The organism is Glutamicibacter sp. BW78 (genome assembly GCF_002332245.1).
In the GTDB taxonomy this organism is placed as follows: domain Bacteria; phylum Actinomycetota; class Actinomycetes; order Actinomycetales; family Micrococcaceae; genus Arthrobacter_H; species Arthrobacter_H rhombi_A.
Map to the genome: position 1 here is coordinate 287,320 of NZ_NRGU01000030.1, position 55,104 is coordinate 342,423.

Sequence of the window (55,104 nt, forward strand, 5' to 3'; positions counted from 1 at the left end):
CCGAGCCTTCTCCGGCTCCGGCCCGCTCCTCCTCGCGGTAGGACTGCGCCGTTTCCACGGGGGCCGCCTCGGTCGTGGCCGGAGCTTCCGACGGAGCGTCACCGTCGGCCACCCCCTCACCGTCATCCACGGACAGCAGCGCCTTGCCGACGTCCATGGTGTCGCCGGCGGCACCATGGAGTTGATGTACGGTGCCGGCGAACGGGCTGGGTACCTCGACCAGGGATTTGGCGGTCTCGACTTCGGCGATCGGCTGGTCCACGACGATCGTGTCCCCCTCGGCCACGAGCCAGTTCACCAAATCCGCCTCGGTCAGTCCTTCACCCAGGTCGGGAAGCAGGAATACCTTGATGGCCATGTCTAGTCCTCCCACTGCAGCGAGTCGACGGTGTCCAGAATGCGGTCCACACTGGGCAGGAAGAAGCCTTCCAGCTTTGGCGCCGGGAACGGAATGTCGAATCCCGTCACCCGCAATACCGGGGCGGCCAGGGAGTGGAAGCAGCGTTCCTGCACCCGGGCGGTGATCTCCGAGGCGACGGAGGCGAATCCGGGGGCTTCGGAAATGACCACGGCGCGGCCGGTCTTGCGCACCGAAGCGCAGACGGTCTCGTCATCGAAGGGGACGATGCTCCGGACGTCGATGACCTCCAGCGAACGACCTTCCTCGGCGGCTGCCGCTGCGGCAGCCAAGGCCGTGGAAACCGACGGGCCGTAAGCAATCAGCGTGGCGTCGGTTCCGGCCCGGGCGACGGCAGCATGGCCTTCGGTGGGGTGTTGACCCGCGGCGGCAGCGGCTTCGTACTCGGCGCGCAGTCCCTCAAGATCCACCGGATCCTTGGAGAAGTACAGTTTCTTCGGCTCCAGGAAGACGACGGGGTCGTTGGAGGCGATGGCTTCGCGCATCATCCGGTAGGCGTCGGACACCGTTGAGGGCGTCATGACCTTCAGCCCGGGCGTGTGTGCGTAGTAGGCCTCCGAGGAGTCGCAATGGTGCTCGACACCACCGATGCCACCGGCATACGGGATGCGGACGACGACCGGCATGTCCACGGCACCGCGGGTGCGGTTGCGCATTTTTGCCAGATGGGAGGCAATCTGTTCGAAGGCCGGGTAGGCGAAGGCGTCGAACTGCATTTCGATGACCGGGCGCATACCGTTCATGGCCATGCCAATCGCCATGCCAACGATGCCGGATTCGGCCAGCGGGGTGTCAAAGCAGCGTTCGACGCCGAAGCGTGCGGTCAACCCGTCGGTGATGCGGAAAACGCCGCCGAGGGTTCCGATATCTTCCCCGAAGAGGACGACGCCGGTATCGGCTTCCATGGCGTCGGCCAGGGCAGTATTCAGTGCCTTGGCAAGGGTGACCGGACGGGGGCCTGCGGCTTCGGCACGTTCGGCGGCACGCTCGCTCGCGCGGGCCGTGGCGGCGCTGACATTGCCGTTGGCCTCGGATGAAGTGGTGATATGCGGGTTCACTTGGCGTCCCCTTCCCGGGAGAGTTCATCCGCGAGCAGGGCGCGCTGTTCGGCGAGCTGCGGGGTCTGGGTGGCGTAGACATGATCGAAGAGTTCCAGCGGGTCGATCTCCGGGTCCTGGTTCAGCCCGTCACGCAGGGCCTGCGCCGTGTGTTCTGCCTGGGCAGCAATACGTTCGGTGACCGCATCGTCGAGCAGGCCCTTGTTCTGCAAGTACGTGGTCATCCGGTTCAGCGGATCCTTCCCCCGCCAAGCCGTCACTTCCTCGTCCTCCCGATACCGGGTGGCATCATCGGCGTTGGTGTGTGCCTGCATGCGGTAGGTATGGGCTTCCACCAGCAGCGGGCCGGACCCGGTACGGGCCAATTCCACGGCACGCCCCAGCACGGCCATGAGGGCGACCAGGTCGTTACCATCCACGCGTTCGCCGGCCATGCCGTAGCCGACGGCCTTGTGGGCCAGCGACGGGGCCACCGACTGCTGGGACAGTGGAACGGAAATGGCGTACTGGTTGTTCTGCACGAAGAAGATCACCGGCAGGTTGAACACAGCGGCGAAGTTCAGGGCCTCGTGGAAATCGCCTTCACTGGTGGCCCCGTCGCCACACATCGCCAAGACAACAGTGTCCTCGCCGCGCAGCTTGGCCGCATGGGCGACGCCGACCCCGTGCAGCAACTGGGTGGTCAACGGGGTGGACTGGATGCCGACCTTGTATTGGCGCGGATCGTAGCCGCCATGCCAGTCACCCCGGAACAGCACCATCGTCTCCACCGGATCCACTCCCTTGGCCATCACTGCCACGGAGTCACGGTAGGTGGGGAACATCCAGTCGTTCTCCCCCAGGCACAGGGCCGCCGCCACCTGACAGGCTTCCTGGCCATGGCTGGAGGGGTAGACGGCCATCCTGCCCTGGCGGACCAGGGCTGAGTTCTGGTCGTTGGCGCGCCGGCCGATCACCAGCTGCTCGTAGGCCTTCAACAGGGTCTCGTCGTCGGGAAGCGGGTATTCATGACCCGGCTCGGTCCCCTGGTCCTCGACGGGTCGCAACGAACCACCCTCATCGACGATCTGGATCTGGCCGCGTGAGGGCAGCAGGTAGTCCTCCACGGAAATGCCGAAGTGACGGCAGACGCTGTCGAGGTCGGCAGCTTCGGTGGCTTGCGGCTCACCTGGCACGGCGCTCATGATGTACTCCTTCGTAGAATCCCGGGCGCCCGACAGACCGCATCAGCACGGCACCGTCGAAAGCACTTCGTGACTCAAGTATGCGAAGGAGCAACCGATCGTATCCAGTTAAGGACAAATGCCTAGAAAGATGCGAATAAATATCGTATTCTTGAAGACAGATCGTCACTGTGAGTGACGTTACATCGTCTTTCGTAGACACCCGTCCCGGAGGAAACCATGGACTCGATTCCCGTTAAGCTCGACGACGTCGACCACCGCATCATTGCCGAGCTGACCCGTGATGGCCGGCAATCGGTGACCACCGTGGCGCAGAACGTCCACGTCTCCCGCGCCCACGCCTACTCGCGGATCAACAGGTTGCAGGACGAGGGGGTCATCACCCGGTACATGGCCGTCGTCGACCCGGTGCGGGCGGGGCTGCGCTCCTCGGCCTATGTCACGTTGAAGTTGCGCCAGCATTCATGGCGTGAACTCCGCGAGCGGCTCGCAGCCCTGCCGGAGGTCCATCACATCGGCCTGGTGGGCGGGAACTTCGATGTGATCCTGTTGGTCAGGGCCAAGGACAATGTGGATCTGCGCCGCGTGGTCTTCGACAACATCCAGTCGATGCCCGGTGTCCTGGACACCCAGACGTTCCTGGTCTTCGAGGACGTCGACACCCGCTAGCGAGTGCGGGCCGGACGGTAACCGCCCCGCCCGGATCAGCCCTTGAAGTGTGGCTTGCGCTTCTCCTGAAAGGCTTTGAATCCCTCGGCGTAGTCGGCAGTGGCGCAGAGTCCATCCTGGGCCCGATTCTCGTGGGCCATGGACTCCCAGAGCCCGAGCCGCTGGTCGCGCACCTCGGCCACCAGCGCTTTGGAGGCCACGAAGGCCTGGGTGGCCCCCTGGGCGACCGTGCCCACGATTCCCCGCGTGCTCTCCAGGAGTTCGTCCGCTGGCATCGCCCGGCTGAAGAGGCCCGAGCGCACCGCTTCCGCCCCCGAGATCAGCTCGGCCGTATAGATCATGTCCAGCGTCCGATGGGCGCCCAACCGCTCGGTGAACAACCAGTGGCCGCCCGAATCCAGCGTGGCCCCGAGGTTGGCGAAGGGCGAACCGATCTTGGCGTTCTCCGCCACGTATACGACGTCGGTGGCAATGGCCAGACCCAACCCGACGCCGAGGCAAGCTCCCTGGACGGCGGCAAAGGTCGGGGCCGGGAACCCAGACATCTGGCGCAACAACGGCTGCACCAGACCGCCCAGGTAGCCCTGGACGTCATCCTCCGCCGGGTCAACATCGGAGATATCCCGCCCGGCGCAGAAGCCACGGCCTTCACCGCGCAACAGGAGGGCCCTGACCTCACCGGATCCCACGGCTTGGGCGGCCCGCTCGTAGGCATCGGAGAGTTCGCGCAGGGCGCCCTCATTGAGGGCGTTCATCTTCTCGGGCGCGTTGAGAACGACGTCGGCGATGCCGTTGGAGATCTGCAGTTCGATCATGCGGTGCCTCCTAGGCGTCGTAGTTCACGGACACGGCGTCCGAGGTCGGGTGCGATTGGCAGGTCAGGATGTAGCCGGCTTCGATCTCTTCGGGTTCCAACGCATAGTTCTCTTCCATCTCCACCGTCCCCGTGACCAGTTTCGCGCGGCAGGTGCCGCAGACGCCACCGGCACAGGCGAAGGGGACGTCCGGACGCACGCGCAGGGCGGCGTTGAGGATGGTCTCGCGGGCGGAGAGCGGCGATTTCACTTGGCCTTGGAGTCCGTCCAACCGGAATTCGATGTCGTAGTTCTCACCTGAGTCATCGGCTTCCACGGCCCGACCGATCTGGCCTTCGGGACGGTTGGGCCGGCCGGTGGTGAAGAGTTCGTAGCGCACCTTCTCCGGCGAAACCTCCTGCTCGCTCAGGTGGTCGCGGACCAACTGGACCAGTTCGAACGGGCCACAGAGGAACCATTCGTCGATCTGGTTGGTGCGGATGACCGACCCCAATAATGAGGTGAGCTTTTCGGCGTCGAGCCGTCCGGAGAGCAGCGGGGAAATGCGCTGTTCACGCGAGAGCACATGGTGCAGGGCGAAACGCGAGGGGTAGCGGTCCTTCAGATCCGCCAGTTCCTCCAGGAACATGACATCCATGGCTGCCCGGTTGGCGTAGATGAGGTCGAAATGGACGTGCTCGTTGGCTGCCAGCACGGTCCGGGCGATGGCCATCACCGGAGTGATCCCCGACCCGGCGGCGACGGCGACGAAGTTGTGGCTGATCGTCGTGTCGATCGATGCCGGGTCGTTGAGCGCCGTCATCTTGTGCTTGGAGATGAAGGCACCCGAGGGGCTCATCACCTCCATCGTGTCCCCGGCCCGCAGCGATTCGTTGGCCCAGGACGAGAAGAGGCCGCCCAGATCGCGTTTGATGGCCACCTTGATTTCACCCGGCTTCGGCTCGGCACAGATGGAGTAGCTGCGCCGGACCTCGGAGACGTTGCCTTCTTCATCGGGCAGGTCCTTGCGCAGGGCGACGTACTGGCCGGGAAGATAGTCGTACTCCCCCATCAGATCCTCCGGCACGGCGAAGGTCACCTCGATGGCCGCAGCCGTCAACCGGCGGACCTCGCTCACCTCGAGGGTATGGAAGGCAGCCCGACGGCGGGACGTGGTTCCGGTTTCGGAACCGTCTGCCGCTTCGGTGTCGTCGGCCTCGGGCAGGGGGGTCGTTGCAGTCATGAAAGCACCTTGAAGTAGTCGAAGGGTTCCAGGCACTCCCGGCACTGGTAGAGCGCCTTGCAGGAGGTGGACCCGAAGCGGGAGAGTTCTTTGGTATTCAGGCTGTGGCACAGCGGGCATTTCACGGCCATGCCGAGGGTGACCGGGCCGCGGTGACCGGTTCCTGTCGGCGGGGCGATCCCGTATTCCTCGAGCTTGGCCTTGCCGGATTCGCTCATCCAGTCGGTGGTCCATGCCGGGGAGAGCACCAGATCGACGGTGACGTCGCCGTAGCCCTCGGCGTGGAACGCCGTCTGCAGGTCCTCGCGGATGGCGTCCATGGCTGGGCACCCCGAATAGGTCGGGGTGATGACCACTCGAACACCGCCGTCCTCGTCGAGTTGGACATCGCGCAGGATCCCCAGGTCCTCGATGGTCAACACGGGGATCTCGGGATCACAAACCTGCGCGGCGATGGCCCGCAGGGTTGTCGTGCTCGTGCTCATGGCTTGCTCCTTACCAGCTGGCGCCGGGGTGCTTGCGCGCCAGGACCTGCATTTCCGCCAACAGGTGTCCCAAATGTTCGGAGTGCTCGCCGTGGCGGCCGCGGCACAGCGCGAACGGACCGGTGGGGACCTCGAGGCCTGCCGACTCAAGAATGGCGGCGAACTCTTCGTCCCACCGTTCGCGCAGGCTTGAGGGCCATACCCCGGCGTCGCCCAGTTCGTCGTACAGGTCCTCGTCTTCGAAGAGTTCGCCCACGTAGGGCCAGAGGACCTCGAGGGCATGGCGCATCCGGCGGGCCGATTCCTCGGTACCGATGCCCAGCCGGCGCGTCCACATCATGGCATGGTCACGGTGGTAGTCGACCTCCTTGACCGCCTTGGCGCAGATCGCCGCGATGGTTTCGTCGGAGGAATCCAGTAGCTCGGTGTAGAGCAGGTGCTGGTAGATCGAGATCATCAATTGGCGCATGATGGTGACGCCGAAGTCGCCATTGGGCTGCTCAAACAGGTGCAGCGAGCGGAATTCCTCCTCCTCGCGCCAGTAGGCCAGATCGTCTTCGCTCTGGCCCCAGGCCAACCCGGCATAAGACAGGAACGACCGGGCATGGCCGAGCTGGTCCAGGGCGATATTGCCCAAGGCGATGTCTTCTTCGATTTCCGGGCCGCGCGAAATCCAGTTCGACAGACGTTGGGCCAGTATCAGGGCGTCATCGCCTAGACGCAGGGCGTACTGTGCCACCGCTTCGCTCGGCGCCCCCTTCTGGAGCTGAATATCCTCCGGACGCAGGGCGTTTCCGGGGGTGATGCGGGTGGCCGAGGCGGTGGAGTCGCCGTAGCTCTCGGTGGTCTCGGTGGCGCTCACAGGTGCTTCACGCCTTCGCTCTTCTTGTAGTACGTGGCGTGCCGGTAGTCCTTACCCTGAGGGGACTCGAAGAACTGGCCCTTGGAATCCGGGTCGGAGGCGATGATATCCGTGGAGGCCACCACCCAGAGCGAGACACCCTCATTGCGGCGGGTGTACAGGTCCCGGGCATTGCGCACAGCCATTTCGGAATCCGGTGCGTGCAGCGATCCGGCGTGCACATGCGACAGACCACGGGCGGAGCGGACGAAGACCTCCCACAGAGGCCATTCGCGTGTGGCGGGGGTACCGGCGTCGTGCTGGTTCTTTTCCTGGGCCACCTAGGCCACCTCTGCTTCCTGTTGCATCTTCTCGGCATATACTGCGGCGGCCTCGCGGACCCAGGCGCCTTCGTGGTGGGCGTCGCGGCGGCGCTGCAGGCGCTGGGCGTTGCACGGCCCGGCCCCGGCGATCACTGCCTTGAACTCGGCCCAGTTCAGGTCCTTATGCATCCATTTGCCGGTTTCTTCGTCGAAACACAGTTCGGGATCGGGCAGGGTCAGCCCCAGGACCTTGACCTGCTCGGCGATCATGCCCACGAAACGCTGGCGCAGATCGTCGTTGGTGAAGCGCTTGATCTTCCATTTCATCGTCTGCTGTGAGTTCGGCGAATCCCCGTCCGGCGGACCGAACATCATCAGCGAGGGTTCGTAGAAGCGGTTGATGGCGTCCTGTGCCATCTGCTTCTGCGAATCGGTGCCGGCAGCGAGTTCCATGAGGATCTCGAAGCCCTGGCGCTGGTGGAAGGATTCCTCTTTGCAGACCCGGACCATGGCCCGGCCGTACGGCCCGTAGGAGGCACGGCACAACGGAACCTGGTTCACGATGGCGGCTCCGTCGACCAGCCAGCCGATGGCACCCATATCCGCCCAGGAGCGGGCCGGGTAGTTGAAGATCGAGGAGTACTTGGCCTTGCCGGAGATCAGCTGCTCGGTGAGCACGTCACGGGGAGTGCCCAGGGTCTCGGCGGCCGAATAGAGGTAGAGCCCGTGGCCTGCCTCGTCCTGGACCTTCGCCATGAGGATGGATTTGCGCTTCAGGCTCGGTGCGCGGGTGATCCAGTTGGCCTCGGGCTGCATGCCGATGATCTCGGAGTGGGCGTGCTGGGAAATCTGCCGCGTGAGGGTCTTGCGGTAGCCCTCCGGCATCCAGTCGCGCGGCTCGATGCGCGAGTCGTCGGCGATCACCGCGTCAAAATGCTCCTGCGCCGCCTCTTCCTCGGGCGTCAGCACCGCGGACAGGGGCCCTTTCGGGTCGTTCTGTGCAGCCAAGGGGCTCACCTCACTGTGACAAGTTTCGAATTACTGACCGTTCGTTCAGGATATGGGGCAGATCACCTATCCGTCAATTGATGAGGTTCAACCTACGAAAGATTGACACACTTACTAGTTAGACAGACAATCTACTTATGTCCGCCCACCCAGGAACGCACGACGACGGGACGCCAGGACCCCCCTGGCCCACTGACTGGATGCGTGCACTCCTGGGGCTGTGCACGTTGCGGGCCCTGGAAACCGGGCCGTCCTACGGCTATGCGATCATCGCCGAACTGGAGCAAGCAGGTCTGGGTGTGGTCAAGGGCGGGACCCTGTACCCGCTGCTGACGCGGTACGAAGGCGCCGGCTGGGTGGAGACCGAATGGCGGGCCGGAACCTCGGGCCCGGGTCGCAAGTACTTCTCCCTGACTACCGCGGGGCGGGCCGAGCTCGAACGCCATCGTCGGCGCTGGCAGGAATTCGCGGCAGTGACCTGCGACTTCCTGAGCCCAGGACCACCCGGTACCGACCTCCCCCTGTCAAACACTACTGAAAGGCGGACCGGGCCATGAGCTCCACGCAAACCGACGAGTCCTGGATCGAAGCCTTCATCTTCGCCTTGCGCCTGCGCCGCGTGCGCGGAGATGCCATCGGCGATGCCGTGGCCGTGGTCCGCGAACATATTGCAGATTCCGGACAGGGCGCCGACGAAGCCTTCGGCACAGCCGATGACTACGCGAAACAGCTGGACTTACCCACCGTGCCGACCGCCCGTTGGACCGATCCTCCGGTTCTGGGAACCGCGGTGTCCCTGGTCGGGCTCATCGCCTTCGCACCAGCCATTTCCACCCTCCTGCGGAATGCCAGCATGGAGATGTCGCTGCCGCAGCTGTTCCTGTTCGCCATTCCTGGCGCGCTGCTGCTGACCTTGCCGTACTACTTCACCTACGGCCTGCGTCATCCCTGGATCTTGAGTACCGGGGCCGTCCTGGCGATCCTCGCCGGCACCAGCGCGGGGCTACTGGCCCCGGAGCGCGGCTTCCAGGCCATCGCCGCGTGGGAACCGTGGTGGCTTGCGCTCGGGTCAGGGGCCGCCATCCTGGCGGCCAGCGGCTGGGCCGCAGTCAACGCGTGGCGCACCGGCCCTGAACCAATCATCGATCCCACGACCCCGCCACCTGCCCCCGTGGGGCGCGTTCAACGACTCATCCGGCTGATTCCACACCTGCTGATCCCGCTGATGGCCTTGGCCGTCCTCGTCTCGGAGCTATGAACGCCACGACCACGCGAAGCAGCGAACACCACGTCTCCGCGTCAACCGATCACGAAAGGCAGATCATGAGCCCCCTGCAGACCGACAAGTCCTGGATCAACGACTTCATCTTGACCCTCCGCCTGCGCGAGGTACGCAGCGATGCCATCGGCGATGCGGTGGCCGTGGTGCGCGAGCACATCGCCGATTCCGGTCATCCCGCCTTCACTGACTTTGGGGACCCTCGTTCCTACGCCGACGATCTGGAGCTGCCCACTGTTCAAGGCGTCGTGTGGTCCAGTTCAGCCGTCATGGCCCCCGTGGTGTCCCTCATGGCAATCTTTGTTCTGGGTCCCGCTGCTTCTGCGGTCTTCGGCGGTTCCACCCTCGACTTCTCGGGGCCACAACTGAGCCTCTTCCTCGTCCCGATGACCCTCATGCTCGGGTTGCCGTACTACTTCAATTATGCCGTGCGGCACCTGTGGGTCTTTGCGCTGGTCTTCGTTCTGGCCACCGGCGCGGCGGCCCTGGCAGGCTTCTTCGACCCCCGACGTGGAACACCGACCGTCGTGGCCCTGGAACCGGGGTGGGTGCTCGGCGCAGCCGCTGCGACGATCGCCCTGGCGACCGTCTGGCAGCTCCGCCGGGCGCTGACCGATAGCCCGGATTCACTGGTGGATCCGCTGCAACCATCATCGGCGCCCGAACGCCACTCCAGACTCGCGGCCGTGCTGCCAGCGTTGTTCATGCCGGCCGGGGCACTCATCGTCCTGGCCGTCGCCTGGTTGGCCCGGTAGGCACCGGGTTCACGCGACACTGCCCGGACCCCCTGGTGGAGACCTTGGGGGTCCGGGCAGTGTCTTGGACGGTCCAAGGAAGCTATTCGACGTCGCCCAGATCCTCCTTGATGTCAGCAGTCAGGTCATCGCCGGCATCCTCGGCCAACGCACGGCCCAGCACCTCGTCTTCCTCCTCGTCAATGGAGGCATTGGCCAGTCGGTCGGCCTCCGGGTCCGAGAGCTCACCCTGGTCTTCCAGGACGTCGACTTCTTCATCGACGAACGGCAGGTCTTCCTCTTCGGTGTAGGTGGGTTCGCGCAACGGGTCGCCCTCTTCCATCATGGCGACGTCGTCCGATGACCCTTCCGCGGGCTGTCCTCCCCGACCATCGGTGGGTACCGGTTCCAGCGGATCACCGGTGGCCTCTTCCGGGTCCGGCACGAACTCGGATCCGAGGCTCGGCTCCATGTTGGGGTCTCGTTCTGGCGTTGCGGAACTCATGACTCGCTCCTTCGCTGGTTACCTGCAGGGCGGCGGATGCCGCCTTGCCGTTCCCGGATTGCGGCTCCGGAAACGTCCATCTTCACCGTAGGCACGTAGAGCGTCCCCGGACAAGGAGCCAGGACCCCAGGAAACAGCAGCGGCGGTGAAACGGCCATCGCCAAGCCGGTCCACCGCCGTCGTACGGCGTTCCCCTTCCGGGGTCAGAGGACCTTGGAGAGGAACTCCTTGGTGCGTTCCTGCTGCGGGTTGTTGAAGAGCTGCTCGGGCGTCCCTTCCTCACAGGCGACGCCGTCGGCCATGAAGATCACCCGGTCCCCCACTTCACGGGCGAAGCCCATCTCGTGGGTGACCAGAACCAGGGTCATCCCCGAATTGGCCAGATCCCGGATCACTTGCAGGACCTCACCCACCATTTCCGGGTCCAGGGCACTGGTGGCCTCGTCAAAGAGCATGATCCCCGGGTTCATGGCCAGCGCCCGGGCGATGGCCACACGCTGCTTCTGCCCTCCCGAGAGTGCGGCTGGCCGGGCATTGGCCTTCTCGGCCAACCCGACCCGGGTCAACAATTCCATCGCCTTCGCGCGCCCCTCTGCCTTGGACGCCTTCTTCAACTCAACCGGAGCCAGCATCACGTTCTCCGCCACGGTCATATGCGGGAAGAGGTTGAAGTGTTGAAACACCATGCCGATATGGCGGCGGACGTCGTTGATGTCCACCTTCGGGTCGGTGAGGTCGAACCCGTCAACCACCACCGTGCCCCCGGAAATGTCCTCGAGCTTGTTCAGGCACCGCAGGAACGTCGACTTGCCCGAGCCCGAAGGGCCGATCACGCAGACGACTTCCCCTTCAGCCACCTCGGCGTCGATCCCCTGCAGGACCTCGTTGGAACCGAACGATTTGCGCAGCCCACGCACCTCGATCATCAGCTTGCGGTCCGTGTCCGTTGTCGACGCACTCATTTGTTGAACCTCCTGTCAGCGAAGTTGGCCAGCTTCGTCAGCAGCATGACCGCGACGAAGTAAATGACGCCGACGATCAGCAGCGTCTCGGTGACGCGGAAGTTCGCCGCGTAGATTTGCTGGCCCTGGTACAGCAGTTCGGCGAAGCCGATGGCCAGCAGCAGGGACGAGTCCTTGAGCATGATGATCAGCTGGTTGATCAGCGATGGGGTCATCATCTTGAACGCCTGCGGAACAACGACCTTCTGCATGGACTTTCCGTAGCCCAGGCCCAGAGACCTGCTGGCCTCCATTTGGCCCGGGTCCACCGATTGGATGCCGCCGCGCACGATTTCCGCGACGTAGGCTCCCGAGTTCAGCGACAAGGTCAGGACGGCGGCGACCCAGATATTGATGGGTAGACCCGTCAATTGGGGGATGCCGAAGTAGAACATGAAGGCCCAGAGCAGCAGTGGGGTGCCGCGGAAGACGTTCACGAACGTGGTGGAGATCCCGCGCACGATGATGTTCCGCGCGATCTTCATGAATCCTGCGGCCAGGCCGATGATCATGGCGACCACGAAGGAGATCCCGGTGACGACCATCGTGTTCTTCAGACCTTTAAGCAGTGCCGGCAACGAACTTTCCAGCAGTTCCCAGAAGGTCGTGGGCTGGGCCGCCGTGGGATCCCCGAGGTACTCGTCGAGGATCTTGTCGTATTCCCCGTCGGCCTTGAGTTTGGCTAGTCCGTCGTTGAAGGCAGCCAACAGGTCGGCGTTCTTTCCCTTGTTCACGGCGAAGCCATAAGAGCCGCCCGGCACCTTGTCGGTGACCGTTTTCAGCCCGTTGTTTTGGGCGATACCGTAGGCCAGCACGGGGTAGTCATCGAACACGGCGACGGCGTTTCCGGACTTCACCAGTTCGTACATGCTCGCCGACTGGTCCAGCGATTTGACCTTGAAGCCGTATTTCTTGGCAATGGACTTGGCGTAGGTCTCGCCTTCGGCGCCGGTCTTCGCGGTGACGGTCTTGCCCTTGAGATCCTCATAGCCGGTGATGTCGTCATTGCTCTTGGCAACGGCCATCTGGACGCCGGATTCGAAGTAGGGCTCCGAGAAGTCGTAGACCTCCTTGCGCTCATCGGTGATGGACATGCCGGCAATGACGCCATCAACCTGGTTGGAGGTCAACGCCTGCAGTGCCGCGTTGAACCCGAGCGAACGGATCTCGACCTTGAAGCCCTGGTCCTCGGCCACCGCGCGGACAATGTCCATATCGATGCCGGTCAGTTCGCCGTCGGCACCGCGGAATTCAAAGGGCGCGAACGTGGTGTCCGTGCCGATGACGAAGGTCTTGCCTTCGACGGCCGAATTACCGGAACCGGATGCCGACGTATCGGCTGCCGCTCCCGTCGCACCGAATAAAAGCGAGGCCACGGCCAGGAACGCCGCGACCACCAGCCCTGTTCGACGGCGCCCGGTACGGGCCGCCCTGATGTGATGTCGCAAGTTCTCTACCCCGTTCGCTGATGGTGCGGCCCGTCTTCACGGGTCTTGGACTCACTTAGACAATAGAGCATGGTGACCCGACTCACAGGGAGTGTTCAGCGGCGCGTGTTATATCCAGCCCTGCATCCGACGACGGCTGCGGTCTGGCCGGGTCAGCTGGCGGGGTTAACGACCCGCGACGGAACACGAAAATCGGTTTGACGGACCAGTTTCATCCCCCCGGGGCCGCGGATGGCGACCGCCCCGGCGGCATCGAATTCAAAAACGAAGTCCTCCCCGTACCCGCCGAAGCCGTTGGGGTCGCGCGTACGCAGGGTCCGGGCATCCACATACTCCAGTGGTTCGGTCAGCGCCGGGTCAGGGGATGCACCGAGGGACAGGCAATACAGCTTGCCACCGAGCTCGACGATGTCCTGGACGCCCCAGAGTCCCGCGAACCGCCCGGTGAACCGGTTCAGCTGTTCCACCGGGACATCGGCGTACGAGGACGGGATTTCTGCGGCTGCCAGGGATGCCAGTCCGATGAGCTGCTCACCCCAGGTCGTGGCTGGTCCGTCGATGGCGTTGGTCAGCACGCTGAGGGCCACACCTGTTTTCGGCAACGCCCAGCTGCGGCTGATATGTCCCGGGTAGCCGCCACTATGGCCGAAGGTTTCCTGCCCATGGACTTCTTGCAGGATCATCCCCAACCCGTAGTCCCTGCCGGGCACCCCCGATTGTTCGAGCGCGCGTTGCATACGGCGTTTGGAGTGTTCGGAAACCGGAGACCCTGCGGCCTGCTGCCCCGGGCGCTGCGGCAGATGGGCCGTGAGGAATCGAACGACGTCGCCGGCGGTGGAGTAGAAACCGGTCGCAGCACTCAGTGCCCCGGTATCCACATGGTCGATCGTGCATCGATGCTCGAGGGTATAGGGCTCACCCATCACGGCCAGCGCCCCGTAGCCGGTCGCCAGTTTGGTGGCCCCCTCATCCAGATCCGGCCCGGTATCGTGCAGCGCCAACGGATCAATCAGCTTCTCCCGGACGTACCCGCGGTAGTCCTGCCCGCTGGCGGCCTCGATGATCAGTCCCAGCAGGCCATAGCCGATGTTGGTGTATTTGAAGTGGGTGTGGCGTCCGATGACCCGACCGTTGGCGGCGGTTTCGAGGAGTACCCCTCGTCCGGGGAAGGGCCGGGACAGGACCCAGAAGTCCGAATCGGTGCCGTCGCGGGTCAACCCGGAGGAGTGGGAGAGCAGCTCCCCTACGGTGACCTTCCCCGTTTCCGTTCCGGCCAATTCGGGCAGGTGGTCGGCGACCGCGTCTTCAAGTGTCAGGGACCCTGCTTCGACCAGCTGAAGGATGGCGGTGGCCGTGAACATCTTCGAATGCGAGGCGATGCGGAACTGGTGGGCGTCCGTCATCTCGGTACCGGCGGCGACATCGGCGTAGCCGCCGGCGATGGTCCCGATGACCGTCCCGTCGACGGCGACGGCGACCTGGTAGCCGGGTTGCCGATCGAAGGAGCGCAGATGCTCCAGATAGCGAGGTGCGTAGGCGAGGACGGATTCCCAGGCGGCGAGCGCGGGATTGGTTTCGGCTGTCGGTTCTTCAGTGGCCATGGAACCATCCTGCCACCAGGGGTTTCTGCTGCCGTTCATCGTGTGGAAAGGTGCTGGTCTTCTGCCTGAGGTTGGCTCGTGGATATGGATTCCTTCCGGCCCGGCGCCTCGCGCCGTTCACTGCTCAAAGGCGCGGCTTCCGCTTCGACTTTTGCCGCCGCCTCGCTGATCGTTCCCCCCGCTTCCGCCATGAACCCTGCGTCAGCCATCGCTTTGTCGGCCCGACGCCTGACTCTGCCCTCCGGCATCTCCACCGGAGACGTCTCGACGAACTCTGCCGTCTTATGGTCCCGCGCCTCGGGGCCGGGCCGTCTGCACGCGGTGCTCCGCGCCGCCGGTCAGGATGGCGAGGCGCTCCGCGGACGCCATGCACGAACGTTCCACCTGTCGGGTTCGCAGGCCCGGGCGAGCACCGATTTCACCGCCAAGTTGCACGCGCGCAGGCTGCCCGCGGGCATGCGCTTCGCCGTCGAACTGTATTTCGAGGACGACCACGGCCGCCGCAGCGAAACCGGCCGCGGTTCCTTCACCACGGCCCCTGCACACGGCCACCGGCACGGCCATGACTCCTCATCGCAGAGCTTCGTCTGGACAGCGGACACCGCCGGGCAGGGCTACGGCATCAACGAGGACATCGGGGGAATGCGCGGTTACGCGGCCATGCACGCCACCGGACCCGATTTCTTCCTGCATTCGGGAGACACCATCTACGCGGATGGTCCCCTGGAAGCGGAGATGAAGGAGCCCGATGGCCGGATCTGGCGCAACGTCGTCACCGAGGAGGTCTCCAAGGTGGCCGAGACGCTGAACGAATACCGGGGTCGCCACCGCTACAACATGATGGATGAGAACCTGCGGGCCATGTATGCAGAGGTCCCGGTGGTAGCCCAGTGGGATGACCACGAGACGATGAACAACTGGTACCCCGGTGAAATCATTGATGATCCGCGTTATGCCGTTCGCCAGGTCGACACCCTGGCCGCACGCTCCCGGCGTGCCTGGCAGGAATACATGCCCATCGCCGATCGGCGGGCCCTGCGACCGGGAACGGGATTCGAACCCACCCGCATCTACCGTCACATCGAACGCGGACCCCACCTGGATCTGTTCGCCCTGGACATGCGCTCGCACAGGAGCCCGAACACCTCCGGGCTGGAATCGCAGGCAACCAGCATTCTTGGCGAGGAGCAGTTGCAGTGGCTCATCCGCTCGCTGCGCCGTTCCCCGGCCACGTGGAAGGTCATCGGCAACGACCTGCCACTGGGGCTGGTCGTCCTGGACGGCAAGGGCCAGGAATCGATCTCCAACGCCGATCACGGTGCCCCGCTGGGACGCGAACTCGAACTCGCCCGCCTGCTCTCGGCCATCAAAAGGCACCGCATCAGGAACGTCGTCTTCCTCACCGGCGACGTGCACTACTGCGCGGCCCACCACTACTCCCCCGAACGCGCGGCCTTCCGCGATTTCAACCCCTTCTGGGAGTTCGTCGCCGGGCCGATCAACGCGGGATCCTTCGGACCCAACGCCCTGGACCTGACCTTCGGCCCCCAGGTCGACTTCCAGCAGGCAGGACCTCCTCTGGGCTCACCGCGTTCGGGTGAACACCAGTACTTCGGGCACGTCAAGGTGGCCGGGGATGGCTCCGAGTTCACGGTCAAACTCATCAACGCCCTGGGCCAGGTCCAGTACTCCAGGACCCTGGTGCCCGAACGCTAGTCCGTGCATGGGTTCCCGGTACGACGCCGTATCGCTAGCCTCGGTGCCATGTCACCTTCACAGCAGAAGCACCTGGCACTGGTCACCGGCGTCGGACGCCGCCGGTCGATCGCCTCCGGCATAGCGCTGGGCCTGGCCCGGGACGGCTGGGACCTGATCCTGAATCATTGGCAGCCCTACGACGAGCGCATCGACCTGGAACGCGGCGAGGACGATCCACATGCCATCGCCGATGCCTGCCGCGAGTACGGGGCGCAGGTCATTCTCGCGCCCGGCGATCTGGGCGAACCGGTGTTTCCGGGCCAGCTGATGGGCTCCGGGCCGGCGGGGCGCACGGTGGATGGTCTGGTATTGGCACACTGCGAATCGGTGGACAGTTCGATCCTGACCACCGACATCGAGAGCTGGGACCGGCATTTCGCGGTCAACGCCCGCGCCTCGTGGTTGCTGATCAAGGCCTTCGCCGGACAACTTCCCTCCACCGGGCCGTCAGAGGGAGGAGTCGGTGGCAGGATCGTCGCGTTGACGAGCGACCACACTGCGGGCAACCTGCCCTATGGCGCTAGCAAGGGCGCCTTGGACCGTCTGGTCATCGCCGCCGCCCTCGAGCTCGCCGATCGGGGTGTCCGCTCCAATGTCATCAACCCCGGGCCCATCGACAACGGCTGGATGGATGAGGAACAACGGGCAGCCCTGGTGCGGGCGACACCCGCGGGCCGGCTCGGCACGGGCTTGGACACTGCCGAGCTGGTGCGTTTCCTGTTCTCCGACGCCGGGTCCTGGATCACCGGGCAGTTGCTGCACAGCAACGGCGGTTTCCGGACGTCCTGAGCAGGGCGCCGGAGTCCTAGAGCAGGCCCAGCGAGGTGACCGCCTCGCGCTCGGAGACCAGCTCGGCCACCGAGGCGTCGATGCGCTCCCGCGAGAACGCGTCGATGTCCAGCCCCTGGACAATCGAATACCCGCCGTCGGCAGTGGTGACGGGGAAGGATGAAACCAGGCCTTCGGGGACCCCGTAGGAGCCATCGGAGGGCACGGCCATGCTCGTCCATCCACTCTCGCCGGTCTGTGTGCACCACAGGCGCAGGTGTTCGATCGCGGCATTCGCCGCCGACGCCGCCGAGGAACCACCCCGGACGTCGATGACCTCGGCACCGCGGTTGGCCACCCGGGGGATGAATTCCTCCCGTGCCCAGGCCTGTTCCACCCTCCCGGTGGCCGGGCGGCCGTCGATCTCGGCGTGCGTGAGGTCCGGGTACTGCGAGGCCGAATGGTTTCCCCAAATGGCGATATTGCGGATGGTGTCGACGGGGGAACCGGTTTTGGCGGCCAGCTGGGCGACTGCCCTGTTGTGGTCCAGACGCGTCATCGCGGTGAAGCGCTGCGCGGGGATGTCGGGGGCGTGGGCCGCGGTGATCAGCGCATTGGTGTTCGCCGGATTGCCGACCACCACCACCCGCAGGTCATCGGCGGCGTGCTCGTTCAGGGCCTTGCCCTGGACCGAGAAGATGCCGCCGTTGGCGCTCAGCAGGTCGGCCCGTTCCATGCCGGGCCCCCGCGGGCGCGCACCCACCAGCAGCGCGAGGTTGGTCCCCTCGAATCCTCGGTTCGGATCATCGAAGACCTCGACGCCGGCGAGCAGCCCAAAGGCGCAGTCGGTGAGTTCCATGGCGGTGCCTTCTGCGGCACGGGTCGCCTGGGGCACCTCCAGGAGATGCAGCCTGACAGGAACATCGGGTCCCAGTAGCGCGCCGGAGGCGATACGGAAAAGGAGGGAGTAGCCGATCTGCCCGGCAGCGCCGGTGACGGTGACGGTGACGGGCGGGATCTGGCTGGTGGTGTCCATTTCGTCAGTCTAGGCCGAAGCCATACCCGGCGTGCCGCGCAGCCGGTCTCGGGAACCGCTGCCCGCTGGAGTCGATCTGGAGCGATCCCACCTTCACTGTTGTGCCGCATCAAAGGCTCGTTGGGTGAGATCGCTCAGCTGTCAGACGCTAGCGCCGGGTATTTCACTTTTCACAAGCCACCCCACGACGAACGAGCAGAGGCCCTCGACCTTGCGGGCAACTCCCTCTACTTTTAGGCGATCTCCACGTATCCATCAGAAGATTTGTCCGTTCGTGGACTCGTATCAGCTGTTGAGACAGTGGCAAGTGTCGTACTTGCTTGCCGGGTAGGGCCCGCGAGGCTGGGTCAGTTGTGAATCTCACCGGGTTTGACCGAGACGCCCAAAATCCGGTGCGATTCACCGTCGAAACCCGTTGTACCTGCGAGACAGCAGAGGCCAGATTGCCCAGTGAGGACTCGAGGTCTTCCTGCGGGATAGCCGGAAAGCTAATCTGCTTCAAAACATCCTTATCCGTGACCGAGCTCCAGTCGTACGTGACCGAAACCTTGGTGGAATCCGGCCCCTGGGGTTCAAGTTCCCAAACCCATTGCCACCCTGGGGGCTGCTGTCCATGCGGGGCGGTTTCCCAAGCCAAAAGCTTGTTTTCGTCGAAACCAACCACATGGTTGTCTGTCTTGTAATCCCTTCCCATTTTTTCCCAGTGCATGTTCATCGTAAACATCTGGCCCACCGCAGTGATGCGGTCGGACTTGTCATCGGACTGGACCAATCCCGAGCCATCAAGCTCGGCGTGCCTCTCCGGGTTGGAAAGGACACTGAAGAGGGTGTCCGCCGGGGCATCAATGGTCCGCGACGCTGTGATTTCCTTTTCCGACATGGTCTGCTCCATTCTTTTGCACGAAAACGATCGCTCGACCGCATCCCTGGAACTGGGAACGGACTCGACACACTACGCCCAACAACATCCACGTCAACCGGAATCCGATGTGCCACAAGTGGTGTGCATGAAAAATTGCTCATGAGCCATGACTCCTCCGGTGAGAGAAGCCACGGCCCCGGCCCGGAGGTGGCCGGGAAATGGTGAATACAGAACCCGTCTCCGGGGCACGACTCCTCGATCTTGATGGCTTGTCCCCCACGTAGCGACGTGGAGCAGGGCGCATATCGGGGCTGACGTCTGAACAACACGCCGCTGGCGAACAGCGCGCGAGGCGCCAACGTCATGGCGTTGAATGGGACGCATGAGCGAATCCCCCATCGAAGCGCAGCCTCCCGTCGCTGCCAAGATCCCCGTCCAGCGCACACACCACGGCGATACGTTCGTCGATGACTATGAGTGGTTGCGCGAGAAGGAGAATCCGAAGGTCATCGCCCACCTCGAGGCCGAGAACACCTATGCGGAGGCGGTGACCGCCGGGCAGCAGGAGCTGCGTGAGAAGATCTTCGCCGAGATCAAGGAGCGCACCGAGGAGACTGACCTCTCGGTTCCTGCCCGCAAAAATGGTTGGTGGTATTTCAGCCGGACCGCAGAGGGCCAGCAGTATGCGGTGCACTGCCGCGCCGCCGCCACCGACACCGGTGATCCTGTCGCCGACTGGACGCCGCCGGTCATCGAAGCCGGAAAACCGTTCGAGGGCGAGCAGATCCTGATCGACGGTAATGCCGAAGCCGAAGGCCAGCCCTTCTTTGCGCTGGGCGGTTTGGCCGTCGCCGAGGACGGGAACCTGCTCGCCTACGCCCAGGATAATGCCGGTGACGAACGCTTCACCCTGCGCATCAAAGACCTCTCGACCGGCGAACTACTTCCCGATGTCATCGAGAACGTCTTTTACGGGTTGGCTTTCTCCCCGGACGGCACCCGGGTCTACTACACGGTGGTCGATGATTCTTGGCGTCCGAACCAGGTCAAGGTTCACACCCTGGGCCAGGACCCCTCCCGCGACACCGTCGTGCTCCAGGAAGACGATCCGGGCATGTGGATGGGCTTCGACCTCTCCCCCGACCGCCAGGAACTGCTGATCTCCATCGGCAACTCCGAATATGCGGAGACCCATTCGCTGGATCTGGTCGATCCACTCGCCGCTCCCCGCCTGCTGCTGGGCCGCGAGGCACGGATCCTTCATGGCATGGACCCGGTGACCGTGGACGGCCAGCGTAACTATCTCCTCACGCATAACCTCGACGCCGAGAACAACATGGTCTCCCTGGTCGCCGCCGACGAGTTCTCCAAACCGTTGGCCGATCAGCAGTGGGCCACGGTCTTCGCCCACCGCGACGATGTGAAGATCGAGGGCACCGCGGTCACCGCCTCCCATGCCATGGTCTCCGTCCGCCAGGACACCATTGAACGAATCCAGGTCCTTCCGCTGGCCGGGCTGGGCACCGATTCCCAGGCCTCCGTGACCGAACCGGACTTCGACGAGGAGCTGTACACCTGCTCTTTGGCCGGCGCCGAATACGATGCCCCGGTCATCCGTCTGGTCTACACCAGCTTCCTGGTCCCGCCGCGCATCTACGACTACACGCTGAACTCCGGGGAGCTGTCGCTGCGCAAGGAGACCCCGGTCAAGGGAGGGTACGATGCCGATGACTACGTGGCCGAACGAGAATGGGCCACCGCCGCCGATGGGACCCGGATCCCACTGTCGGTGATCCGCCGCCGGGAGGTTTCCAGGGATGGTTCCAACCCGGCACTGGTCTATGGCTACGGCAGCTATGAGATGAGCATGGACCCCGGTTTTTCGATTCCCCGGCTTTCACTGCTCGATCGTGGCGTCGTCTTTGTCATCGCCCATGTGCGCGGCGGTGGCGAGTTGGGTCGCCACTGGTACGACGACGGTAAGAAGCTGGCGAAAAAGAACTCCTTCACCGATTTCGTCACCGCCACCGAGCACGTGGTCGCCACCGGGTGGGCCCACCCGCGCCGCGTCGCGGCGATGGGCGGTTCGGCCGGAGGCCTGCTGATGGGCGCCATCGCCAACTTGGCACCGCAGCTATACACGGCCATCGTGGCGCAGGTGCCGTTCGTTGATGCCCTGACCAGCATCCTGGACCCCGAGCTGCCCCTGTCGGCCCTGGAGTGGGAGGAATGGGGCAACCCGATCACCGACGCGGACGTCTACGCCTACATGAAGTCCTACACACCGTACGAGAACATTGCCGCGGTGCAGTACCCGAAGATCGCCGCCGTCACGAGCCTGAACGACACCCGGGTCCTCTATGTCGAACCGGCGAAATGGGTGCAGCGCCTGCGTGACATCAGCACCGGCAGCGAACCGATCGTCTTGAAGATCGAAATGGATGGCGGGCACGGCGGCGCCTCGGGACGCTACGAAGCGTGGAAGGACCGCGCCTGGGACTACGCCTTCGCCCTCGATGCGCTCGGTGCCACCGAACGCCTCTGAGCAGAACTCACCTGAGGTTTCGGGCAGGGCGGGATCCCCACGGATCCTGTCCTGCCCCACGCGTTAACAAACCCTCTCCCACGGTTCATGGCTTGACTTGAATCACATTTCAAGATTACCTAATGAACGTTCAGTAAATCGTGGATGGAGTCCCAGCATGACCGATACCGACGTCGATGCGGTGCCAGCGGAAACCGCCCCGCAGCACGCCGTACTCACCAACGACTACGCCTCGGAATGGCTCGGAATCAAGGTGGTCCACGTCGGTGAGGGCGAGGCCACGATCACCATGACCCTGCGTCGCGAAATGCTCAACGGCTTCGGCATCGGACACGGCGGAATGATCTTCGCCCTGGCCGACACCGCCTTCGCGATGGCGTGCAATCCCGCCGAAGGCTCCGAGGACACCGTCACCGTCGCCTCGGGTGTGGACATCAACTTCATGAAACCGGGCCTTCCGGGCCGCCTGCTCACCGCCGAGGCGACCCGCCGCCATCAGTCAGGGCGCAGCGGTTTGTACGACATCCAGATCCGTCAGACCACCCCGGAGGGCGGCGAGGAAATTGTCGCCGAATTCCGCGGTCGTTCACGGACCGTCCCCAAGCGCTAGATGCCCGACGCCGGAACCAAACCACCGACGTCATGCACCTTCCACCCACCCAGCTATCACCAAAGGGCCAGCAATGACGCATACAGTCCCAGAAACCGAACTCCCCAACCCGCTCGATCCCGAAGAGACGATGAGTCGCGATCAGATCGAGTCGATCCAGCTCACCCGGTTGCAGGAGACCGTCGCCTACGCCTACGACCGGGTCCCGCTCTATCAGGAGAAGTACGACGCCGCAGGGGTCCACCCCACGGATCTGAAGGAACTCTCCGACCTGGCCAAGTTCCCCTTCACCGACAAGGAGGACCTGCGCAAGACCTACCCGTTCGGGATGTTCGCCGTCCCGCAGCACGAGGTCGCGCGGATCCACGCCTCCTCGGGTACCACCGGCCGGGCCACCGTCGTCGGCTACACCCAGACCGACCTGGACGACTGGGCCAAGCTCGGTGCCCGCTGCCTGCGCCTGTCGGGGGTCAAACCGGGATGGAAGGTCCATAACGCCTATGGATACGGGCTGTTCACCGGTGGACTGGGTGCCCACGCGGCCGCCGAACGACTCGGCACCACCGTGATCCCGATGTCTGGCGGGCAGACCGAGAAGCAGATCACGCTGATCAACGACTTCGCCCCCGAGGCCATCCTGTGCACTCCCACCTACCTGCTGACCATCGGGGACGCCATGCAGCGCAAGGGCATTGACCCGCGCTCCACGTCGTTGAAGGTCGCCGTCCTCGGCGCCGAGCCGTGGACCGAAGAGATGCGCCACGAGCTCGAGGTGATGTTCGATATTGATGCCTGCGACATCTACGGCCTCTCCGAGGTCATGGGCCCGGGTATGGCCGGCGAATCAAGTGAGACCAAGGACGGCAGCCACATCTGGGAGGACCACTTCCGTCCGGAGATCATCGACGCCTTCGACCCTTCGCAGGTCCTGCGCGACGGCGAACACGGCGAGCTGGTCTTCACCTCGCTGACCAAGCAGGCGCTGCCCATCATCCGCTACCGCACCCACGACCTGACCCGCCTGTTGCCGGGTACCGCACGGCCCGGTCACCGTCGCATGGGCCGGATCACCGGACGCAGCGATGACATGATCATCCTGCGTGGTGTGAACCTCTTCCCCAGCCAGATCGAAGAGATCGCGTTGAAGGTCAGCGGACTGTCACCGCACTTCCAGCTCGAAATCACTCGTCCAGACCGGATGGACGAGCTCGCTGTGAAGATCGAACGTCGTGTGGATTGCACTTCAGACCGGGCCATCGAAGCCAGCCGTGAACTGCAGAAGCTCATCAAGATCCACATTGGTTCCAGCTGCCGGGTCGATGTGGTGGACCCGGAGTCCTTACCTCGCTCGGTGGGTAAGCTGCGACGCATCTACGACCTGCGCAACAAGTAGGATCGTCGGCATGCCCACTACCGCTAGCAGACCCTCCGGAGCCAAACGTGGCCGTCCCGGACACGATCAGGATTCCGTCCTGTCCATCGCCGTCCAGGTCTTCAATAAATATGGCTACGACGCGACGTCGATGGGTACGCTGGCGGATCATTTGGGCATCAGCAAGTCAGCGATCTACCACCATGTCCCTTCCAAGGGCGACCTGTTGGATCGGGCCCTGGACGAGGCCCTGGTGCCGTTGGAGGCGCTGGATCAGGATCCCCGCGCCTCCAACGGCAACGCCGGGCAGCGTCTCGAATTCATTCTGCGTTCGACCATCAGGGTGCTGATCGACCGTCAGCCGTACGTGACCTTGCTGTTGCGTCTGCGGGGGAATACCGAGATCGAACGACTGGCGTTGGAACGGCGACGGGCCGTAGACCGGCGCCTGTCCCGGCTGGTGGTCGACGCACAGCAGGAAGGCTCCCTCCGGCAGGACATCGACCCGCGCACCACCACGCGGCTGTTGTTCGGAACCATCAACTCGCTCGTGGAGTGGTACCGCACCGATGGCCCATCCACTCCCGAGCAGGTCGAGGAAAACGCGATCGCCATGATGCTCGATGGGCTGCGCGCCTGAACTGTGGTCTCATCACGCCGAGGGTTGATCGCTGCGCGGATTCGGGGGCGGCAAGGCTCCGGCGGTACCATCGGTAGGTTCCCTCCGTGCGGCCCCTCGCCCACGCCTGCTCCCATCCGTTCGATAGGCATTCTTCGTGGACCAGCTCTTCCAGACCCTCTTTAACCAGGCCGCTGGCACCGACACCGCAACGATCCTCGCGCTCGACGCACTCAGCGTGCTGTTCACCGGGGTCGCCCTGTTGCTGCTGGCCCGCCGCAACGACCTCGGCTGGTGGTTCCAGATCATCGCCGTCTTTGCCGGGCCGATAGTGATCGCCCTGCAATTCGGTTTCGACGGCTTCTTCAAGGCCGTTCCCTTCCTGTTGGTACCGATCTACGGCCTGTGGCGCTTCAGCAAGTACCCCTTAGTCGGAAAGTTTGGCCGCACGGTCGAGGTGCGGGCGTTCACTGCGTCGTCGCTCATCTGGGGTTTCGTCATCACCCTGCTCATCGCCTTCGCATCGGCCATTCCCACCATCTTCAGCGGGCAAAGCCTGGGCAGCATCCAAATCAGTTTCTGGTTGACCCTGGTCTTTTCCGCTTTGGTTCCTGCTGGTCTGGTGGGTGTGGCCAACGGCTTCCGCTGGGCGTGGCTTATCGTGGCGGCTTCCGCCGTGGCCCAGGTGGCCGTCTACTTCGGCAACCAGCCGGCCTTCGCCACGCTGGCGGTCCTCGTGCTTCAATTCGGTGCCTCGCTCTTTGGTTGGTGGTCCTGGCGTCAACTTCCGGCCGAGGCCATTCAGGACGACGCAGTGGAGTACCCGCCGAGCCCCTACCAGGAGGCCTAGCCGCCGCTCACGCCACTGGTGTGCGGCCCTCTGCTGCGGACCTTAACCCGGCAGGATGTCCAGGGGGACGGCTTCAGGCGCCGGGTCCGTGGCCAGCCGGGCCCAGAGAGCCGTATCAAAACGCTCCCAGGTTCCGCCCTCGTTCTGGTAGCGCAGCTTCTCCCGTTCGACCCCTTCGCGGATGAATCCCGCAGCCGCGGCGACAGCACCGGAGGCCGGGTTGTTCAACCGGTGCCCCAATTCCAACCGGTACAGGCCCCACCTGGAGAAACACGAGCCGGCGAGCGCAGCGACTCCCGCGGTGGCCAGCCCCTGGCCACGAGCCGAGGAAGCGACCCAATAGGACACCCACCCCGTCTGGTGCCGCCATTCCATCCCGGAAACCATGACGTTTCCGACGGCTTCGCCATCCACGTCGATGGCCAGGGCCCGCAGCGTGGCCGGTTCCGGCCCCTGATCCTGTGCCTCCTCGGCGCTCGGTTCCTGGACGTCGGCGCGTGGGACCGTGACGTCCAGCCAAGCACGGGCACCAGCGGCATCGGCGATGGGCCGGGCCGACTGCCCAGCCATATCAGGGGCGGCGAAGGCCTGGATCACCGCGGCGGTGTCATGGTCGCTGAAGGTCCAGGGGCGCAGGACTGCCGCCCGGCCCGCGGCGGTTTCAAAACTCTGGATCATGGTCCCCATCCTACGGACGAGCCGTCGCCTCCGTGGCTTCTGCTTCATGACGGGCTCGCGTCAACGATTCTGGAGCCAGAGGCTACTGTCCGGTAACTTAGCTGTCAGCAAGCAAGGACGCCGCGGGGCCCTCCCCGGCATCCGCGTCCCGGCGTGACGGATCATTCAACGGCGAAAGAGGTCACCGATGACAACCATCCAGCACACCCCCACGACTGCCGGTCACCTGATCGTGGCGACGCTGGTCTCCCACGGGGTCCAGCGGGCCTATATCGTCCCCGGCGAAAGCTACCTTGACGTCCTGGACGGGCTGCACGACTCCCCCATCGACACGGTGGTCTGCCGTCACGAAGGCGGTGCCGCCTATATGGCCGAGGCCGACGGCAAGATGAATCCGCGTCCGGGCATCGCGATGGTCACCCGAGGCCCCGGTGCTGCCAACGCCCACGTCGGCCTGCACACCGCTTGGCAGGATTCCACCCCGATGGTCCTCTTCGTCGGGCTCATCCCCTTCGAACACCGCGAAAAGGAGGCCTTCCAGGAATTCGACCCCAAGGCCTGGTTCGGCACCGGTGCCAAACGCGTGATGATCCTCGACCACGCAGAACGCGCCTCGGAGGTCGTCGCCGAGGCGATGTTCGCGGCCATGTCCGGCCGCCCGGGCCCCGTGGTCGTCGGCCTACCCGAGGACATCATCAAACGTCAGGTCCCCTCGGATCTGCACCCACGGATCCCGGTCGCCTCCGGTGGCATGACGGTCACCGATTGGAAAGCGCTGAACGGGGCGTTGCACGGCTCCGAGAAACCGTTGTTCATTTTCGGCGGCAATGATTGGACGGCCGAAGCTGCCCAGGAATTCACCACCTGGCTTGAGGAGCATGACCTTCCGGCCGCCGCAGAATGGCGGTGTGAGGGAACCGTCCCCTTCACGTCGCCCTCATACGTGGGGCCCATCGGTTACGGGCGCCCCAAACCCACCTACGACCTGCTCGAGGAGACCGACCTGCTGATCTTCGTCGGCACCGTCCCCGGCGACGTCATCACCGACGGCTTTGCCATCCGGCAGAACTGGGAGAAGAAGAACTTCCTGGTGACCATCGACCCGTCCCTGCGTGGACGCTCGGGCCCGGTATCGCACCAGATCGTGGCCAAACCCGAGGTCTTCGTCCGTGACCTGGTCCGCATGGAACTGCCGGTGAAGGATTCCTGGCGTGAATGGACCACCAGGATGCGCGCCGAACAGGAAAGGTTCGCCGCCTTGCCCGACGCCACACCCGGGGACGGGCAAGCCAGGATGTCCACGTTGATGGCCCAGTTGGTTCCCACGCTGCCCCGCGATGCCATGGTCACCTTCGGCGCCGGGGAACACACCAACTGGGCGCACCGGTACTTCCCCACGAACAGCTACGCCTCCATGATCAGCGCCCGCAACGGATCGATGGGCTACTCGATCCCTTCGGCGGTCGCTGCCTCCCTCGACAGTCCCGGTCGGCGCGTGGTGAGCATTGCCGGTGACGGGGAATTCCTCATGAACGGCCAGGAACTGGCCACTGCGGCACAATATGGGGCCACCCCGCTGATCATCGTGATGGACAACCAGGAATACGGCACGATCCGCACCCATCAGGAGCGTGACTACCCACACCGGATTTCCGGGACGCAGCTGAAGAACCCCGACTTCGCCCTCATGGCCACGGCCTTTGGCGGCTTCGGGATCCGTGTAGAAAACGACGTCGATGTCCCCGCGGCACTCCAGGCGGCACTGGCCGCCATTGATCACGAAAGACGCTTCGCCCTGATCCATCTCATCGTCGAACAGCGGGTCAAGGCATACTAGGAAGCCTCTCATCTGCGGCTCATCCAAAGGAGGAACACTAGGGGCATGAGACGGTTCGTGAATCTCACCGCATCCATCGTGATCCTACTGGCCCTGGTGGTCGGCGCCTTTGCTGCTGCCCGGGCGCTGACCGCCCCACAGCATGAAGATGTGGGGCCCGGCCTCGTCGTCGACGATGGAACGCTGCCGGCCCTACCAGGGGACCTCAACGCCCCCGGCTCCGGCGACAAGGCCTCCTATAGTCCGCCCATCAATGCGACCGAATGGCCCGTATCGTCGCCGGCCGCACCCTCTTCCACCGACTCCGTCTCGACCGAGGCGAGCCCCTCCAGCGTGCCGACCGCCCCGGCACAGACCCGGGTTCCCCCCAAGACCAAGGCCCCCGTCGCACCGCTTCCCCCATCCCCCGCGGACGACGACGACGATGACGATGACGACGATGAGGATGACGATGATGATGAGGAGGATTAGCCCGGCACGTGGGGGTTGGTCGGTCCGATCCCGTGTCCTCATCGGAATGATCGCCATCGTGACCATCACCCTGGTGGTCGCCGGGGCAACCATTTATCTGCTGCAACGTTCGGCACTGAACGAACGGATCGATGATTCCCTGCGCCGGACCGTCGGTGAGTTCCAGGTCCTTGCGGCCCAGGGCCTGGATACCGAAACCGGCAAGGCCTTCACCGAGGCGAATGATCTGCTTTATATTGCCATGCAACGCACCCTGCCGGCCCGGACTGAAGGCATGGTCAGTTTCAGTGAAGGGAACCTGCAGTGGACGGCCCCCGAAACGGTCGACCTGCGCTTGGAAAACGATGAGGAATTCGTGGACTGGGCTTCGACCACCGGCCAACCGCATCGGATTGCCCTCAGTTCGGTCACCACCGCCACGACCACCTATCGTGCCGTGATCGTCCCAGTCCAGTTGGCTGCCGACCAGAAACCGGCCCGACTCGTCCTCGCCTACGACTACGGTGCCGAGATCAAGTCGCTCGATCGCAGTTTCGAATTTTTCATCGCCGTCGGCGCCGGGGTGACCGTGCTGGCGGGCATTGCCAGCTGGCTGATGGTTGGGCGGATGCTCTTGCCGGTCAGGCTCCTGCGTGAGACCGCCGTGCAAATCTCCGAAAACGATCTCTCCCAACGCATCGATACCGTGGGAAACGACGAGTTCGCAGATCTGACCATCACGATCAATGCCATGCTCGACCGCCTCGAAACCGCGCTGACCTCCCAACGACAACTGCTCAACGACGTTGGACACGAGTTGCGCACCCCGGTGACCATCATCCGAGGGCATCTGGAACTCATGGACGACCACGACCCCCAGGACGTCACCCAGTCCCGGGATATCGCTGTCGATGAGCTCGATCGCATGTCGCTACTCATCGATGACCTCGTCACCCTGGCGAAATCGGATGGCCCGGGCTTCGTGGCCCCGCGGCCCGTGGAACTGGGCCCCTGGCTCGATGAACTTCTGGAAAAGGCACGCGGGCTCGGCGACCGGGACTGGCAGGTGGACCAGCGCGCCGATGCCTCCGTCGCCGTGGACCCCAGACGCCTGACCCAGGCCATGCTGCAATTGGCAGCCAACGCCGTGAAGTTCAGCGGTACCGGTTCTGCCATCGCCCTGGGTTCGACCATCATCCGCGCCGACGGTCCCGGCACCGGAACCGGTACCGACCTGCTGCGGCTGTGGGTCCGTGACCAGGGAACCGGCATCGAGATCACGGATCAGCAGCGGATCTTCGAGAGGTTCGGCCGGGGCCGCAACAGCACCCGGAGCTTCGGCTCGGGGCTCGGACTGAACATCGTCTCGGCCATCGTCGCTGCCCATGAGGGTACTGTCGAAGTGGACTCCGCCCCGGGGCGCGGTTCAACCTTCACCCTCACGCTTCCCGTCCACGAGGAGAACACTGCGCATGAGCCGGATCCTGATCATCGAGGATGAGCAGCGCATTTCCTCCTTCGTCGCCAAGGGCTTGAAGGCGGCGGGCCTGCAACCCAGCGTCGCCCATACCGGCGAGGACGGCCTACAGCTGGCCACCGACGAGGACTTCGAGGCCATCGTCTTGGATCTGGGACTCCCCGATCTCGATGGGTACGAGGTCCTCAAACGTTTGCGGGCCTTCGGGCTGCAGACCCCGGTGATCATCCTGACGGCCCGCAGCAGCATCGATGACACGGTCACCGGGCTGCAAAGCGGGGCGGATGACTATATGGCCAAACCCTTCCATTTCGAGGAATTGCTGGCACGGCTGCGATTGCGGTTGAAACCCGAAAACAGCGCCTCTGACCCGGCCCTGCTGAGCAATGGCGATCTGGAAATGGACTGCCGGGGTCGCCGGGCCCTGCTCGATGGCCGGGAAGTGGACCTTTCGGCCCGTGAGTTCGCCTTAGCCGAGACGTTCCTGCGCAACCCCGGCCAGGTCCTCAGCCGGGAGCAGCTGCTCTCACGGGTCTGGGGCTACGATTTCGATCCGGGCTCGAACATCGTGGACGTTTACGTGAGGTACCTGCGCAATAAGCTCGGCACCGAACGCTTCGAGACCGTCAGGGGCATGGGATACCGGATGGTGGACCTGGGCTGATCTGCCGGCGGCCCTCGCCACCGGCAGATCCCCGAAGGCCTTATCCGCGCCCCGGCCAGTTCTGGTAGATGGTGTCTTCCTTCTCCACCAAGGTCAAAACGTCATAGGTCGCCACGATCTCATCATCCTGGTTGTGGATGATGGCATCCCAGGCGACCTCCCCATACTCGTCGGTCACCCGCGGGGTGATCTTCTTGGCGGTGAGCGTGACCCGAACCCGGTCCCCGGCCGGAACGGGAGTGATGAAGCGCAGGTTCTCCAGCCCGTAGTTGGCTAGCACCGGCCCCGGGGCCGGCTGGACGAAGAGCCCTGCAGCCCAGGAAACCAGCAGATAACCGTGCGCGACGACCCCGGGGAAGAACGGGTTGGCCGCCGCTGCTGCGGCATCGGTATGGGCGTAGAACGTATCGCCGGTGGTCTTCGCGAAATCGGTGATCTCGTCCAGCGTGACTTCACGCAGCGGAGAGGCGAAGGCGTCGCCGATCCGCAACTCAGCCAACGATTTACGGAACGGGTGGATGGCTCCTGCCACGGCCCCGAATTCGGGGGCCCCGGCGATGACCCGATCCGCACCGGTATGCCAGACGCCGGTGACCGCGGTCAGCAAGTTCGGAGAGCCCTGGATGGCGGAGCGCTGCATATGGTGTTTGATGGACCGAACGCCACCGAGTTCCTCGCCACCCCCGGCGCGGCCCGGCCCGCCATGGACCAGATGCGGTACCGGGGAACCGTGACCTGTGGAGGTGCGGGCGGTTTCGCGGTTCAGGATGTGGATCCGGCCGTGATGCCCGGCGATCCCGATGGTCAAGGCACGGGCGGTCTCCCCATCATTGGTGCACACGGTAGCGACCAACGAGCCGCTGCCACGGGCGGCGAGTTCCACCGCCTCATCCAGGTCCCGATAGCCCAGCACGCTGGCCACAGGACCGAAGGCCTCCAGCGAGTGGACGGCCTCTGCCTTCGCGTCGGTCCAGGTGAGCAGCAGCGGGGACATGAACGCCCCGTCGGGGACCTCCTGCTCCTCACCCGAGGCGGTTCTGACCCGCGGGGCATCCAGCGTCCCGTAGGCGATTTCTCCGCCGGCGGCCACCATGGCCTCCACCGCACCTCGGACATCACCTAGCTGATCCAGCGACGCCAAGGCGCCCATGGTGACGCCTTCGGCCCGGGGGTCCCCCACGACCACGCGCTGGGTCAGGCGGTCAGCCAAGGCAGCAACGACGTCGTCCTCGAGTTCTGCCGGGACGATGGCCCGGCGGATCGCCGTGCACTTCTGTCCGGCTTTGACGGTCATCTCGGTCACGACGGATTTGATGAACGCATCGAACTCCGGGGTGCCGGCGACGGCGTCGGGCCCCAGGATCGCAGCATTCAGGGAATCGGTTTCGGCGGTGAAACGGATTCCACCGGACACGACGTTCGGGTGGGACTTCAGAGCATCGGCCGTCGAGGCCGAACCGGTGAAGGAGACCATATCCCGGTAGTCCAGAACGTCCAACAGGGTACGGGCGGAACCGGAGACCAGCTGCAGGGAGCCCGCCGGAAGGAGCCCGGATTCAACGAGCATCCGCACCACGGCTTCGGAAAGGTAGCCGGTCGGGGTGGCGGGCTTGACGAGGGTGGGGACACCGGCGATGAAAGCAGGAGCGAATTTCTCCAACATGCCCCAGACGGGGAAGTTGAAGGCGTTGATCTGTGCCGCGACCCCGGGGATGCGGGTGTAGATGTGGCCGCCGAGGAACGAACCGTCACGAGAGAGTGGCTCCGCGGGGCCGTCCTGGACGACGTTGGAATTAGGCATCTCGCGACGGCCCTTGGACGAAAGGATGAACAGGGCACCAATACCGCCATCGATGTCGACCATGTTGTCGACCTGGGTGGCGCCGGTCTTATAGGAGACCTCGTAAAGTTCCTGGCGGCGTTCATTGAGGTACTGGGCCATCTCCTTGACCCGGAGGGCGCGTTCGTGCAGCGTCAGTTTCCCGAGCTCCCGGTGCCCGACGGTGCGACCGTGGTTCACGGCGTCTGCCAGGTCGAGGCCGGCGGCACTGACCAGGGCCAGTTCCTGACCGGTGTTCGCGTCGAGGACCGTCGTGGCCCCTTCAGTGCCAGTGGGGGTCCACCAGGAGTCCTGAATATAGCTCGGTACCAGCTCGGGGGTCTGCGTTGTCATCGTCGACAAGTCCTTCCTGAACGATCGGTCAGTATTTGAGATCCAGCCTACATGACGGGCAGCAGACGTTGCCGAATCACCAGTGATTGACATACACCGATCACTGGTGTTGTCTCGGAGGACCACCTACGCTCGCCGACTCCCGGGAGTCACCATCACCTTGAAACCGAACCCCCCTCTTGATCCAGCCGAAACCTTCCAGAAGCTGAAGCCCACCGCAACCCACGCCCCCATCCCCGGCGAGGCGCGCCCTGCGGGATGGAACATGCTCGACGACTCCCTGGCCGAAAACCAACGCTGGTCCACGTGGAACAGCGTGGAGAAACTGATGCGCGGCCCCGAGCCACGTCCCGAATTCATCATTGAGGACGCCGGGGCCATCGACACCGAGCTCGGTGTGTTGAAAACCGGCAAGGAAGCAGATGTCCTCCTCCTCGAACGTGCCACAGATACCCGCCGATCCCTGTTCGCGGCCAAGAGGTACAGGACGCCGGAGCAACGCTCCTTCCGCCGCTCCACCATCTACACCCAGGGCCGCACGGTACGTCGCAGCCGCGACTCCCGGGCCTTAACGAACGGCTCCGCCTATGGTCGCCACATCGAGGCCGCCCAATGGGCAGCCGCCGAATGGAATTTCCTGGTCCGCGCCCACCAGGCCGGGATCCCGGTCCCCTACCCCATACAGGTGGATGGCATGGAGATCCTCATGGAATTCATCAGCGACCCCGACCACCCCGGCACTGCCGCGCCGCGACTGCAGCAATTGCGGCCGACGAGGCCCGTGCTGGAATCCTACTTCGACCAAATCCTCGAAGCCATGCACGGGCTGACCTCACTGGGCTACGCCCATGGGGACCTCTCCCCCTACAACGTCCTGGTCGCCGGATCGAGGCTGGTGATCATCGATCTGCCACAACTGGTGGACCTGGCGGCGAACCCGCTCGGTGCCGATCTATTGGCCAGAGATTGCCGGAACATCTGCGCCTGGTTCACCGGCCGCGGACTCACCCGGGATCCAGAGGAATTGCTCGCTGAGCTACTGGCCGCCGCCTGGTCTTGAGGAGTTTTCCGGCAAAAGGATTGTCAAATAGGCCGTCGGGGTCTACATTGACCTCACCGGCCGATATCATCGCCGTGTGAGCTCTTGTGGCCGGCCTGCATCCGACGAATCCTAGGACGCAACGCGTCCACCCCTTCGACGGAGCCGCCGGTTCCGTCCCGCTCGTTGGAGCCCAGCCCTCATGCGGCAAACTTATAAGATCCTCGCCCACCTCATCGCTGCAGCCGTCGTCATTCAGGCGGTGATCATCGCCTGGAGCACCTTCACTGTCATCAACATGCTTGAATCCGGAGCGACCGTCACCGGCCCTCCGGCATCCGCCATGATCCACAGCATGCTCGGCATGTACGTTATTCCGCTTCTGGCGGTGGCACTACTGGTCGTGGCCTTCCTGTCACATGCTGGCGTCCGCTGGGCAGCGTGGCTTCTGCTCGCTGTCGTTGTCCAGATCGCCGTAGCCCTTGCCGCCTTCTCCACTCCTGTCCTCGGCATTCTGCACGGGCTGGTGGCTTTCGGCATCCTCGCCTTGGCGGAGGTCGGCGTCTGGTCCGTGGCCCACGCCTCGGCTCACGTAGCCGCTCCGGCACGAATGAAACCAGCCGTCTGATCCGCCATGTGGAGGACGGAAGGGGCCCCGTCGCCCCCCGCCCCCGCCTCAGCCCAACCGGCTGATCAGCTCCGCCTCATGATCCGGACTCAATCCCGAGCGCGGATCATCGGTGGGGTCGTGGGCGGCAATGATATCGGTGAAGGTCTCGGCCAACGGTCGACGCACCAGCCCCCATTTCAGGGCCCTGCGGTCAGAACGTCGGGCAAAACCGGCGAATTCGGTCCCCGCGGGCAGAACCAGCGGGAGGGAACGTGGACCTGCCCAGGGGGCGACGGCGTCGTCCTCCATCCGGTGCAATGGGTAGGGTGCCACCGCTGCGGTGTACCCCGCAGCGCTCTGGGCACTGGCGATCACATCACCCAACGGCATCTCGGCGCCGACGACGTTGACGGGGCCGTTCCGTGCCTCCAACCCGGCGCGCAGGATGAACGCTGCCAAATCACGGACATCAACGATTTGGACATAGCGGGCATCACCGTCGTCGTCGGGGACGAGGACCGGTTCCTGCCCGCGGGCAAAACGTAGAGGCCAATAGGTGGAACGTCCGGTGGGATCCCCGGGGCCTCCGATCAGCCCGGGACGGACCAGCAAGGCTGCGTTGCCGCGCGAAGCAACCGTGAGCCATTCACAACCGGCCTTGGCTTCGCCGAACTTCTCGTCGCAGTAGTCGATGCTGGAATCTTGTGCGACCAACAGTTTGGAGGCCTCGACGGCTCCCGGCCTGGAGTGGACGGCATAGGCGGAGCAGGAGGAGACGAAAACCCAGTGTCCGGCTTGTGGGGACAGGGCTTCCACCGCAGCCTTGGCGTGGGCGGGCTGGCAGGTCAGTTCCACGACCAGATCCCAAGGTTCGTCCGCGGCCCCCGCATAGGCGTCCTGGGCGTCACGGTCGGCCCGGAATATCCGCGCCCCCTCCGGAAATTCGCCCGAGTTACCGCGGGCGAGACACCCGACGTCGTGCCCGTCCTTCAGGGCTTGCAGCGCCATGGTTCGGCCAAGCCAAGCGGTGCCACCGAGAACGAGGATTTTTGCCATGCCAACTAGCCAACTCCCCCGGCCCATGTTCTGGCAAGTCGGATTCGGAAAATCGTTGGATCGGACAATATATGTCCTGACCCGCGGAGGCCCGCACCGAGGCCGCGCGATCTAGGAGCCCGAGAGCAGCTCGCGCACGGCATCGATCTCTTCGTCGCTGAGCCCCTGCTGACGCAGGAAGGTCTCCACGTCGATCCCGTCGATGAATTCGGCCAGCGCCTCCTGACGTCCTGCCAGCACGGGTTCGAGTTCTTCCTCGCTCAGATGTCGTTCGTAGGGGTGCTTGACCGGGCTGATCCGGTGCCATTCGTTGATGCCGCGCGCCCCGGCGTCGTATTGGCCGGCGATCAGATCCTGCCGACCGACCAGGGCTAGCGCCATGCTGATGATCATTCCCGTCCGGTCCCGTCCGGCCGAACAATGCACGACGACGAAACCCCGGGCCCCCGCCAAGGCACGGAAGACGTCAGCGATAAGTGAGGGAAAGTGGTCCAGATTCGCCGGATAGTAGCGCGGGTCGCTCAGGTACGGGGTGTCCGCTGAGGCGGCCGCCGCCATGAATTCCTCATGGTTCTGGTCCTCGGTGGGGCAGTGCAGGACGGTGATCCCTGCCAGCGCTTCGGGCTCGACGACGGGATCGGTGGGTCGACGTCGCCGTTCGTCCTGGTTGCGCAGATCAATGACCGTGCGCAGCCCCTCATCGTGGGCCTGACGCCACCCTTTTTCGGTGAGCCATTCGCTGCGGCCCATCCGGTAGAGCCGTCCGGCCACGCGGCGCGCGTTGACGGCGCCGTCCCAGTTCACCTCGTCCATGGGCCTATCCTGCCACGCCGCGGGTCAGGGACCCGGGCGGACCGGTTCAGCTCCAGTTGTAGAAGCCCCGTCCGGATTTGCGGCCCAGTTCCCCGCGTTCGACCTTTTCGCGCAGGATGGCCGGCGGGGCGAACCGTTCACCGAGTTCGGCGTGCAGGTATTCGGCGATCCCCAAACGCACGTCCAGCCCCACGATATCTGTGGTCTTCAACGGTCCGGTCGGGTGTTTATACCCCAGCACCATGGCGTTGTCGATGTCCTCGGCGGAGGCAACCCCTTCCTCGAGCATGCGCATGGCTTCCAAGGCGAGCATCACGCCCAGGCGGGAGGAAGCGAATCCTGGAGCGTCGTTGACGACGACGGCCGTCTTCCCCAAACCGGCCACCCACCCGCGAGCCCGCTCCACGAGTTCCTGCGCGGTCTGATCGGCAATGACGACCTCGATCAGAGTCGAGGCCGGGACCGGGTTGAAGAAGTGCAGCCCCAGGAAGTTTTCCGGGCGGGTCAAATGTCCTGCCAGTCCACTCATGGACAGCGAGGAGGTGTTCGAGGCCAACACGGCGCCGGGGCCCAGCTCTGTCTCAACGGCCCGCAACGAGGAGACCTTCAGAGCCCAAATTTCAGGTACGGCTTCGACGACGAGTTCCCGGTCGCCGAAATCGGCATAGTCGGTGCTGACCCTCAGGTGGCCAAGATGCTCCTCGACGGTTCCTGCCAGACCACGGTCGATGGATTTGCCCAGCGCCGTGGCTACTCGTTCACGGGCGGCATCGGCACTGGCTGCGTCGCGTTCGACGATCAGCACCTCGGCTCCCTTGATGAGGAAGCCGTGGGCGATGCCGGCGCCCATCCGTCCCCCGCCCAGGACCCCGACCCTGGTCGGCAGGTGGACGGTCGTCGCGGTATCGGTGGCCGGGGTCTTTTCCGGGGTGCTGGGGGTCATCGTTACTTCTTCTTCCGGTCGAGGAATGCCTGCATGCGGTCGAATTTGGCCTCGGATTCAAAGAGCATCGACTGGGCCAGGGTGTCGATGACCGGGTGGGCTTCCCGGGGAGTGTGGAATACGGCCTTGGAAACCCTGACAGCCAGCGGATCCTGGGCGCCGATCCGGTCCGCCAGGGCTTCGGCGGCAACCGACAGCTCTGCCGACTCAACCAGTTCGCCGATCAGTCCCACCTGCAGGCAGTCCTCGCCGGTCAGGACCTTCCCGGCGAGCAGGATCTGTTTGGCCATGGGCTCCCCCACGAGCTCCTTTAGTCTCCAGGTGGCCCCGGCTGCTGCCATGATGCCCAGATTCGTTTCGGGATTGCCCATCCGTAGGGAGGGTGTTCCGATTCTGAAGTCCGCCGCGTAGGCCAATTCGGCACCGCCTCCGAGGGCGTAACCATCCAGGGCGGCGATGACCGGCATCGGCAGCCGGGCGATCCGCTCGAAGAGCGAGGAGTTGATCCCGGCCAAGGCGTCTTCGCGGCGGCGTTGGCGTAACTGGGCGATATCGGCACCGGAAGCGAAAATGCCCTTGGTTCCGGTGTCAGGATCGCCGGGGGTACCCGCCAGGATGAGGATCTTCGGGGAGGCCTCCAGATAGCTGCAGACCGCGTGTAGTTCATCGACCATGGCCTGGTCGATGGCGTTGCGGACCTCTGGGCGGTGCAGCCGGACGGTGAGCCGGTTAGCCCTCTCGGTGACGATCAGCGTACTGAAACCCTCCGCTTCGAGCGTGGCTGCGCCGTCGTGCTGTTCTTCGGTTCCCAGCTCTTTTCCGCCCACCCCTAGACTCCCTCGACGAGGAGGGCAGCTCCTTGGCCAACGCCCACACACATGGTCGCCAGTCCCAGTTTGTTCCCGGTGGAGGCTTCGCGCTCCAACCGGCCCAGCAGGGTCAGTGCGATGCGGGAGCCGGAGGAACCCAAGGGGTGGCCCAGGGAAATGGCGCCGCCGTCGTTATTGACAATGTCGGGGTTCAGGCCGAGTTCGCGCATGGAGGCCAGTGACTGCGAGGAGAAGGCCTCGTTGAGTTCCACGGCGGCGAGCTCGTCCACGGTGTGCCCGGTGCGTTCGAGGACCTTGCGGGAGGAGGGGACCGGCCCCATCCCCATGATCTCCGGCGCCACCCCTGCCGAGGCGCCGTCGAGGATGCGGGCCCGCGGGGTCAACCCGTATTTCTCGATGGCCGCCTCGGAGGCGACGATGATCGCCGAGGCACCATCGTTGAGCGTCGAGGCGTTGCCTGCGGTGACGACCGAGCCGCCCTTGACTACTGGGCGCAGGGCGGACAGGACCTCCATGGTGGTCCCGGCGCGCGGACCCTCATCGGTGTCGACGATGGTCTGGGCGCCCTTGCGTCCGGTCACGGTGACCGGGACGATCTCCTCGGAGAAGCGCCCTGCCGCTATGGCCGCGAGGGCGCGTTCGTGGGACCTGACGGCGAAGGCGTCGCAGTCCTCCCGCGAGGTCCCGAAGACGCGGGCTACCTCCTCTGCCGTCTCGGGCATGGAGAAGGTGGTTTTCCCGTCGCGGGAGAGTTCCCCGGAGAGGAAGGCGGGGTTGGGGAAGCGCCAGCCGATCGAGGTGTCGTAGGTGGCTCCTGGCTTGGCGAAGGCCTTGGAAGGCTTTTCCATCACCCAGGGAGCCCGGGACATCGATTCGACGCCGCCTGCCACGACGATATCGGCGGCCCCAGCCTTGATCATGTGGCTGGCCATCGTGATCGCTGACATGCCCGAGGCGCACAACCGGTTGACGGTGATCCCCGGGACGGAATCGGGGTAGCCGGCCAATAACCAGGCCATGCGGGCGATGTTCCGGTTTTCCTCCCCGGCACCGTTGGCGTTGCCGAGAATGACCTCGTCGACCAGTTCCGGATCGACGCCCGCCCGTTCAACGGCCGCGCGAACGGTCAACGCCGCCAGATCATCGGGACGTATGGACGCCAAGGCTCCGCCGTAGCGACCTACCGGAGTGCGGGCTCCGCCCACCAGGAATGCTTCGGACATGAAAACCCCTCTTCGGTTGGCCTCTGTTCAGGCGTCTTTGCCGGCCGTGGAATGCGTCACGGGACACAATTACCGACCAATCGTTCACTAAGAGATTCCCACCCCAAATCCGACCGGTCAACTCACCCACGTATTGATGACGAAATTGACCGCTTTTATACCTCCCGGTAACATAGATGGCTTTGACAGACTCCGGTGTTTGATGGCCGGATCGTGGACCGCCGCTGGCCCGTCCGTCTCGAGCGTTCGGAACCGGCCCCTGTCGACGAAAAGCTGAAGATATTTGGGAGGCACTCATGCCACCGGACGACAGCACACACACCGCAGCCACGGACGGCACAGCCGCCAGCGGCACCCCAGAGCCCATCGACTACTCCGAGGACATCGGCCCGGATCTGGCGACCGCCGAGGGCCGCTCGATGATTCACAAAGCCACTGCAGCTTCGGCCATGGGCAATATGACCGAATGGTTCGACTACGGCGTATACGCGGTTGCGGTCACCTACATCACCGCTCATTTCTTTCCCGGGGAGTACGGAACGATCCTGGCCTTGGCCACCTTCGCCGTCTCGTTCGTCGTGCGCCCCCTGGGGGGAATCATCTGGGGCCCGCTGGGCGACAGGCTCGGACGCAAAACCGTCCTGACCCTGACCATCCTCATGATGTCCGGGGCCACGTTCCTCATTGGCGTGCTCCCGACGTTCGACATGGTCGGGATCCTGGCTCCGGTCCTGCTGATCCTGCTGCGCCTGGTGCAGGGTTTCTCCACCGGCGGCGAGTACGGCGGCGCGGCGACCTTCATGGCCGAATACGCCCCGGATAAGAAGCGCGGATTCTTCGGCTCTTTCCTGGAGTTCGGCACACTGGGCGGTTTCGCCCTCGGTGCTGCCGTCATGCTGCTCTTCCAACTGGTGCTCCCTGAGGCGGCCATGGATTCCTGGGGCTGGCGGATCCCGTTCATGCTGGCCCTCCCGATGGGCCTGGTCGGTTTGTACCTGCGCAATAAGCTCGAAGACACCCCGGTGTTCCAGGAGCTCGAGGAGACCGGCGGGGTGGAGGAGGACGGCAGCCTCAAGGCCGTGATCACCCAATACTGGCGTCCGATGTTGGTCATGTTCGGCATGGTCGCCTGCCTGAACATGGTGAACTACACCTTGATCACCTACATGCCCACCTATCTGGAAAGCCAGCTGGGGATGGATTCGAAGCAGGCGCTGATCGTCATCATCCTCGGTGAGGTGGCCATGATGTGCGTCATCCCGTTCGTTGGCGGCCTCTCCGACAAGGTCGGTCGCAAGCCCATGTGGTATGCCTCCACCATCGGTCTGATCCTCTTTCCGGTACCGATGTTCTGGCTCATCGGCCAGAGCTTCGGGCTGGCCATCCTCGGCTTCGCGGTGCTGGGTCTGTTGTACCTCCCGCAGCTGGCCACGATCACGGCCACCTTCCCGGCGATGTTCCCCTCCCAGGTCCGTTTTGCCGGCTTCGCCATCACCTACAACGTGGCTACCGCACTCCTCGGGGGGACCGCGGCCATCGTCAACGAGGCGGTCATCGATTCCACCGGTTTCGTACTCTTCCCGGCCGTCTACATGATGATTGCGGCGGTCGTGGGTCTGATCGCCGTGCGATACATGGTCGAAACCGCCGGAGCATCGCTGCGCGGCACGGACACCCCGAATGCCAACGACACCGGGATCCTCGCCGAGGATCCCCGCTAACCGTCCCGAGAGTACGGCTGCGGGCCCGGAACCNNGGTTCCGGGCCCGCAGCCGTTAGCGGGTTCCTCAGTCCTCCGTTGCAACCCCGGGTCCGGGATCCGGTTCGACATCCGCCCCCGAAGTACTCATCCCGGTTCCTTCACCCGGGTTCCCCTCAGCGCTTTGGCGAACCTCTTCGTGGTCTCCTCGGGTTTCGGCGGCCTGCCCCAGGTTCCGGGCCAGCTCGTCGAGCCGGGCCTTCGGGTCCTGCTCGTCGTCGCCCACGATGCCGTGCAGAATCCCCGAATCCCTGCGGTCCAGTACCACCGTGCACCCGAATTCGGTTTCGGCCAGTTCGAAGGTGATCTCCGAGGCGCCCAATCCCCACCCGGGGCCCGAACGCCAGGTCATCTTCCGTCGGTTCGTCGCCGTGGTGACGTGTAGTCGGGTACTGTCCTGGCCTTCCGGCCCGTGCAGGGTGATGGACTGGCCGTCCTGAATGCCGCCATCAACCTGCTCGACTCCGGGCACCCAGCTGCAGTATTGGGCGCCATCCTGCAGCACACTCCACACCACGTCAGCGGTGGCTTTGACGTCCTGTTGGGTTCGCAACGATTCCATCCTCGGAGCCTACAGCCCCTCACCTCCTACGTTCAGTAGCGGAAGATCGCTGACATGGGGCTATCCGGGTCAACGGGTGCCGAACTGGCATGGACCAGTCCCCCGTTGCCCATCGTGGCAACGGCTGCCGCCTCGATTTGCTCACAGATCGCATACCGGTCGTCCTGGCCCAGGGCCACGATGGCATGTGGGCCCGAAGCCGCCTGTTCCCAACACCACGGATCGGCTTGAACGAATAAGGTCTCGACCCGGCCGTGCAGCGCGGCTTCATGGATTTCGGCACGATCGCTGGAGACCCTTCCGGTTCCATGGAGGGAACGGAACTGTTCGATCAGCCTCGACCTCTCGGCGCGCAACCGGTCTTCGATGACGGGCCAGGCCAGTCGATGCAGTTCGCCGGAGGACAGCGGGTCCGGGTTGCGGATCACGGCATCGTCCAGGATGTGGGGATAGTCGCCGGTGCCCCGATATTCGCTCACGAGCAGATCGGGGCCCACGAGCACCAGCGGCAGCCCGCGTTCGAACAGCAGCGGACGCAACCCGCTGGCGGCTTCACGTACGAACCGTGTCACTTCGTTCTTCTTGAAGTGCTCATCGGCGGCACCGTGGCCGTAGAACACGGCCGAACCGCCCTTGGTTCCGGCATCGGCGGCGGGCCGGGCCATGGTGTCCGAACGGGGTTCCTGGGCCTCGACGACGTCACGCAGGGCCGTGGGCACCCCGTTCAGCTCGAGTTCAACCACCTGCTGACGATCGCCCTCCAGCAGACGAAGATTCCGTTGGCTGATGGCCAAGAGCAGGAATTGTTCATCACCGGTGAGCAGCCGGAACAGCGGCCCCAGCACCAGTCGGTCACCAACCGTGGAGAATTCAGGGACGGAATACGGCACACGGTAGCTGGCATGCCACCCAGGCCGCATGAACAATGCGACCCCGTCGCTCATGTGCTGCCAGCCCCACGCGTCGTCACGCAGTTCTCTGGCAGGTGCTAACAGCTCGTCGATTTCGGCCGGGCGCAGACGCCCTTCCAGTGACTCCTCGAGAGCGTTCAGCAGGTTCTTCCAACGCAGCTGGTCCGCCCGGGACTGGTCGCCGAAGCGATGGGTGGGCATGAACATCGAGATATGTAGTGCCGCCGGATCGGCTTCAGCCAAGAACGGTAGATCGGCACGGGTGATCATTTCCAACGTGTCCTCCTGATTCCAGTGGACACTTCATTCTACAGGGTGTCGAAAAACCCGGTCGGCGGTGAGCGGCACTCGCGCTGCCGCTAGACTCGTGGGCGTGATTGAAAACGTGCTCCCACCCCAGGTATCCGATCTCTTCGACCCCACCCGTTGGCGGGTCGTGGAGGGCTTCGATTTCGAGGACGTCACCTACCACCGGCAGGTCGAACGGGACGCGGACGGAATGATCCTCCGTGATCTGCCCACCGTACGCATCGCCTTCGACCGGCCCGAGGTGCGCAACGCCTTCCGCCCCGGAACCGTCGATGAACTCTTCAGGGCTCTCGATCATGCCCGCATGACCTCGGATGTTGCCGCAGTGTTGCTGACCGGCAACGGCCCCTCGGCCAAGGACGGGGGCCACTCCTTCTGTTCCGGCGGGGACCAGCGCATCCGCGGCCGGGACGGCTACCGCTATGCCGGCGGGGAGACCGCCGAGACGATCGACCCGGCCCGTGCCGGGCGCCTACACATCCTCGAGGTCCAGCGGCTGATGCGCACCATGCCCAAGGTCGTCATCGCTGTCGTCAACGGCTGGGCGGCCGGTGGCGGCCATTCACTGCACGTGGTCTCTGATCTGACCATCGCCTCCCGTGAACACGGGAAGTTCAAACAGACCGACGCTACCGTCGGTTCCTTCGATGCCGGTTACGGTTCGACGCTGCTGGCCCGCCAGGTCGGGCAAAAGAACGCGCGCGGCATCTTCTTCCTCGCCCGCGAATATTCTGCGGACGACATGGTTTCGATGGGAGCCGTCAACGAGGCGGTGGAACACGAACGCCTGGAAGAGGTCGCCCTGGAATATGCCGCCGATATCGCCCGCCAATCACCGCAGGCGATCCGGATGCTCAAATTCGCTTTCAATCTGGCCGACGACGGACTGGCCGGTCAACAGGTCTTCGCCGGGGAGGCCACCCGTCTGGCCTATATGACCGATGAGGCTGTTGAGGGCCGCGATGCCTTCTTGGGCAAGCGGGAACCGGACTGGTCCTCGCATCCCTACTACTTCTAGGAGCCTGGATGGACTTCGAAGCCACCCTGAAAGTCGTCGCCGCGGCCCTGAATGATGAGGGACCTGCGGTGGAGATCCTGCCCGGCGATACGACGGGCAGCCATCGCATCGAAACCCCGCAGGACGCCCCGGAGGGTACCGCCGCCGTCGTGCGGACCTCCGGCTCCACAGGCACCCCGAAGCGAACGGTGCTGCCGGCGAACGCGTTGGCCGTTTCCTCCATGTCCACGGCCGAATATCTGGGGGCCGAAGGACAATGGCTGCTGGCCCTGCCGGTGCACTACGTCGCCGGGTTGGCAGTGCTCACACGCAGCCTCTACGCGGGGACCCGCCCGTGGGCCATGGACCTGAGCACCTCGTTCACCGCTGAGGCCTTCACTGCTGCCGCAGGCGAGCTGACCGACAAGGTGCGCATGACCTCGTTGGTGCCCACCCAGTTGGCCAGGCTGTTAACGGATCCAGCTCCGGAGACCATCGCGGCCCTACGCCGCTTCAACACGATCTTGCTCGGTGGTGGACCGGCCTCGGACTCGCTGCGTGCCAGCGCCCGCTCCCACGGGCTCAAGATCATCCGCACCTATGGAATGACCGAGACCTGTGGTGGCTGCGTATACGACGGAGAAGCACTCCCCGGAGTGCGCATCGACACCGTGGAGGGGAGGATCCGGCTGGGCGGTGATGTCCTCGCTGGCGGGTATTTGGGCGCCCCCGAGCAGAGCGCCGAACGTTTCCTCGTCGACGCGGAGGGAGAACGTTGGTTCACCACAGATGATCTGGGCCAGTACGAGAACGGGCTGCTCAGTGTGGCAGGACGCCTCGACGATGTCATCAACACCGGTGGCGTCAAGGTTTCTGCCGCCGCAGTGGCTGCCGCCGTGGAAACCGTTCCCGGAGTCCGTTCCGCATTGGTCGTCGGGGTCCCCGACACCGAATGGGGATCCGCCGTCGGCGCCCTGGTCACCGGGGATGCCACCGGCGAGGCCATCCGCGATGGCGTCCGGGCTTCCTTGGGAAGATCCGCGGTCCCGCGCCGGCTGTTGCAGGTCTCCGAACTGCCGGAACTCCCCGGTGGAAAACCTGACCGGCGGACCGCAATTTCCCAGTTGGCGGCGGCGGGGAGAGAATAGGACGCTGGAGAAACAGCCAGCATCCAACCGAGAGGACCCTGCCGTGGCCACCCCCGCCCAATGGATCGAAGGCGCCCGGTTGCGCACCCTTCCGATGGCCATTGCCCCGGTCATCATCGGCACGGCGGCAGCGTTCGGGGTGGCGGGAGACGTCCACTGGATTCGCGCTGCACTAGCGGCGCTGGTGTCGCTGCTTTTGCAGATCGGCGTGAACTACGCCAACGACTACTCCGACGGGATCCGCGGCACCGATGACGTGCGCGTCGGCCCCTTGCGGCTGACCGGCTCCGGTGCGGCGAAGCCCGGCCAGGTCAAGGCCGCCGCCTTCGCCTGTTTCGGCGCGGCAGCAGTCTCCGGGCTCGTCTTGGTGGTGCTGTCCGAGGCCTGGCCACTACTACTGGTCGGTGTCGCCGCAATTTTCGCTGCCTGGGGATATACCGGCGGCGACCGGCCCTACGGCTACCAGGGGCTCGGCGAGGTCTTTGTGTTCTTGTTCTTCGGCCTCGTCGCCACCTTGGGCACCACGTTCACCCAAATCCTCGAATTGCCCGCCACGGCCTGGATCGGTGCCTGCGCCACCGGGTTGATCGCCACAGCGCTGTTGATGGCCAACAACGTGCGGGATATCCCCACCGACCGCGAGGTTGGCAAACGGACCCTGGCAGTGCGTTTGGGTGATAACGGAGCCCGCGTCTCCTATGTGCTGATGCTGGGGCTGGCACTGCTGCTGCCACTGTTGGTGGTGACAGACTTCCCCTGGCTGATGCTCGTGGTGCTGGTAGCGCCGTTGTGTTTGATGCCGTCATGGGTCATGCTGCGTACCCGGGAGCGCAAGGCACTGATCCCGGTGTTGCGGCAGACAGGGTTCATCAACCTCGGCTACAGCGTGCTCTTTGCCATCGGCATGGTCGTGACGGTCCTGCTCCGTCAACAGGGCTGATGCCCCGGCGGGCTACAGGCGGTCGTCCTCGGCTTCTTCGTCCTCACGCTCTACCGCTCCCTTATGGGTTCCCGGGCTCCGGCGGAATTCTTCGACCCGGCCCTGGACCTGCTGAACGCTTTCATGGCGCAGCCGGTTCAGGAACAAATAGGCCACGCAGAAGGCGACCACGGCCGCGATGATCGCGGCCATCCAGAGATTAAAGCCCAGCAACCAATACAAGGCGGCGAAGACCGCGAAGAAGAGGACCAGTCGGATGAAGGTGTACTTGAGGAACTGCACTCTTCGATTCTACCGGCTGAAGCGGCATCTCGTTTTCTTCACTACACTAGTTCCATGGTCAGAAACTTGATGCTCGGTGCGCTGGTGGCCCTCGCCGTCACCATCTACGCGGTGATCCAGTGCGTGCAGACACCGGCAGACCGGGTGCGCAGCATTGCTAAGCCCTGGTGGATTCTGGCCATCATCCTGCTTCCCCTGGTCGGGGCGCTCTTATGGTTCTGGCTGGGCCGTCCGGATGATTCGGGCTCCGGCCCCGCCCAGGGCCAACGGCCCACGCGTGGCCCGGCAGCACCCGATGATGATCCCGATTTCCTGCGCAGCCTCGAAACTCAGCGCCGTCAACGCGCCAAGGAGGAGGACCTGCGTCGCCGGGAGGCCGAGTTGAAGGCCCGCGAGGAACAAGCCCGGAAGGATCAGCATCCGCCGCACGACGACGGATCACATTCCTCCGATCAGGATTCAAACCCTCCGACGTCCTGAAGCCAGGCTGCCCAAGGTCCTTGCGGTGTTCATTCCTGGGACTGCCGTGCTGCTTCCTTGCGGACACGCGCCCACAGGATCCCCAGCGTGACGCCGCAGGCTAGGACGAAGACCAGCGCCAACGCCAGCAACACCAGCTTGGCTACCAATGCCGCCAGAAACGTCGATACCAATGCCAGGGCAATGGCGACCATCGCCAGTAACAGCGGCAACATGGCAGTGCGGTGGAAGGGCAAAGGGTCTTGGACTGAGGGCATTAAACCACTCTAGGTCATGAAGCCCGGCACCCCCTGAACGGCAAGGACCCGGGAGGAAACCACAGTGGTTTCCTCCCGGGTCCTGGGGCGACTCTAGTGGTGGCTAGACACCCGCATAGGAGTGCAGGCCGTTGAAATACAGGTTCACCACGGTGAAGTTGAAGACGACGCAGAGGTAGCCGATGATGCTCAGCCAGGCCGAGCGGGTGCCGGTCCAGCCGCGGGTGGCCCGGGCATGCAGGTAACCGGCGAAGACCACCCAGATGACGAACGTCCAGACTTCCTTGGTGTCCCAACCCCAGTAGCGCCCCCACGCGGCCTCCGCCCAGACGGCCCCGGCCATGAGCGTGAATGTCCACATCACGAAACCGATGGTGTTGATCCGGTAGGCGAAGTTCTCCAGGGCGGCAGCACTGGGGACCATTCGCAGGAACGCGAGCTTATCGGGCTTGCCGGCGGCCAGCTTACTCTGGCGATCTGCCTGGAGCAGCTGCAGCACACTGAGAGCAAAGGTGATGGTGAACAGTGAGGAAGCCAGGACGGCAATGGAAACGTGGATGATCAGCCACGGGCTCTGCAGCGCCGGGACCAAATGGGCGACAGGGGTCGGGAAGCCCATCGTCGCGGCGCAGAGCATCAAGGTGACCAGCCCGATGACGAACGTACCCATGAAACGCAGGTCCTTGCGCAGGAGTACCACCAGGAAGACGGTGGCCACCACGAAGGCACCCGTGGTGAGGAACTCGTACATGTTCCCCCACGGCACCCGGCCGGCGGCAATGGCACGGGAAACGACGGCGAAACCGTGGATCAGCCAACCGATCCACGCGACCGAGACACCGATGCGGGCTGCGGTGCGCTTACCGGCATCCCGGGTGTAGTTCATCGATTCATTGACCAGGAGGCCATCATCTTCGGCGGGCGCATGCGGCCCGGACGGGGAATGGGTGGCTGCCGAACCACGGTCGGTTCCTGTTGTGGCCGCACCGGCCATGGCCAGCTGTCTGGCCTCATCAGCCAGCAGTCCCGATTCGAGTTCACGGATGGTGCGGCTGGATTTAGCCAGATCCCAGGCGAAGGAGATAAAGGCAATAGCGTAGGCCATGGCCGCCAACAGCATGAAGAGGTCGCTGTAGGCGCCGAGGTTTTCGTTGATCGTGGGCATGCGTTGTTCCTCTGTCTCCTAAACTTCGGTCCGGTCGGTTCCGGTGAATTCACGCTCAAGAAGTGTGCGAAGCTCCCGGGCTTCCTGCCGTACACGTGGGTCCTCGCCACGGGCGAGCACCCCGTATTCGATGATACGCCCACTCTTTTCCTCGGAAGCACTAGGCTCCTCCGTCGCGGGGTGCACCTTGATCCAGACGCGTCGGCGGGGGGTGAAGAGGGAAACGCCCAGCCCCATCAGGGCCAGTGCGGCGAAAATGGCCACCGGAAGCTTTCCTGGATCGTGGTGGACGTCCAGTGCGGCATAGCGTTTGATGCCCTTGAAGGTGATCGAGCCCTTGTCTTGGGGCAGTTTCACGGTTTCTCCCGCATTGACGACCAGACCGCCGGAATCCAATTTCCTGCTGTTCAGCTCGGTCAAGTCATCGGTGTCCAAGACGAACACGTTCTGCGGATCCCCGGCGTCCAGCCCGAGGTCACCGTAGTAGGAGTTCAGTTGCAACTGCGGCACCGTCGGGCTCGGGTCCAACGAGACCCCCACTCCATCGGCGGTGAGCCCGGCGGTGGGGAGGAATAGCCCAACAAAGCCAAGCTGGTCGGGTGCGGCATCGGGGACCTTGAGCACCAGTAGCGAGGTGAAGACGTCGTCCTGCGGCACGGCGACCACCGGGCCCGAGTAGGCGACCTTGCCGTTGCCGTCATGGACAACGATGTCGGGGGCGTACCCGTTGCCCACTAGGTAAACGGCGGTTCCGCCGATCCGCAACGGATGGTTCACGCGCAAGTCGTGTTTTTGTGCTTTCTCGCCGGGTTCGCTCGTGGTGACCTGGGCGTGGAAGTCGATGGGCTGGCCGTAGTGGGTCGTTGATTCACGGTCGTAGGTGACGTCGAAGTCGTCCAAAGTCACGGAGAAGGGGCTCAACGAACTCTCTTTGAAACCCGTTCCGGGGTTGAAGGAGTCGTAGGAAACCAGCGTGTTGACCAGTGATTCGCCGACCACGACGATCCGCTGGCCGGTATAGCCGAAGACCCCACCGATCGCGACGGAGATCAGGACCCCGATGAGCGAGAAGTGGAAGACCAGGTTCCCGATTTCACGGACGTAGCCGCGTTCGGCGGCCACGGACGGCGTCTTGTCTTGTGGACGTTGCTCGACACGGTAACCGCGTTTGCGCAGCAGCGCGGCGGAACGGCTGAGTACCTCGCTGTCGCTCCGGGCCGCGGCATCGGAGGTGATCTCGAACTTCCCGTTTTCGGGAAGCCGCGACAGCCGTGCCGGCGTCCGCGGTGGAGGAGTGCGCAAGGTCTTGTAGTGCTTTTTTGCCCGCGGAAAAACACAGCCGATCAACGAGATGAACAGCAGCAGGTAGATCGCGGAGAACCAGACGGAGGAGAAGACGTCGAATAGCTGGAAAGTGTCCAGCCATTTTCCCAGCACCGGCTTATTCTCCAAATAGGCGGTGACTTCCGTGGGGTTCACCGGGCGCTGCGGGAACAGCGATCCCGGGACGGTAGCCACGGCCAGGAGCAGCAGCAGGAACAAGGCGGTGCGCATGCTGGTCAACTGCGTCCAGGCCCACCGCACCATGCCCCACGGCCCAAGCGAGGGGACCGTCACGTCGGACTTTGCCCCACCGCGGGGTTTTTTCCCGCCATCGGATCCCGACGACGGGTGATTGGACTTGCTCTTCACGGCCATCAGATCGGCAACCTTACTTCGTTGGTGAACCATGTTTGCAGCTGGACGACCCAGTCACCCCACAGCCCTGTGGCCATCACGATGCCCAGCAGGATGAGCAGGAGGCCACCGGCGCGCATGACGGCCAGTTGGTGTCGTTTGAAGAAGGCCAGCGTGCCGGCTGCACGGCGGAAGCCCAGGGCGATGAGCAGGAACGGTACGCCCAATCCCAAACAGTAGGCGAAGGTCAGCAGGGCGCCGCGCATGACGTTGGCGTCGGGGCCGGTTCCCATGATGAGTACGGCCGAGAGCGTCGGACCGATGCACGGGGCCCACCCTAGCCCGAAGGTCATTCCCAGCACGGGGGCACCCCAGAGACCTGCTGGAGGTTTGCTGTGGATCTTGCGGTCGCGCTGGAACCAGGAGAATCCTCCCATGAACACCAGGCCCATGATGATGACCACCAGGCCCAGAACCTGGGTGATCCAGTCGCCCTTCACCGTCAACCAGACGCTCAGCTGCGAGAAGACGACACCCACCAGCATGAAGACCACGCTGAAACCCAGGACGAATAATCCGATGCCGGTGAGCATCCGCCCGCGTTTCTGCTCGGCCAGGTCGGCACCGGTCAACCCGGTCACGTAACCCAGGAACCCGGGAACCAGCGGCAGAACGCAGGGCGAGAGGAAGGAGACGAGACCGGCGAGGATGGCCACCGGGATCGAGAGGAGTAGCGAGCCATCCTGGACGGCCTCGGCGAAGGGATTGCCCTGGGCGTTCAGCGCCGGCAGGGCAGTGACGAGCCCGGCGATCACGCGGACTCGGTGACCAGGTCGGAGATCAGTGCCTTCAGGGTGGACTCATCTGCCTCACCCAGCAGCCGGGCTGCCACCCGACCCTGGCGGTCCAACACCAGGGTGGTCGGCACAGCCTGCGGGGGAACGTATTCGGTCATCGAGAGCAGAATCGAGCCATCGGCGTCGGGCATTGAGGGGTAATCGATCTTGAAGGTGCGTTCGAACGCTTTGGCCGTGTCGTGACCATCACGGACGTTCACACCGAAGAACTGCACACCCTTTTTCTTGAAGGCCTTGCTCAGTTTGGCCAGATGCGGCGCTTCCAGTCGGCACGGAGCACAGGCGGCATACCAAAAGTTCAAGACCGTGATCTGGCCGGTGAGCTGCGCCGAGTCAATGGTTTTACCCTCGTACGTCGTGCCGTTCAGTTCCACGGGCTTCCCGCGGCTTGCTTGATCGTATTCCTGAACGGATCCGTCGCCGGCAATGTAGTTCTTCCCGTTGCCTGCTTTGGCCTGCTCCGCCAGCGGGTCTTCCGAGGCCGTGCAGGCGGCCAGCGGCAAGACGACGGCGAAGAGCGCTGCGGAACGCAGGATGTGGCGTCGTGCGGGAAGGGATGAATCGGACGGGTGGGACGGCATGTTCTTTAGGCTCCGGGGATATTAGCCGCGTTGGCCAGCAGGTCAGCGCAGGGTTCGGTATAACGAACGGCAACGAGCCGTTCCCCCTCAAAATCCAGGCTGGTGACCGACGCTAGCGTGCATTGCCGCTTCCGGGGGTCATGCCATAGGTGCTTTTTTTCGGCGGCCAGGCGCGTTACCCAGATGGGTAGCTGGTGGCTGACCAGCACTGCCTGTGCCCCGGGGCCGCCGAGTGAAACGGCCCGGTCGCGGTGATCCTTCACTGCGGACATCATGCGTTCGACCTGGACCTGGTAGGGCTCCCCCCAGGACGGACGCAACGGGTTGATGAGATAGGGCCAGTGCCGCGGGTTGCGCAGGTGACCCTTGACTCCGGAGAGTCCTTCGAAATGGTTCCCACCCTCGATCAGTCGGTCATCGGTGGCGATCTGCAGGTCCAGGGCCTGGGACGTGGGTTCGGCGGTTTCCTGGGCCCGGACCAACGGCGAGGCCGCCAGATGCACGATCTCGGCTCCTGCCTTTCGCTGGGCACCGAAGTACTCAGCGGCCCGATATGCCATGGTGTGCCCGAGGTCGGAGAGGTGGAATCCGGGTAGCCGACCATAGAGCACCTTGTCCGGGTTGTAGACCTCCCCGTGACGGAGCAGGTGGACGGTGGCGACAGGCATGCCCCCAGTGTCTCAAAACTTTGCGGCGACACCTAAAAGGAAGTAGTGATCCCGCCCACTCTTGCTTCGGTCCGGCACAATTCAGCCTTCTTGATGATGCCCCGGCCCGGGGGTGGCGCATTAGTCTGGGAACTGGGCCCGCCGTACGCAAGACCATTGGAGGACAGAGAATGAGCACCCCCACCCCCGAGGATCCCCGACAAGACCCGGACGCCGTCTCCGGTGACGGCGTTCCGCCGGTGCCCGGACCTCCGCAGTACGGGCAGCGCCTGCCCGACGGCGGAGCAGGCGCCTCCGGATCCCCGCAATACGGCCAAAACGCCCCGGGCCAGTACGGCCAGGGACAATACGGTCCAGGCCAGTACGGCCAGCCGGGTCCCGGCCTGCCTCCGGGCTACGGCCAGCCCGGTCAGCCGAACCTACCGCCCCCCGGACAGGGCTACTCCACTCCAGCCCCCTCTGCCTACGGCTATGGCTACGGCCAGCAGCCCGCCGGTGGAGCGCCGGGGTTTGCCGGTCCTGCCGGTACGAGGCCGACGCCGCCGAAACAGCTCAATATCGCCTTCTGGCTGATCATGGCTGCTGGGATCCTCACCCTGGTGCAGGCACTCGTCCTCATCTTCGTCCCCTCCTCGGTGTTCATGCAGGCGTTCAACGAGGCCATGTCCGCCCAAGATCCCGAGATGCAGCGACAGTTCAAGGATGCGGGGATCGACATCCAGTCCATGGTCGCCCCGATGAAGATCGTCGCCACCATCCTCATGGTCGTCACGGCAGGGGTATATGCCCTGATCGCGAGCTTCATCCGCAAGGGCAGCAACGGGGCACGAATCACCGGAACCGTGTTCGCGGCGATTTCATTGATTGGCCTCGTGGCCCCCTCGGATCCTTTGACCCTGATCATCACCGTGCTGGGCATCGCCGGGATCGTGTTCGCCTGGTTAACACCTTCCTCGCAATACGTGAAGGCGATGACCCAGCGTAAGCGCGGCGGTTTCCGCTAGGAGGCGTCAGGCCGGGTCAGCCGGCCTGCCGGCCCCGAATCCTGCATGGTAGGCCAGGATCTGCAGCTCGCGGGCCATATCTACCCGACGTATGTGGATGCCCTCGGGGACGTGGAGGATGACCGGGGCGAAACTCAGAATGTTGGTGATCCCCGCACCAACGACCCGGTCGCAAAGTCTCTGGGCCGCCGGCCCGGGCACGGCTAATACGGCCATGTTCAAACCCAGTTCCGCGGTCGCGGCTGCCAGTTCACCCACCGGGCGGACCGTGAGCCCGGCCACGGTATCGCCGATGATATTTTCGGCGACATCGAAGACGGCTTGGATGCTGAACCCGCCCTCCCGGAACCCGGCGTAGCCGGCGAGTGCACGGCCCAGGTTGCCGGCGCCAAGGATCCCGACCCGCCAATCCCGTTCCAACCCCAGGGTCGCGGAGATGGTCTCAGCCAGCACTTCGATCCGGTAGCCGACACCACGAGTCCCGAAGGTCCCCAGCAACGACAGGTCCTTACGCAGGATTGCCGAATTCACGCCGGCAGCGGCGGCCAGAACTTCCGAGGAGATGGTCGAGCGGCCGACCTCGCGCATGGCTTCCAACGCCCGAAGATAGCCGGTCATCCGGCTCAGCGTCGCTTCAGGTAATGCCTTTTGCACGGGAATCACGCGCCGATCAACTTCTCGAGCCGGTCAGCATCGATCACCCAGAAATCCCGTTGTACGCCGTCGACCAGCAGCACCGGAACCTCTTCGCCAAATTCGTGCATGAGCGCTGGATCGTCATCAATGAGAACCTCGTCCCAAGCGACTCCATGCCGTTCCGCCACCGTTTGGACGGTGGTGCGGGCGGCCGCGCAGAGATGGCAGCCGGTCCGGCTCAAGAGCCTGACCCGAGGTGTCTGAAACGAAGAATCCATACTCTCAACCTACCGTTTCACCACCGCTGTGCAGCAGAAACGAGCCGTCCCATGACGCGCACCACAGCTCGTGTGCTCGGCGTCGGTGGATAGACTGTCCAGATGCCAGAGCAGCCCCGCGCCGCCCACGTATCCGCAGACCCACCCATTCGTGGGCATGCTGCCGCCTTCTTCGATGTCGACAACACCATGATGCGCGGGGCCAGCCTGTTTGCCGTGGCCCGCAAAATGTACAGTCGCGGGGCGTTCAGTCTGCGCCATGCCCTGTGGATGGGCGTGCAGCAGGTCAGTTTCATCCTGCGCGGCGAGGACCTGGCACAAGTCCATCGGATCAGGGACCAGGCGCTGGCCCTGGCCGCAGGCATCTTGGTCGACGACATGAGCGCCCTCGGCGACGAGATCTACGACGAATTCATTGCGAGCCGGATCTGGCCCGGGACCCGGGCGCTGGCGCAGGCGCATCTCGATGGGGGCCGCCCTGTGTGGCTGGTGACGGCCACACCCGTGGAAGTGGCCGAGGTGATCGCTGGCAAGCTGGGCCTCTCCGGGGCCCTGGGCACCGTGGTGGACCAGCACGAGGGGGTCTACACGGGCCGACTGGTCGGCGAGATCCTGCACGGACCGGCCAAGGCCACCGCCGTCACCGAGCTGGCCGCACGCGAAGATCTAGACCTGTCGGAGAGTTGGGCCTATAGCGACTCCTATAACGACGTGCCGCTGCTCACCGTCGTCGGGCATCCGGTGGCGATCAACCCCGACGTACGGCTGCGCCGACACGCCCTGGCCCACAACTGGCCCGTCTACGACTTCCGACGGGGTCGACGTGCGGCAACCATCGGCATCCGGGCCGCAACCCTGTCGGGAGCCGCCTACGGCCTCTGGCGCGGCCTGCAAATGATGCGGCGTCACTTCCGCCCCTAACGCACGCTGAACGGGCGGCAGGCAACGTTTCCGCGCCGATCTCCTGATATAACGACGGCGGGGCCCCACCCGAAGGTGGGGCCCCGCCGTCATGCGCCCAGAGCGGGATCATGTCCCGCCGGGTGCTACTTCTTATTGCGGCGCTGGTGGCGCGTCTTGCGAAGCAGCTTACGATGCTTCTTCTTGGCCATCCGCTTGCGGCGCTTCTTGATAACTGAGCCCATTTGGTTCCTCACAGACTAATGTTTGATTACTGCTGACGGCCACGCGGGGAGCAGGCAGCAACCGTCGCGGACGTTAAATGTTCCCTACTAGTTTACCTTGCCCATGGAGGCCATGCGGACCACGCCCTCAGGCGGTCTCCGACGCCCCATCCACACGCGCGGTTTTCAGGTATTCCTCAACGGCGGTCTCCGGAACGCGGTACGAGCGACCGAAGCGGACTGCCGGAAGGTCTCCTGCGTGCACGAGGCGATACACAGTCATTTTCGACACACGCATCATCTCGGCGACTTCCGCCACCGTCATGAAGCGCGCGTTCGAAAAGTTCTTAGCGTCGGCCATCGGCAATTTCTCCTGAATCGGATGATAAGGAACACCCCAGCGAGGCAACGCGCAGAAAAACCGCACGCAGTACCATCTAGCAGACCACACTAGTGGCTGGTGGTGTGATTGTGAAACCCGTCGCACGAACTCCGGTCATCCCGTGTTCATCTGGGCCAAGCGCCGAACCTTGGAATACTGGGCCACGACGGCGTCCTGCCGGTCATCGCCTCAAATGCCGGTATTCACGGGAAAAGTGGATCAGTGGGTCGTTCCCACCGGCCGAATCCTCGGTGGTGCCCATGGCCACGACCTCACCGACGAC

At 64.3% G+C, this 55,104-nt stretch carries 60 protein-coding genes (2 of these 60 cut by a window edge); 24 read left to right on the forward strand and 36 right to left on the reverse strand.

The window, feature by feature from the left end; genetic code table 11:
• The 3 genes in view from CIK75_RS05795 to pdhA are tightly spaced (at most 2 nt apart) and all read right to left on the reverse strand, a layout consistent with a single transcriptional unit that may run on beyond the window.
• On the reverse strand, positions 1-358 hold the beginning of the coding sequence (locus CIK75_RS05795) for a dihydrolipoamide acetyltransferase family protein (RefSeq protein WP_087000805.1). 1,082 nt of this gene lie to the left of the window's left edge; only the first 358 of its 1,440 coding nucleotides appear in the window; its start codon is at positions 356-358; its stop codon lies off the left edge, out of view.
• A 2-nt stretch (positions 359-360) separates the two neighbouring features.
• Complete coding sequence (locus tag CIK75_RS05800) at positions 361-1,476, reverse strand: transketolase C-terminal domain-containing protein (RefSeq protein WP_087000802.1); 1,116 nt, start codon at positions 1,474-1,476, stop codon at positions 361-363.
• Positions 1,473-2,660: a pyruvate dehydrogenase (acetyl-transferring) E1 component subunit alpha gene (gene pdhA / locus CIK75_RS05805; RefSeq protein WP_087000799.1), complete on the reverse strand. Its 1,188-nt coding sequence runs from the start codon at positions 2,658-2,660 to the stop codon at positions 1,473-1,475. Before pdhA ends, CIK75_RS05800 begins: the two co-directional genes overlap by 4 nt.
• A 219-nt stretch (positions 2,661-2,879) precedes the next feature.
• Here pdhA and CIK75_RS05810 point away from each other — a divergent pair, with 219 nt between their 5' ends.
• Positions 2,880-3,329, forward strand: coding sequence for an Lrp/AsnC family transcriptional regulator (locus CIK75_RS05810; protein WP_087000797.1), 450 nt, complete (start codon positions 2,880-2,882; stop codon positions 3,327-3,329).
• A 35-nt stretch (positions 3,330-3,364) separates the two neighbouring features.
• Here the strand turns inward: CIK75_RS05810 and CIK75_RS05815 are convergent, their stop codons facing one another.
• Genes CIK75_RS05815 through paaA form a run of 6 tightly spaced genes read right to left on the reverse strand, consistent with a single transcriptional unit; the run spans position 3,365 to position 8,023 of the window.
• Entirely contained in the window at positions 3,365-4,144 is a 780-nt protein-coding gene (locus CIK75_RS05815; protein ID WP_087000795.1) for an enoyl-CoA hydratase-related protein, read from the reverse strand.
• Between the two features lie 10 nt (positions 4,145-4,154).
• Complete coding sequence (gene paaE / locus CIK75_RS05820; RefSeq protein ID WP_086998005.1) at positions 4,155-5,366, reverse strand: 1,2-phenylacetyl-CoA epoxidase subunit PaaE; 1,212 nt, start codon at positions 5,364-5,366, stop codon at positions 4,155-4,157.
• Entirely contained in the window at positions 5,363-5,851 is a 489-nt protein-coding gene (gene paaD / locus CIK75_RS05825) for a 1,2-phenylacetyl-CoA epoxidase subunit PaaD (RefSeq protein WP_086998002.1), read from the reverse strand. Before paaD ends, paaE begins: the two co-directional genes overlap by 4 nt.
• A 10-nt stretch (positions 5,852-5,861) precedes the next feature.
• Positions 5,862-6,713, reverse strand: coding sequence for a 1,2-phenylacetyl-CoA epoxidase subunit PaaC (gene paaC / locus CIK75_RS05830; protein WP_086997999.1), 852 nt, complete (start codon positions 6,711-6,713; stop codon positions 5,862-5,864).
• Positions 6,710-7,033: a 1,2-phenylacetyl-CoA epoxidase subunit PaaB gene (paaB, locus tag CIK75_RS05835; protein ID WP_086997996.1), complete on the reverse strand. Its 324-nt coding sequence runs from the start codon at positions 7,031-7,033 to the stop codon at positions 6,710-6,712. Before paaB ends, paaC begins: the two co-directional genes overlap by 4 nt.
• Positions 7,034-8,023 (reverse strand): 1,2-phenylacetyl-CoA epoxidase subunit PaaA, encoded by a 990-nt coding sequence (gene paaA, locus CIK75_RS05840; protein ID WP_086997993.1) that lies wholly within the window; start codon positions 8,021-8,023, stop codon positions 7,034-7,036.
• A 200-nt stretch (positions 8,024-8,223) separates the two neighbouring features.
• On the opposite strand from paaA, the gene CIK75_RS05845 reads away from it, so the two are divergent.
• The 3 genes from CIK75_RS05845 (at position 8,224) to CIK75_RS05855 (ending at position 10,057) form a co-directional block, all read left to right on the forward strand.
• Positions 8,224-8,580, forward strand: a complete 357-nt coding sequence (locus CIK75_RS05845) for a PadR family transcriptional regulator (protein ID WP_241895312.1) — start codon at positions 8,224-8,226, stop codon at positions 8,578-8,580.
• The gene (locus tag CIK75_RS05850) at positions 8,577-9,281 is read left to right on the forward strand and encodes a hypothetical protein (RefSeq protein ID WP_086997987.1); all 705 of its coding nucleotides are present in this window, start codon (positions 8,577-8,579) and stop codon (positions 9,279-9,281) included. The genes CIK75_RS05845 and CIK75_RS05850 overlap by 4 nt, the downstream gene beginning before the upstream one ends.
• 65 nt (positions 9,282-9,346) lie before the next feature.
• Positions 9,347-10,057 carry a hypothetical protein gene (locus CIK75_RS05855; RefSeq protein ID WP_143269249.1) on the forward strand — a complete coding sequence of 237 codons (711 nt, stop codon included), beginning with the start codon at positions 9,347-9,349 and terminating at the stop codon, positions 10,055-10,057.
• 82 nt (positions 10,058-10,139) lie between these two features.
• On the opposite strand, the gene CIK75_RS05860 is transcribed toward CIK75_RS05855, so the two are convergent.
• The 4 genes from CIK75_RS05860 to CIK75_RS05875 form a co-directional block, all read right to left on the reverse strand.
• Positions 10,140-10,541 carry a hypothetical protein gene (locus CIK75_RS05860; protein WP_086997980.1) on the reverse strand — a complete coding sequence of 134 codons (402 nt, stop codon included), beginning with the start codon at positions 10,539-10,541 and terminating at the stop codon, positions 10,140-10,142.
• 203 nt (positions 10,542-10,744) lie between these two features.
• Positions 10,745-11,503, reverse strand: coding sequence for an amino acid ABC transporter ATP-binding protein (locus CIK75_RS05865; protein ID WP_086997978.1), 759 nt, complete (start codon positions 11,501-11,503; stop codon positions 10,745-10,747).
• The gene (locus CIK75_RS05870) at positions 11,500-12,990 is read right to left on the reverse strand and encodes an amino acid ABC transporter substrate-binding protein/permease (protein WP_241895314.1); all 1,491 of its coding nucleotides are present in this window, start codon (positions 12,988-12,990) and stop codon (positions 11,500-11,502) included. Before CIK75_RS05870 ends, CIK75_RS05865 begins: the two co-directional genes overlap by 4 nt.
• Before the next feature lie 152 nt (positions 12,991-13,142).
• A complete protein-coding gene (locus CIK75_RS05875) occupies positions 13,143-14,591 on the reverse strand; it encodes a serine hydrolase domain-containing protein (RefSeq protein WP_158225905.1) in 1,449 nt (482 codons plus the stop codon).
• A gap of 84 nt (positions 14,592-14,675) precedes the next feature.
• Here CIK75_RS05875 and CIK75_RS05880 point away from each other — a divergent pair, with 84 nt between their 5' ends.
• A complete protein-coding gene (locus CIK75_RS05880) occupies positions 14,676-16,307 on the forward strand; it encodes an alkaline phosphatase D family protein (RefSeq protein WP_086997972.1) in 1,632 nt (543 codons plus the stop codon).
• Positions 16,308-16,355: 48 nt separating this feature from the next.
• On the forward strand, positions 16,356-17,138 hold the full coding sequence (locus tag CIK75_RS05885; RefSeq protein WP_086997969.1) for an SDR family oxidoreductase: 783 nt from the start codon (positions 16,356-16,358) through the stop codon (positions 17,136-17,138).
• A 16-nt stretch (positions 17,139-17,154) separates the two neighbouring features.
• Here the strand turns inward: CIK75_RS05885 and CIK75_RS05890 are convergent, their stop codons facing one another.
• Together CIK75_RS05890 and CIK75_RS16640 are read right to left on the reverse strand one after the other, a co-directional pair.
• On the reverse strand, positions 17,155-18,153 hold the full coding sequence (locus tag CIK75_RS05890) for a malate dehydrogenase (protein WP_086997967.1): 999 nt from the start codon (positions 18,151-18,153) through the stop codon (positions 17,155-17,157).
• A 163-nt stretch (positions 18,154-18,316) separates the two neighbouring features.
• Positions 18,317-19,033: an SRPBCC family protein gene (locus CIK75_RS16640; RefSeq protein WP_143269248.1), complete on the reverse strand. Its 717-nt coding sequence runs from the start codon at positions 19,031-19,033 to the stop codon at positions 18,317-18,319.
• A 364-nt stretch (positions 19,034-19,397) separates the two neighbouring features.
• Here CIK75_RS16640 and CIK75_RS05900 point away from each other — a divergent pair, with 364 nt between their 5' ends.
• The 5 genes from CIK75_RS05900 (at position 19,398) to CIK75_RS05920 (ending at position 25,011) form a co-directional block, all read left to right on the forward strand.
• On the forward strand, positions 19,398-21,560 hold the full coding sequence (locus CIK75_RS05900) for a S9 family peptidase (RefSeq protein WP_241895315.1): 2,163 nt from the start codon (positions 19,398-19,400) through the stop codon (positions 21,558-21,560).
• Between the two features lie 157 nt (positions 21,561-21,717).
• On the forward strand, positions 21,718-22,170 hold the full coding sequence (gene paaI, locus CIK75_RS05905) for a hydroxyphenylacetyl-CoA thioesterase PaaI (protein ID WP_086997961.1): 453 nt from the start codon (positions 21,718-21,720) through the stop codon (positions 22,168-22,170).
• A 73-nt stretch (positions 22,171-22,243) separates the two neighbouring features.
• Positions 22,244-23,563, forward strand: coding sequence for an AMP-binding protein (locus CIK75_RS05910; protein WP_086997958.1), 1,320 nt, complete (start codon positions 22,244-22,246; stop codon positions 23,561-23,563).
• 10 nt (positions 23,564-23,573) lie between these two features.
• On the forward strand, positions 23,574-24,182 hold the full coding sequence (locus CIK75_RS05915; RefSeq protein WP_086997955.1) for a TetR/AcrR family transcriptional regulator: 609 nt from the start codon (positions 23,574-23,576) through the stop codon (positions 24,180-24,182).
• A 136-nt stretch (positions 24,183-24,318) separates the two neighbouring features.
• Entirely contained in the window at positions 24,319-25,011 is a 693-nt protein-coding gene (locus tag CIK75_RS05920) for a nicotinamide mononucleotide transporter (protein ID WP_086997952.1), read from the forward strand.
• A 42-nt stretch (positions 25,012-25,053) separates the two neighbouring features.
• Here the strand turns inward: CIK75_RS05920 and CIK75_RS05925 are convergent, their stop codons facing one another.
• Positions 25,054-25,689, reverse strand: coding sequence for a GNAT family N-acetyltransferase (locus CIK75_RS05925; protein ID WP_086997949.1), 636 nt, complete (start codon positions 25,687-25,689; stop codon positions 25,054-25,056).
• Between the two features lie 187 nt (positions 25,690-25,876).
• Here CIK75_RS05925 and CIK75_RS05930 point away from each other — a divergent pair, with 187 nt between their 5' ends.
• From CIK75_RS05930 to CIK75_RS05945, 4 genes are read left to right on the forward strand one after another with little or no spacing between them, the layout of a single operon-like run.
• The gene (locus CIK75_RS05930) at positions 25,877-27,526 is read left to right on the forward strand and encodes a thiamine pyrophosphate-dependent enzyme (protein ID WP_086997946.1); all 1,650 of its coding nucleotides are present in this window, start codon (positions 25,877-25,879) and stop codon (positions 27,524-27,526) included.
• 45 nt (positions 27,527-27,571) lie between these two features.
• The gene (locus CIK75_RS16210) at positions 27,572-27,997 is read left to right on the forward strand and encodes a hypothetical protein (RefSeq protein ID WP_158225906.1); all 426 of its coding nucleotides are present in this window, start codon (positions 27,572-27,574) and stop codon (positions 27,995-27,997) included.
• A 58-nt stretch (positions 27,998-28,055) separates the two neighbouring features.
• Positions 28,056-29,477 carry a HAMP domain-containing sensor histidine kinase gene (locus CIK75_RS05940; RefSeq protein WP_241895317.1) on the forward strand — a complete coding sequence of 474 codons (1,422 nt, stop codon included), beginning with the start codon at positions 28,056-28,058 and terminating at the stop codon, positions 29,475-29,477.
• Entirely contained in the window at positions 29,449-30,117 is a 669-nt protein-coding gene (locus CIK75_RS05945) for a response regulator transcription factor (RefSeq protein WP_086997938.1), read from the forward strand. The genes CIK75_RS05940 and CIK75_RS05945 overlap by 29 nt, the downstream gene beginning before the upstream one ends.
• A gap of 40 nt (positions 30,118-30,157) precedes the next feature.
• Here CIK75_RS05945 and paaZ read toward each other — a convergent pair whose 3' ends face one another.
• Complete coding sequence (gene paaZ / locus CIK75_RS05950) at positions 30,158-32,290, reverse strand: phenylacetic acid degradation bifunctional protein PaaZ (protein WP_086997935.1); 2,133 nt, start codon at positions 32,288-32,290, stop codon at positions 30,158-30,160.
• 160 nt (positions 32,291-32,450) lie between these two features.
• Between paaZ and CIK75_RS05955 the strand changes: the two genes are divergently transcribed.
• Positions 32,451-33,350 carry an RIO1 family regulatory kinase/ATPase gene (locus tag CIK75_RS05955; protein ID WP_241895319.1) on the forward strand — a complete coding sequence of 300 codons (900 nt, stop codon included), beginning with the start codon at positions 32,451-32,453 and terminating at the stop codon, positions 33,348-33,350.
• Positions 33,351-33,531: 181 nt separating this feature from the next.
• Positions 33,532-33,957 carry a hypothetical protein gene (locus CIK75_RS05960; RefSeq protein ID WP_086997929.1) on the forward strand — a complete coding sequence of 142 codons (426 nt, stop codon included), beginning with the start codon at positions 33,532-33,534 and terminating at the stop codon, positions 33,955-33,957.
• A 48-nt stretch (positions 33,958-34,005) separates the two neighbouring features.
• On the opposite strand, the gene CIK75_RS05965 is transcribed toward CIK75_RS05960, so the two are convergent.
• The 5 genes from CIK75_RS05965 to CIK75_RS05985 all read right to left on the reverse strand — a co-directional run bounded on the left by CIK75_RS05965 (position 34,006) and on the right by CIK75_RS05985 (position 38,804).
• A complete protein-coding gene (locus CIK75_RS05965) occupies positions 34,006-34,995 on the reverse strand; it encodes an NAD-dependent epimerase/dehydratase family protein (RefSeq protein ID WP_086997926.1) in 990 nt (329 codons plus the stop codon).
• A 111-nt stretch (positions 34,996-35,106) separates the two neighbouring features.
• Positions 35,107-35,808, reverse strand: a complete 702-nt coding sequence (locus CIK75_RS05970) for a tyrosine-protein phosphatase (RefSeq protein ID WP_086997923.1) — start codon at positions 35,806-35,808, stop codon at positions 35,107-35,109.
• 46 nt (positions 35,809-35,854) lie between these two features.
• The gene (locus CIK75_RS05975; RefSeq protein WP_086997920.1) at positions 35,855-36,751 is read right to left on the reverse strand and encodes a 3-hydroxyacyl-CoA dehydrogenase family protein; all 897 of its coding nucleotides are present in this window, start codon (positions 36,749-36,751) and stop codon (positions 35,855-35,857) included.
• A 2-nt stretch (positions 36,752-36,753) separates the two neighbouring features.
• A complete protein-coding gene (locus tag CIK75_RS05980; protein WP_241895320.1) occupies positions 36,754-37,578 on the reverse strand; it encodes an enoyl-CoA hydratase/isomerase family protein in 825 nt (274 codons plus the stop codon).
• 2 nt (positions 37,579-37,580) lie between these two features.
• On the reverse strand, positions 37,581-38,804 hold the full coding sequence (locus CIK75_RS05985; RefSeq protein ID WP_086997917.1) for an acetyl-CoA C-acyltransferase: 1,224 nt from the start codon (positions 38,802-38,804) through the stop codon (positions 37,581-37,583).
• 296 nt (positions 38,805-39,100) lie between these two features.
• Between CIK75_RS05985 and CIK75_RS05990 the strand changes: the two genes are divergently transcribed.
• Complete coding sequence (locus CIK75_RS05990; protein ID WP_179204269.1) at positions 39,101-40,525, forward strand: MFS transporter; 1,425 nt, start codon at positions 39,101-39,103, stop codon at positions 40,523-40,525.
• A 66-nt stretch (positions 40,526-40,591) separates the two neighbouring features.
• Here the strand turns inward: CIK75_RS05990 and CIK75_RS05995 are convergent, their stop codons facing one another.
• Positions 40,592-41,125 (reverse strand): SRPBCC family protein, encoded by a 534-nt coding sequence (locus tag CIK75_RS05995; RefSeq protein ID WP_086997915.1) that lies wholly within the window; start codon positions 41,123-41,125, stop codon positions 40,592-40,594.
• A 32-nt stretch (positions 41,126-41,157) separates the two neighbouring features.
• On the reverse strand, positions 41,158-42,306 hold the full coding sequence (locus CIK75_RS06000; protein WP_086997912.1) for a hypothetical protein: 1,149 nt from the start codon (positions 42,304-42,306) through the stop codon (positions 41,158-41,160).
• Positions 42,307-42,412: 106 nt separating this feature from the next.
• Between CIK75_RS06000 and CIK75_RS06005 the strand changes: the two genes are divergently transcribed.
• From CIK75_RS06005 to CIK75_RS06015, 3 genes are read left to right on the forward strand one after another with little or no spacing between them, the layout of a single operon-like run.
• Positions 42,413-43,363, forward strand: coding sequence for a 1,4-dihydroxy-2-naphthoyl-CoA synthase (locus CIK75_RS06005; protein ID WP_086998041.1), 951 nt, complete (start codon positions 42,413-42,415; stop codon positions 43,361-43,363).
• An 8-nt stretch (positions 43,364-43,371) separates the two neighbouring features.
• Positions 43,372-44,490 carry an AMP-binding protein gene (locus tag CIK75_RS06010; protein WP_086997909.1) on the forward strand — a complete coding sequence of 373 codons (1,119 nt, stop codon included), beginning with the start codon at positions 43,372-43,374 and terminating at the stop codon, positions 44,488-44,490.
• A gap of 43 nt (positions 44,491-44,533) precedes the next feature.
• On the forward strand, positions 44,534-45,430 hold the full coding sequence (locus CIK75_RS06015) for a 1,4-dihydroxy-2-naphthoate polyprenyltransferase (RefSeq protein WP_086997906.1): 897 nt from the start codon (positions 44,534-44,536) through the stop codon (positions 45,428-45,430).
• 12 nt (positions 45,431-45,442) lie between these two features.
• Here the strand turns inward: CIK75_RS06015 and CIK75_RS06020 are convergent, their stop codons facing one another.
• Positions 45,443-45,712 carry a DUF4229 domain-containing protein gene (locus tag CIK75_RS06020; protein WP_086997903.1) on the reverse strand — a complete coding sequence of 90 codons (270 nt, stop codon included), beginning with the start codon at positions 45,710-45,712 and terminating at the stop codon, positions 45,443-45,445.
• A gap of 54 nt (positions 45,713-45,766) precedes the next feature.
• On the opposite strand from CIK75_RS06020, the gene CIK75_RS06025 reads away from it, so the two are divergent.
• Positions 45,767-46,192, forward strand: coding sequence for a PLDc N-terminal domain-containing protein (locus CIK75_RS06025; protein ID WP_086997900.1), 426 nt, complete (start codon positions 45,767-45,769; stop codon positions 46,190-46,192).
• 29 nt (positions 46,193-46,221) lie between these two features.
• Here CIK75_RS06025 and CIK75_RS06030 read toward each other — a convergent pair whose 3' ends face one another.
• The 6 genes from CIK75_RS06030 to CIK75_RS06055 form a co-directional block, all read right to left on the reverse strand.
• Positions 46,222-46,449, reverse strand: a complete 228-nt coding sequence (locus CIK75_RS06030; RefSeq protein WP_086997896.1) for a hypothetical protein — start codon at positions 46,447-46,449, stop codon at positions 46,222-46,224.
• 103 nt (positions 46,450-46,552) lie between these two features.
• A complete protein-coding gene (ccsB, locus tag CIK75_RS06035; RefSeq protein WP_086997893.1) occupies positions 46,553-47,614 on the reverse strand; it encodes a c-type cytochrome biogenesis protein CcsB in 1,062 nt (353 codons plus the stop codon).
• Between the two features lie 18 nt (positions 47,615-47,632).
• Positions 47,633-49,201: a cytochrome c biogenesis protein ResB gene (locus CIK75_RS06040; RefSeq protein WP_241895344.1), complete on the reverse strand. Its 1,569-nt coding sequence runs from the start codon at positions 49,199-49,201 to the stop codon at positions 47,633-47,635.
• Positions 49,202-49,311: 110 nt separating this feature from the next.
• Positions 49,312-50,103 (reverse strand): cytochrome c biogenesis protein CcdA, encoded by a 792-nt coding sequence (locus tag CIK75_RS06045; RefSeq protein WP_241895345.1) that lies wholly within the window; start codon positions 50,101-50,103, stop codon positions 49,312-49,314.
• A complete protein-coding gene (locus CIK75_RS06050; RefSeq protein WP_086997887.1) occupies positions 50,103-50,729 on the reverse strand; it encodes a TlpA disulfide reductase family protein in 627 nt (208 codons plus the stop codon). The genes CIK75_RS06045 and CIK75_RS06050 overlap by 1 nt, the downstream gene beginning before the upstream one ends.
• Before the next feature lie 5 nt (positions 50,730-50,734).
• Positions 50,735-51,397, reverse strand: a complete 663-nt coding sequence (locus tag CIK75_RS06055; protein ID WP_086997884.1) for a histidine phosphatase family protein — start codon at positions 51,395-51,397, stop codon at positions 50,735-50,737.
• Between the two features lie 170 nt (positions 51,398-51,567).
• Here CIK75_RS06055 and CIK75_RS06060 point away from each other — a divergent pair, with 170 nt between their 5' ends.
• Entirely contained in the window at positions 51,568-52,401 is an 834-nt protein-coding gene (locus tag CIK75_RS06060) for a hypothetical protein (protein ID WP_086997881.1), read from the forward strand.
• A 6-nt stretch (positions 52,402-52,407) separates the two neighbouring features.
• Here CIK75_RS06060 and CIK75_RS06065 read toward each other — a convergent pair whose 3' ends face one another.
• Both CIK75_RS06065 and CIK75_RS06070 read right to left on the reverse strand, forming a co-directional pair.
• Complete coding sequence (locus CIK75_RS06065) at positions 52,408-53,064, reverse strand: redox-sensing transcriptional repressor Rex (protein ID WP_241895322.1); 657 nt, start codon at positions 53,062-53,064, stop codon at positions 52,408-52,410.
• A complete protein-coding gene (locus tag CIK75_RS06070) occupies positions 53,061-53,315 on the reverse strand; it encodes a glutaredoxin family protein (protein WP_086997875.1) in 255 nt (84 codons plus the stop codon). The genes CIK75_RS06065 and CIK75_RS06070 overlap by 4 nt, the downstream gene beginning before the upstream one ends.
• A 102-nt stretch (positions 53,316-53,417) precedes the next feature.
• On the opposite strand from CIK75_RS06070, the gene CIK75_RS06075 reads away from it, so the two are divergent.
• Positions 53,418-54,236 (forward strand): HAD-IB family hydrolase, encoded by an 819-nt coding sequence (locus tag CIK75_RS06075; RefSeq protein WP_086997872.1) that lies wholly within the window; start codon positions 53,418-53,420, stop codon positions 54,234-54,236.
• Between the two features lie 125 nt (positions 54,237-54,361).
• Here CIK75_RS06075 and CIK75_RS06080 read toward each other — a convergent pair whose 3' ends face one another.
• The 3 genes from CIK75_RS06080 to CIK75_RS06090 form a co-directional block, all read right to left on the reverse strand.
• Positions 54,362-54,460, reverse strand: coding sequence for an AURKAIP1/COX24 domain-containing protein (locus tag CIK75_RS06080; protein ID WP_003792170.1), 99 nt, complete (start codon positions 54,458-54,460; stop codon positions 54,362-54,364).
• A gap of 127 nt (positions 54,461-54,587) precedes the next feature.
• Positions 54,588-54,800, reverse strand: coding sequence for a helix-turn-helix domain-containing protein (locus CIK75_RS06085; RefSeq protein ID WP_086997870.1), 213 nt, complete (start codon positions 54,798-54,800; stop codon positions 54,588-54,590).
• Positions 54,801-55,002: 202 nt separating this feature from the next.
• Positions 55,003-55,104 carry the final stretch of a flavin reductase family protein gene (locus CIK75_RS06090; RefSeq protein ID WP_086997867.1) on the reverse strand. The gene runs 450 nt beyond the window's last position, so only the last 102 of its 552 coding nucleotides appear in the window; its start codon lies beyond the right edge, outside the window; the stop codon is at positions 55,003-55,005.

Excerpts from the sequence above, each read along its gene's own strand:
- pdhA (WP_087000799.1), bottom strand. The coding sequence starts at position 2,660 with ATGAGCGCCGTGCCAGGTGAGCCGCAAGCCACCGAAGCTGCCGACCTC.
- CIK75_RS05810 (WP_087000797.1), top strand. The coding sequence starts at position 2,880 with ATGGACTCGATTCCCGTTAAGCTCGACGACGTCGACCACCGCATCATT.
- CIK75_RS05815 (WP_087000795.1), bottom strand. The coding sequence starts at position 4,144 with ATGATCGAACTGCAGATCTCCAACGGCATCGCCGACGTCGTTCTCAAC.
- paaE (WP_086998005.1), bottom strand. The coding sequence starts at position 5,366 with ATGACTGCAACGACCCCCCTGCCCGAGGCCGACGACACCGAAGCGGCA.
- paaD (WP_086998002.1), bottom strand. The coding sequence starts at position 5,851 with ATGAGCACGAGCACGACAACCCTGCGGGCCATCGCCGCGCAGGTTTGT.
- CIK75_RS05845 (WP_241895312.1), top strand. The coding sequence starts at position 8,224 with ATGCGTGCACTCCTGGGGCTGTGCACGTTGCGGGCCCTGGAAACCGGG.
- CIK75_RS05850 (WP_086997987.1), top strand. The coding sequence starts at position 8,577 with ATGAGCTCCACGCAAACCGACGAGTCCTGGATCGAAGCCTTCATCTTC.
- CIK75_RS05855 (WP_143269249.1), top strand. The coding sequence starts at position 9,347 with ATGAGCCCCCTGCAGACCGACAAGTCCTGGATCAACGACTTCATCTTG.
- CIK75_RS05860 (WP_086997980.1), bottom strand. The coding sequence starts at position 10,541 with ATGAGTTCCGCAACGCCAGAACGAGACCCCAACATGGAGCCGAGCCTC.
- CIK75_RS05865 (WP_086997978.1), bottom strand. The coding sequence starts at position 11,503 with ATGAGTGCGTCGACAACGGACACGGACCGCAAGCTGATGATCGAGGTG.
- CIK75_RS05875 (WP_158225905.1), bottom strand. The coding sequence starts at position 14,591 with ATGGCCACTGAAGAACCGACAGCCGAAACCAATCCCGCGCTCGCCGCC.
- CIK75_RS05880 (WP_086997972.1), top strand. The coding sequence starts at position 14,676 with ATGGATTCCTTCCGGCCCGGCGCCTCGCGCCGTTCACTGCTCAAAGGC.
- CIK75_RS05885 (WP_086997969.1), top strand. The coding sequence starts at position 16,356 with ATGTCACCTTCACAGCAGAAGCACCTGGCACTGGTCACCGGCGTCGGA.
- CIK75_RS05890 (WP_086997967.1), bottom strand. The coding sequence starts at position 18,153 with ATGGACACCACCAGCCAGATCCCGCCCGTCACCGTCACCGTCACCGGC.
- CIK75_RS16640 (WP_143269248.1), bottom strand. The coding sequence starts at position 19,033 with ATGTCGGAAAAGGAAATCACAGCGTCGCGGACCATTGATGCCCCGGCG.
- CIK75_RS05900 (WP_241895315.1), top strand. The coding sequence starts at position 19,398 with ATGAGCGAATCCCCCATCGAAGCGCAGCCTCCCGTCGCTGCCAAGATC.
- paaI (WP_086997961.1), top strand. The coding sequence starts at position 21,718 with ATGACCGATACCGACGTCGATGCGGTGCCAGCGGAAACCGCCCCGCAG.
- CIK75_RS05910 (WP_086997958.1), top strand. The coding sequence starts at position 22,244 with ATGACGCATACAGTCCCAGAAACCGAACTCCCCAACCCGCTCGATCCC.
- CIK75_RS05915 (WP_086997955.1), top strand. The coding sequence starts at position 23,574 with ATGCCCACTACCGCTAGCAGACCCTCCGGAGCCAAACGTGGCCGTCCC.
- CIK75_RS05925 (WP_086997949.1), bottom strand. The coding sequence starts at position 25,689 with ATGATCCAGAGTTTTGAAACCGCCGCGGGCCGGGCGGCAGTCCTGCGC.
- CIK75_RS05930 (WP_086997946.1), top strand. The coding sequence starts at position 25,877 with ATGACAACCATCCAGCACACCCCCACGACTGCCGGTCACCTGATCGTG.
- CIK75_RS16210 (WP_158225906.1), top strand. The coding sequence starts at position 27,572 with ATGAGACGGTTCGTGAATCTCACCGCATCCATCGTGATCCTACTGGCC.
- CIK75_RS05945 (WP_086997938.1), top strand. The coding sequence starts at position 29,449 with ATGAGCCGGATCCTGATCATCGAGGATGAGCAGCGCATTTCCTCCTTC.
- paaZ (WP_086997935.1), bottom strand. The coding sequence starts at position 32,290 with ATGACAACGCAGACCCCCGAGCTGGTACCGAGCTATATTCAGGACTCC.
- CIK75_RS05960 (WP_086997929.1), top strand. The coding sequence starts at position 33,532 with ATGCGGCAAACTTATAAGATCCTCGCCCACCTCATCGCTGCAGCCGTC.
- CIK75_RS05965 (WP_086997926.1), bottom strand. The coding sequence starts at position 34,995 with ATGGCAAAAATCCTCGTTCTCGGTGGCACCGCTTGGCTTGGCCGAACC.
- CIK75_RS05970 (WP_086997923.1), bottom strand. The coding sequence starts at position 35,808 with ATGGACGAGGTGAACTGGGACGGCGCCGTCAACGCGCGCCGCGTGGCC.
- CIK75_RS05975 (WP_086997920.1), bottom strand. The coding sequence starts at position 36,751 with ATGACCCCCAGCACCCCGGAAAAGACCCCGGCCACCGATACCGCGACG.
- CIK75_RS05985 (WP_086997917.1), bottom strand. The coding sequence starts at position 38,804 with ATGTCCGAAGCATTCCTGGTGGGCGGAGCCCGCACTCCGGTAGGTCGC.
- CIK75_RS05990 (WP_179204269.1), top strand. The coding sequence starts at position 39,101 with ATGCCACCGGACGACAGCACACACACCGCAGCCACGGACGGCACAGCC.
- CIK75_RS05995 (WP_086997915.1), bottom strand. The coding sequence starts at position 41,125 with ATGGAATCGTTGCGAACCCAACAGGACGTCAAAGCCACCGCTGACGTG.
- CIK75_RS06000 (WP_086997912.1), bottom strand. The coding sequence starts at position 42,306 with ATGATCACCCGTGCCGATCTACCGTTCTTGGCTGAAGCCGATCCGGCG.
- CIK75_RS06010 (WP_086997909.1), top strand. The coding sequence starts at position 43,372 with ATGGACTTCGAAGCCACCCTGAAAGTCGTCGCCGCGGCCCTGAATGAT.
- CIK75_RS06025 (WP_086997900.1), top strand. The coding sequence starts at position 45,767 with ATGGTCAGAAACTTGATGCTCGGTGCGCTGGTGGCCCTCGCCGTCACC.
- CIK75_RS06030 (WP_086997896.1), bottom strand. The coding sequence starts at position 46,449 with ATGCCCTCAGTCCAAGACCCTTTGCCCTTCCACCGCACTGCCATGTTG.
- ccsB (WP_086997893.1), bottom strand. The coding sequence starts at position 47,614 with ATGCCCACGATCAACGAAAACCTCGGCGCCTACAGCGACCTCTTCATG.
- CIK75_RS06040 (WP_241895344.1), bottom strand. The coding sequence starts at position 49,201 with ATGGTGCGGTGGGCCTGGACGCAGTTGACCAGCATGCGCACCGCCTTG.
- CIK75_RS06050 (WP_086997887.1), bottom strand. The coding sequence starts at position 50,729 with ATGCCGTCCCACCCGTCCGATTCATCCCTTCCCGCACGACGCCACATC.
- CIK75_RS06055 (WP_086997884.1), bottom strand. The coding sequence starts at position 51,397 with ATGCCTGTCGCCACCGTCCACCTGCTCCGTCACGGGGAGGTCTACAAC.
- CIK75_RS06060 (WP_086997881.1), top strand. The coding sequence starts at position 51,568 with ATGAGCACCCCCACCCCCGAGGATCCCCGACAAGACCCGGACGCCGTC.
- CIK75_RS06070 (WP_086997875.1), bottom strand. The coding sequence starts at position 53,315 with ATGGATTCTTCGTTTCAGACACCTCGGGTCAGGCTCTTGAGCCGGACC.
- CIK75_RS06075 (WP_086997872.1), top strand. The coding sequence starts at position 53,418 with ATGCCAGAGCAGCCCCGCGCCGCCCACGTATCCGCAGACCCACCCATT.
- CIK75_RS06080 (WP_003792170.1), bottom strand. The coding sequence starts at position 54,460 with ATGGGCTCAGTTATCAAGAAGCGCCGCAAGCGGATGGCCAAGAAGAAG.
- CIK75_RS06085 (WP_086997870.1), bottom strand. The coding sequence starts at position 54,800 with ATGGCCGACGCTAAGAACTTTTCGAACGCGCGCTTCATGACGGTGGCG.